At 57.6% G+C, this 57671-nt stretch carries 52 protein-coding genes, 3 tRNA genes and 1 other RNA gene (1 of these 56 running past the window's edge); 40 read left to right on the top strand and 16 right to left on the bottom strand.

Going from position 1 to position 57671, the window contains the following annotated elements; translation table 11 throughout:
- From EYC95_RS13605 to EYC95_RS13585, 5 genes are all read left to right on the top strand, one after another.
- Positions 1-1099: the 3' portion of a PelD GGDEF domain-containing protein gene (locus EYC95_RS13605; RefSeq protein WP_131060811.1), read on the top strand. Its footprint begins 269 nt before the window's first position; 1099 of the gene's 1368 nt are visible here — the last part of the coding sequence; its start codon lies beyond the left edge, outside the window; it ends in the stop codon at positions 1097-1099.
- Complete coding sequence (locus EYC95_RS13600; protein WP_131060810.1) at positions 1077-2066, top strand: HEAT repeat domain-containing protein; 990 nt, start codon at positions 1077-1079, stop codon at positions 2064-2066. The genes EYC95_RS13605 and EYC95_RS13600 overlap by 23 nt, the downstream gene beginning before the upstream one ends.
- A complete protein-coding gene (gene pelF, locus EYC95_RS13595; RefSeq protein ID WP_131060809.1) occupies positions 2063-3577 on the top strand; it encodes a GT4 family glycosyltransferase PelF in 1515 nt (504 codons plus the stop codon). Before EYC95_RS13600 ends, pelF begins: the two co-directional genes overlap by 4 nt.
- Entirely contained in the window at positions 3578-4948 is a 1371-nt protein-coding gene (gene pelG, locus EYC95_RS13590; protein ID WP_131060808.1) for an exopolysaccharide Pel transporter PelG, read from the top strand. It abuts the gene before it with no gap.
- A 149-nt stretch (positions 4949-5097) separates the two neighbouring features.
- Entirely contained in the window at positions 5098-5520 is a 423-nt protein-coding gene (locus EYC95_RS13585; RefSeq protein ID WP_131060807.1) for an organic hydroperoxide resistance protein, read from the top strand.
- Positions 5521-5786: 266 nt separating this feature from the next.
- Here the strand turns inward: EYC95_RS13585 and EYC95_RS13580 are convergent, their stop codons facing one another.
- From EYC95_RS13580 to EYC95_RS13540, 9 genes are all read right to left on the bottom strand, one after another.
- Positions 5787-6164, bottom strand: a complete 378-nt coding sequence (locus EYC95_RS13580) for a DUF6124 family protein (protein ID WP_131060806.1) — start codon at positions 6162-6164, stop codon at positions 5787-5789.
- A gap of 384 nt (positions 6165-6548) precedes the next feature.
- A complete protein-coding gene (locus tag EYC95_RS13575; protein ID WP_131060805.1) occupies positions 6549-6752 on the bottom strand; it encodes a hypothetical protein in 204 nt (67 codons plus the stop codon).
- Between the two features lie 115 nt (positions 6753-6867).
- Positions 6868-7265: a transfer-messenger RNA gene (ssrA, locus tag EYC95_RS13570) on the bottom strand.
- A gap of 95 nt (positions 7266-7360) precedes the next feature.
- Positions 7361-7636, bottom strand: a complete 276-nt coding sequence (locus EYC95_RS13565; RefSeq protein ID WP_131060804.1) for a hypothetical protein — start codon at positions 7634-7636, stop codon at positions 7361-7363.
- 212 nt (positions 7637-7848) lie between these two features.
- Complete coding sequence (locus tag EYC95_RS13560; RefSeq protein ID WP_131060803.1) at positions 7849-10659, bottom strand: FAD-binding and (Fe-S)-binding domain-containing protein; 2811 nt, start codon at positions 10657-10659, stop codon at positions 7849-7851.
- Positions 10656-11327, bottom strand: a complete 672-nt coding sequence (locus EYC95_RS13555; RefSeq protein ID WP_131060802.1) for an LUD domain-containing protein — start codon at positions 11325-11327, stop codon at positions 10656-10658. The genes EYC95_RS13560 and EYC95_RS13555 overlap by 4 nt, the downstream gene beginning before the upstream one ends.
- Positions 11327-12781, bottom strand: a complete 1455-nt coding sequence (locus EYC95_RS13550) for a LutB/LldF family L-lactate oxidation iron-sulfur protein (protein WP_131060801.1) — start codon at positions 12779-12781, stop codon at positions 11327-11329. Before EYC95_RS13550 ends, EYC95_RS13555 begins: the two co-directional genes overlap by 1 nt.
- On the bottom strand, positions 12778-13602 hold the full coding sequence (locus tag EYC95_RS13545; RefSeq protein ID WP_131060800.1) for a (Fe-S)-binding protein: 825 nt from the start codon (positions 13600-13602) through the stop codon (positions 12778-12780). The genes EYC95_RS13550 and EYC95_RS13545 overlap by 4 nt, the downstream gene beginning before the upstream one ends.
- 146 nt (positions 13603-13748) lie before the next feature.
- Positions 13749-15443 (bottom strand): lactate permease LctP family transporter, encoded by a 1695-nt coding sequence (locus tag EYC95_RS13540; protein WP_131060799.1) that lies wholly within the window; start codon positions 15441-15443, stop codon positions 13749-13751.
- A 261-nt stretch (positions 15444-15704) separates the two neighbouring features.
- Between EYC95_RS13540 and EYC95_RS13535 the strand changes: the two genes are divergently transcribed.
- A complete protein-coding gene (locus EYC95_RS13535; protein ID WP_131060798.1) occupies positions 15705-16472 on the top strand; it encodes a GntR family transcriptional regulator in 768 nt (255 codons plus the stop codon).
- A gap of 131 nt (positions 16473-16603) precedes the next feature.
- Here EYC95_RS13535 and smpB read toward each other — a convergent pair whose 3' ends face one another.
- Positions 16604-17086: an SsrA-binding protein SmpB gene (gene smpB / locus EYC95_RS13530; protein ID WP_131060797.1), complete on the bottom strand. Its 483-nt coding sequence runs from the start codon at positions 17084-17086 to the stop codon at positions 16604-16606.
- 118 nt (positions 17087-17204) lie between these two features.
- Here smpB and EYC95_RS13525 point away from each other — a divergent pair, with 118 nt between their 5' ends.
- Genes EYC95_RS13525 through EYC95_RS13515 form a run of 3 tightly spaced genes read left to right on the top strand, consistent with a single transcriptional unit; the run spans position 17205 to position 19357 of the window.
- A complete protein-coding gene (locus EYC95_RS13525) occupies positions 17205-18608 on the top strand; it encodes a sodium-dependent transporter (protein ID WP_131060796.1) in 1404 nt (467 codons plus the stop codon).
- Between the two features lie 7 nt (positions 18609-18615).
- On the top strand, positions 18616-19050 hold the full coding sequence (locus EYC95_RS13520; RefSeq protein WP_131060795.1) for a type II toxin-antitoxin system RatA family toxin: 435 nt from the start codon (positions 18616-18618) through the stop codon (positions 19048-19050).
- The gene (locus tag EYC95_RS13515) at positions 19043-19357 is read left to right on the top strand and encodes an RnfH family protein (protein WP_131060794.1); all 315 of its coding nucleotides are present in this window, start codon (positions 19043-19045) and stop codon (positions 19355-19357) included. Before EYC95_RS13520 ends, EYC95_RS13515 begins: the two co-directional genes overlap by 8 nt.
- Before the next feature lie 61 nt (positions 19358-19418).
- On the opposite strand, the gene EYC95_RS13510 is transcribed toward EYC95_RS13515, so the two are convergent.
- Complete coding sequence (locus tag EYC95_RS13510) at positions 19419-19946, bottom strand: outer membrane protein assembly factor BamE (RefSeq protein ID WP_010463534.1); 528 nt, start codon at positions 19944-19946, stop codon at positions 19419-19421.
- 97 nt (positions 19947-20043) lie between these two features.
- On the opposite strand from EYC95_RS13510, the gene fur reads away from it, so the two are divergent.
- Positions 20044-20448 (top strand): ferric iron uptake transcriptional regulator, encoded by a 405-nt coding sequence (fur, locus tag EYC95_RS13505; protein ID WP_003197684.1) that lies wholly within the window; start codon positions 20044-20046, stop codon positions 20446-20448.
- A gap of 75 nt (positions 20449-20523) precedes the next feature.
- Here fur and recN read toward each other — a convergent pair whose 3' ends face one another.
- Positions 20524-22197, bottom strand: coding sequence for a DNA repair protein RecN (gene recN / locus EYC95_RS13500; RefSeq protein WP_131060793.1), 1674 nt, complete (start codon positions 22195-22197; stop codon positions 20524-20526).
- A 239-nt stretch (positions 22198-22436) separates the two neighbouring features.
- On the opposite strand from recN, the gene grpE reads away from it, so the two are divergent.
- The 8 genes from grpE (at position 22437) to EYC95_RS13460 (ending at position 32902) form a co-directional block, all read left to right on the top strand.
- Positions 22437-23003, top strand: coding sequence for a nucleotide exchange factor GrpE (grpE, locus tag EYC95_RS13495; RefSeq protein WP_131060792.1), 567 nt, complete (start codon positions 22437-22439; stop codon positions 23001-23003).
- A gap of 102 nt (positions 23004-23105) precedes the next feature.
- Complete coding sequence (gene dnaK, locus EYC95_RS13490) at positions 23106-25022, top strand: molecular chaperone DnaK (RefSeq protein ID WP_131060791.1); 1917 nt, start codon at positions 23106-23108, stop codon at positions 25020-25022.
- Between the two features lie 297 nt (positions 25023-25319).
- Positions 25320-26444 (top strand): molecular chaperone DnaJ, encoded by a 1125-nt coding sequence (gene dnaJ / locus EYC95_RS13485; protein ID WP_109627906.1) that lies wholly within the window; start codon positions 25320-25322, stop codon positions 26442-26444.
- Between the two features lie 10 nt (positions 26445-26454).
- Positions 26455-27258 carry a 4-hydroxy-tetrahydrodipicolinate reductase gene (dapB, locus tag EYC95_RS13480; protein WP_131060790.1) on the top strand — a complete coding sequence of 268 codons (804 nt, stop codon included), beginning with the start codon at positions 26455-26457 and terminating at the stop codon, positions 27256-27258.
- A 258-nt stretch (positions 27259-27516) separates the two neighbouring features.
- Positions 27517-28653, top strand: a complete 1137-nt coding sequence (gene carA / locus EYC95_RS13475) for a glutamine-hydrolyzing carbamoyl-phosphate synthase small subunit (RefSeq protein ID WP_131060789.1) — start codon at positions 27517-27519, stop codon at positions 28651-28653.
- Positions 28654-28774: 121 nt separating this feature from the next.
- Complete coding sequence (gene carB, locus EYC95_RS13470; RefSeq protein WP_131060788.1) at positions 28775-31996, top strand: carbamoyl-phosphate synthase large subunit; 3222 nt, start codon at positions 28775-28777, stop codon at positions 31994-31996.
- Positions 31993-32469: a transcription elongation factor GreA gene (greA, locus tag EYC95_RS13465; protein WP_131060787.1), complete on the top strand. Its 477-nt coding sequence runs from the start codon at positions 31993-31995 to the stop codon at positions 32467-32469. The genes carB and greA overlap by 4 nt, the downstream gene beginning before the upstream one ends.
- Before the next feature lie 28 nt (positions 32470-32497).
- A complete protein-coding gene (locus tag EYC95_RS13460; RefSeq protein WP_131060786.1) occupies positions 32498-32902 on the top strand; it encodes an MFS transporter in 405 nt (134 codons plus the stop codon).
- 9 nt (positions 32903-32911) lie between these two features.
- Here EYC95_RS13460 and EYC95_RS13455 read toward each other — a convergent pair whose 3' ends face one another.
- Entirely contained in the window at positions 32912-33220 is a 309-nt protein-coding gene (locus tag EYC95_RS13455) for a YhbY family RNA-binding protein (RefSeq protein ID WP_008057408.1), read from the bottom strand.
- A 105-nt stretch (positions 33221-33325) separates the two neighbouring features.
- Between EYC95_RS13455 and rlmE the strand changes: the two genes are divergently transcribed.
- The 20 genes from rlmE to EYC95_RS13355 all read left to right on the top strand — a co-directional run bounded on the left by rlmE (position 33326) and on the right by EYC95_RS13355 (position 52278).
- Complete coding sequence (rlmE, locus tag EYC95_RS13450; RefSeq protein ID WP_008005470.1) at positions 33326-33955, top strand: 23S rRNA (uridine(2552)-2'-O)-methyltransferase RlmE; 630 nt, start codon at positions 33326-33328, stop codon at positions 33953-33955.
- A gap of 202 nt (positions 33956-34157) precedes the next feature.
- The gene (ftsH, locus tag EYC95_RS13445) at positions 34158-36071 is read left to right on the top strand and encodes an ATP-dependent zinc metalloprotease FtsH (RefSeq protein WP_109627910.1); all 1914 of its coding nucleotides are present in this window, start codon (positions 34158-34160) and stop codon (positions 36069-36071) included.
- Positions 36072-36079: 8 nt separating this feature from the next.
- Positions 36080-36931, top strand: coding sequence for a dihydropteroate synthase (folP, locus tag EYC95_RS13440; RefSeq protein ID WP_131060785.1), 852 nt, complete (start codon positions 36080-36082; stop codon positions 36929-36931).
- A 16-nt stretch (positions 36932-36947) separates the two neighbouring features.
- Positions 36948-38285: a phosphoglucosamine mutase gene (gene glmM / locus EYC95_RS13435; protein WP_131060784.1), complete on the top strand. Its 1338-nt coding sequence runs from the start codon at positions 36948-36950 to the stop codon at positions 38283-38285.
- 66 nt (positions 38286-38351) lie between these two features.
- Complete coding sequence (tpiA, locus tag EYC95_RS13430; RefSeq protein WP_131060783.1) at positions 38352-39107, top strand: triose-phosphate isomerase; 756 nt, start codon at positions 38352-38354, stop codon at positions 39105-39107.
- 4 nt (positions 39108-39111) lie between these two features.
- Positions 39112-39495 (top strand): preprotein translocase subunit SecG, encoded by a 384-nt coding sequence (gene secG / locus EYC95_RS13425; protein ID WP_017336473.1) that lies wholly within the window; start codon positions 39112-39114, stop codon positions 39493-39495.
- 22 nt (positions 39496-39517) lie between these two features.
- Positions 39518-39603, top strand: a tRNA-Leu gene (locus tag EYC95_RS13420).
- A 96-nt stretch (positions 39604-39699) separates the two neighbouring features.
- Positions 39700-39776 (top strand) — tRNA-Met (locus EYC95_RS13415).
- Between the two features lie 138 nt (positions 39777-39914).
- Entirely contained in the window at positions 39915-40373 is a 459-nt protein-coding gene (rimP, locus tag EYC95_RS13410) for a ribosome maturation factor RimP (RefSeq protein WP_010463487.1), read from the top strand.
- 47 nt (positions 40374-40420) lie between these two features.
- A complete protein-coding gene (gene nusA, locus EYC95_RS13405) occupies positions 40421-41902 on the top strand; it encodes a transcription termination factor NusA (RefSeq protein ID WP_131060782.1) in 1482 nt (493 codons plus the stop codon).
- Between the two features lie 27 nt (positions 41903-41929).
- Positions 41930-44461, top strand: a complete 2532-nt coding sequence (gene infB / locus EYC95_RS13400) for a translation initiation factor IF-2 (RefSeq protein ID WP_131060781.1) — start codon at positions 41930-41932, stop codon at positions 44459-44461.
- A gap of 159 nt (positions 44462-44620) precedes the next feature.
- A complete protein-coding gene (gene rbfA, locus EYC95_RS13395; RefSeq protein ID WP_007942872.1) occupies positions 44621-45022 on the top strand; it encodes a 30S ribosome-binding factor RbfA in 402 nt (133 codons plus the stop codon).
- A 3-nt stretch (positions 45023-45025) separates the two neighbouring features.
- Positions 45026-45943 (top strand): tRNA pseudouridine(55) synthase TruB, encoded by a 918-nt coding sequence (gene truB / locus EYC95_RS13390; protein WP_131060780.1) that lies wholly within the window; start codon positions 45026-45028, stop codon positions 45941-45943.
- Positions 45944-46060: 117 nt separating this feature from the next.
- Positions 46061-46330, top strand: coding sequence for a 30S ribosomal protein S15 (gene rpsO, locus EYC95_RS13385; protein WP_003176135.1), 270 nt, complete (start codon positions 46061-46063; stop codon positions 46328-46330).
- Positions 46331-46525: 195 nt separating this feature from the next.
- Entirely contained in the window at positions 46526-48631 is a 2106-nt protein-coding gene (gene pnp / locus EYC95_RS13380; RefSeq protein WP_131060779.1) for a polyribonucleotide nucleotidyltransferase, read from the top strand.
- 130 nt (positions 48632-48761) lie between these two features.
- Positions 48762-48834: transfer RNA gene (locus tag EYC95_RS13375), tRNA-Thr, on the top strand.
- A 169-nt stretch (positions 48835-49003) separates the two neighbouring features.
- Positions 49004-50221 carry an integrase arm-type DNA-binding domain-containing protein gene (locus EYC95_RS13370; protein ID WP_131060778.1) on the top strand — a complete coding sequence of 406 codons (1218 nt, stop codon included), beginning with the start codon at positions 49004-49006 and terminating at the stop codon, positions 50219-50221.
- On the top strand, positions 50218-50961 hold the full coding sequence (locus EYC95_RS13365; RefSeq protein ID WP_131060777.1) for a hypothetical protein: 744 nt from the start codon (positions 50218-50220) through the stop codon (positions 50959-50961). The genes EYC95_RS13370 and EYC95_RS13365 overlap by 4 nt, the downstream gene beginning before the upstream one ends.
- Positions 50962-51082: 121 nt before the next feature.
- Positions 51083-51286 carry an AlpA family transcriptional regulator gene (locus EYC95_RS13360; protein WP_131060776.1) on the top strand — a complete coding sequence of 68 codons (204 nt, stop codon included), beginning with the start codon at positions 51083-51085 and terminating at the stop codon, positions 51284-51286.
- Between the two features lie 2 nt (positions 51287-51288).
- Positions 51289-52278 carry a replication initiator protein A gene (locus EYC95_RS13355; RefSeq protein WP_131060775.1) on the top strand — a complete coding sequence of 330 codons (990 nt, stop codon included), beginning with the start codon at positions 51289-51291 and terminating at the stop codon, positions 52276-52278.
- A 568-nt stretch (positions 52279-52846) separates the two neighbouring features.
- On the opposite strand, the gene EYC95_RS13350 is transcribed toward EYC95_RS13355, so the two are convergent.
- From EYC95_RS13350 to EYC95_RS13340, 3 genes are read right to left on the bottom strand one after another with little or no spacing between them, the layout of a single operon-like run.
- Entirely contained in the window at positions 52847-53305 is a 459-nt protein-coding gene (locus EYC95_RS13350) for a hypothetical protein (RefSeq protein ID WP_131060774.1), read from the bottom strand.
- A 32-nt stretch (positions 53306-53337) separates the two neighbouring features.
- Positions 53338-54267, bottom strand: coding sequence for a site-specific integrase (locus tag EYC95_RS13345; protein WP_131060773.1), 930 nt, complete (start codon positions 54265-54267; stop codon positions 53338-53340).
- Between the two features lie 2 nt (positions 54268-54269).
- On the bottom strand, positions 54270-54512 hold the full coding sequence (locus tag EYC95_RS13340) for a hypothetical protein (RefSeq protein WP_131060772.1): 243 nt from the start codon (positions 54510-54512) through the stop codon (positions 54270-54272).
- Positions 54513-55146: 634 nt separating this feature from the next.
- Between EYC95_RS13340 and EYC95_RS13335 the strand changes: the two genes are divergently transcribed.
- On the top strand, positions 55147-55476 hold the full coding sequence (locus EYC95_RS13335; RefSeq protein ID WP_131060771.1) for a hypothetical protein: 330 nt from the start codon (positions 55147-55149) through the stop codon (positions 55474-55476).
- Entirely contained in the window at positions 55473-57419 is a 1947-nt protein-coding gene (locus EYC95_RS13330; protein WP_178083836.1) for a hypothetical protein, read from the top strand. The genes EYC95_RS13335 and EYC95_RS13330 overlap by 4 nt, the downstream gene beginning before the upstream one ends.
- Positions 57420-57671: the final 252 nt, after the last annotated feature.

Below are 57671 nucleotides of genomic sequence, written 5' to 3'. Positions count from 1 at the left end.
CACCCAGCTCGATCCGTCCTTCATTGTCGGTGTGCTGGTCAGCGGCATGCTGGTGGGCGAGGTTCGCGATCTTTGGGAGCGGCGCTTGCAGCGTCTGCAGATGGCCAACGATTACCGCCAGTATCGACTCGACGAATTCACTCGCGCGCACCAGATCCTGCGGGTCTCCCACGACCTGCTGGAACAGCGCGTGGCGGGCAGCGATCAGAGTCTGCGCAGTTCGTTGCTGGGCTTGCGCGAAAAACTGCGAGTGATGCCGGACGAAGGCGATGCATTGGCCGCGCTGGCCGATCCGATCGTGACCATGTTGGGACAGTACGGCACGTTGCGCGTGGCCGGGTTGTACCGCGTCGATGAGCGTGAAGAGAACGTGTTGCCCGAAGCCTTGGCGACCATCGGTGTCATGGGGCCTTTGGGCACCGAAGACGGTCTGGTCAAGTTGTGCCTGGAGCGTGGCGAACTGGTCAGCGTGCGTCAGGAACTGATTGATGCCGGCAGCTCGGCGCAGTTCTCGTCGTTGCAGGCCTGCATTCCGTTGATTGATGCCGAGGGGCGTTTGCTGGCGATTCTGGCGGTGCGGCAGATGCCGTTCTTCGCTTTCCAGGATCGCACGCTGAGCCTGTTGTCGTTGCTCGCCGGGCACATCGCCGACCTGCTGCGCCGCGACCCGCAAGTGCTGCAATTGGCCGACGCCGATGCGCAGCAGTTCACGCTGCAACTCAAGCGTTCGCTGGTGGACGTCGAGCAGCACAAACTGGCGGCCGGTCTTTTCGCCTTTGAAATCACCCGTCCCAACGATGAGCTGTCGCGTCTGTTCGAACGCAGCCAGCGTGGCCTCGATCTGCAGTTGCCGCTGCGTAACAACCGCGATCATCAGCTGTTGTTGGTGCTGTTGCCGTTGACCAGTCCGCAAGGCACCGAAGGTTATCTGGCGCGGATGAACCTGATGCTGCACGAACACTTTGGCATTGAAAGCAGCCTCGACAGCCTCGGCGTGCGCGTGTTGCCGTTCAACCTGGAGCCTGGCTGTGAACGCAACGGGCTGCGTAATTTCCTGTTCAACGAGTGTGGCCTGAATGATCAGCAAGTGGCTGTTTAGCGGAGCCTTGTTGTTAGAGGCGGGCAGTTGGGCCAGTTTGTGGCTCGCGGCGCCCGAGTTACAACAATTGCTGGTGTTCACCCTCAGCCATGGCCTGGCGTGCGTGATGTTGTGCGCGGCCGTGTGGCTGTTGCTGCCGGCGCGCTACCGTTCGCCGCTGCCGTGGAGCCCGCTGTTTATCTTCAGCCTGGCGTTCTTCGTGCCGGTGCTCGGCGCGGTCGGCGTGGTGGCGGCGATCTTCCCGGCGCTGTACCTGCCGCGCAAACGCGACAAGCAAGCGTGGCAAGCGGTGGGCATCCCGAAACTGCCGTTTCGGGCGCAGGTGCAACTGCACTCGCCGATCTATGCCGATGGCGGTTTGCAGGACGTGTTGCGTCACGCGCCGGATCCGGATCAGCGTCTGGCAGCCCTGTTGGCCACTCGGCGCATGCCCGGCAAAGAAGCGGTGCCGATCCTCAAACTGGCCCTCGGTGACCCGAGTGACGACGTGCGGCTGCTGGCGTATTCGATGCTCGACAAGCAGGAAAGCGACATCAACCTGCACATCCAGATCGCGCTCGGCGAACTGGTCGACGCCAATGCCAAAGCGGCGGGTGCGCTGCACGGCAGGCTGGCGCGTTGGTATTGGGAGCTGGCGTATCTGGGCCTGGCCCAAGGCAGCGTGCTCGACCACGTGCTCAATCAAGCCAGCGAACATGCCGAGCTTGGCCTGGCCGCGGGTGAGGGCGGTGAGCTGGTGCTGCTGGCCGGGCGCATCGCGCTGGAGCGAGGTGACGTCGAGCGTGCCGAGGTGCTGCTGAGTCAGGCTCAGGAAAACGGCATGGGCGCGGCACAAGTGCTGCCGTTTCGCGCCGAGTTGGCGTTCGAGGCCGGCCGTTACCACGAAATCCCCGCATTGCTCGCACGCCTTCCCGAGGAAACCCGTCAGCGGCCGCCGTTCGCCGCATTGGTCAGGAGCTGGACATGAGTCAAAAGGAACAGGCACCGGTTGCCGACATCTGTCTGCTGCTCGAAGGCACCTGGCCTTACGTGCGTGGCGGCGTTTCCAGCTGGATTCACCAGATGATCCTCGGCCTGCCGGAACTGACCTTTTCGGTGATGTTCATCGGCGGCCAGCGTCAGGCCTATCCGGCCCGGCGCTACGAAGTGCCGGCGAACGTGCTGCACATCGAAGAAGTGTTCCTCGAAGATGCAACCCATCCGACCGACAGGTTGGTGGTGCCCCGCGAGGCCGACGAACAGCAGTTGCAGGACTTGTATCGCTTCCTGCATCACCCGGATGCGCCGGACCCTGCACTGGGCGAACGCTTGCTCGACTGCATCGCCCAGGGCCGCATGACCCTCGACGATGTGCTGCGCAGCCGCGCCAGTTGGGAGTCGTTGAGCGAAGGCTATCGTCAGCATTGCGCCGACCCGTCTTTCGTCAATTATTTCTGGACCCTGCGCGCGATGCAGTCGCCGTTGCTGATGCTCGCCGAAGCCGCGCAACGGATGCCGAAAGCGCGGGTGCTGCATTCGATTTCCACCGGGTATGCGGGCTTCCTCGGCTGCATCCTCAAGCAGCGCTGGAACTGCACCTATCTGCTCAGCGAACACGGGATCTACACCAAGGAACGCAAGATTGACCTGGCCCAGGCCAGCTGGATCGCCGAGAGTTCCGGTCAGGCGCTGAACCGCAGCCTTGATGCCGGCTCGGGTTATATCCGCACGTTGTGGGTGCGTTTCTTTGAGCGCATCGGCCAGCTGACGTACAACAGTGCCGACAACATCATCGCGCTCTACGACGGCAACCGTCAGCGGCAGATCAAGGACGGCGCCCTCGCGGCCCGCACCCAAGTCATTCCCAACGGCATCGACCTGCCGGTGTGGACCGCGGCGCTGGAATCCCGTGCTCACGGCATTGCGCCCGTGGTCGGCTTGATCGGGCGTGTGGTGCCGATCAAGGACGTGAAAACCTTTCTGCGGGCGATGCGCGGCGTGATCAGCGCCATGCCGCAAGCCGAAGGCTGGATCGTCGGCCCCGAAGAGGAAGACCCGGAATACGTCAGCGAATGCCGCAGCCTGATGGCCAGCCTGGGCCTGGAAGGCAAGGTGCATTTCCTCGGCTTCCAGCGCATTCAGGACATCTTGCCGAAACTCGGCCTGATGGTGCTGACCTCGATCAGTGAAGCGCAGCCGTTGGTGATCCTCGAAGCCTGGGCCGCCGGTACGCCGGTGGTCAGCAGCGACGTGGGTTCATGCCGCGAATTGATCGAAGGTGGTAGCGCCGAAGACCGAGACCTGGGGCACGCCGGCAAAGTGGTGGCGATTGCCGATCCACAAGCCACGAGCGCCGCGATCCTTGAACTGTTGCGCAGCCCGCGACGCTGGCAGGCCGCCCAGGCCAGCGGTTTGTTGCGGGTCACTCGTTATTACACCGAAGCCTTGATGCTGCAGCGTTACCGCGACCTGTATCAAGCCGCCATGGAGAACAGCTAAATGGCCGGTATTGGCTTTGAACTGCGAAAAATCCTTTCGCGCGATTCCTACACCGCGACCTTGCACGCCTACGTCTACGCGGGACTGATCAGCTCCGGCCCGTGGGTGTTGTCAATCATCAGCGTGATGCTGGTGGGCATCATCAGCATCGGCCTGCTGCTGCCGAACATGCTGGTGGGGCAGTTCCTCGTGACCGTGACGTACCTGATGGCCACCTCGTTGGTCCTGACCGGCGGCTTGCAGTTGTTTTTCACGCGCTTTGTGTCCGACCGCTTGTTCGAGCACAAGTACGATCAGATCCTGCCCAACCTGTTGGGCGTGTTGTTGCTGGTCACGCTCGGTGCCGGGTTGTTGGGAATCGTCGTGCTGGGCTTGTTGTTCGATGAGCCGTTGATTTACCGCGTGCTGGTACTGGCGAACTTCGTGGTGCTGTGCAACTTGTGGCTGGTGATCATCTTCCTCTCGGGGATGAAGGCCTATAACCGCATTCTGCTGGTGATGCTGGTGGGTTATACGCTGATGGTCGCGAGTGCCTACGTGCTGAGCTTTTTGCAGATGCCGGGCTTGCTGCTGGCGCTGTTGATCGGGCACAGCACGCTGTTGTTTCTGTTCCTCTACGACATCCTGCGCGAGTACCGCGCCGAGAAACTGATCGCCTTCGACTTCCTCGACCGGCGCAACGTTTTCCTCAGCCTGCTGGCCACCGGTTTCTTCTACAACATGGGCATCTGGATCGACAAATTCCTGTTCTGGTTCAACCCCGGCACCTCCAACGAAATCGTCGGCCCGCTGCGCGCCTCGATCCTTTACGACCTGCCGATCTTCCTCGCGTACCTGGCGATCATCCCCGGCATGGCGGTGTTTCTGGTGCGCATCGAGACCGACTTTGCCGAGTGGTACGACCGCCTGTTCCGGGCGATCCGCGAAGGCGAAACCCTGCAACACATCGGCCAGCTGAAAACTGAAATGACCTTGTCGATCCGCCAGGGTCTGCTGGAAATCTGCAAGGTGCAGGGGCTGACGGCGGTGCTGTTGTTCCTGTTCGCACCGCGCCTGCTGGACTGGCTGGGCATCTCCAGTTATTACCTGCCGCTGTTCTACATCGACCTGATCGGTGTGAGCATTCAAGTGGTGTTTATGGCGTTGCTCAACGTGTTCTTCTACCTCGACAAGCGCACGGTGGTGCTGGAACTGTGCGTGCTATTTGCAGTGTTGAACGCGATGTTGACGCTGTTCAGCATGTACCTGGGGCCAAGCTTCTTCGGGTATGGGTTTACGCTGTCGTTGCTGATTTGTGTATTGCTGGGTTTACACAGGCTTACAACGGCGCTGGAGGATTTGGAGTACGACACGTTTATGTTGTCGCGCTGATCGTTTTTTCAGGCGTGAAAAAAGGCACTGGCGGTTTTCGCTCAGTGCCTTTTTTTCGTCCGACTGACGTCACTTGTCAGTCTTGATTGCGCTGCTAGGCTTGAACTCCCGGCCCCATCATCTGTTGCTTCCCATCAGGAGTCACGATCATGAGCACTGCACTGGAAACCGTTCTATACACCGCAAAAACCCACACCGTCGGCGGCCGCACAGGCACTGGCAAATCCAGCGATGGGGAGCTTGATGTCAAATTCAGCTCGCCGGGATCGGGCAAGCCGGGCACCAATCCGGAGCAACTGTTTGCACTCGGGTATTCGGCCTGCTTCATCGGCGCGATACAGGTGGTGGCGGGCAAGATGAAAATCAAACTGCCGGAAGACACGTCGGTCGATGCCGAGGTGGACTTGGGCAAGGTCGGTAGCGGGGACTTCCAGTTGGCGGTCAGGTTGAACGTCAACATTCCCGGGCTGGAGGAGGGGGTGAAACGGGAACTGGCTGAGGCTGCGCACCAGATCTGCCCGTATTCTCGGATGACACGCGGGCATGTGTCGGTGGATTTGAAAGTGCTTTGAGTGCACTGAGAAAATCCCTGCCATACCCCTAACCAATGTGGGAGCGGGCTTGCTCGCGAATACGGTTTGTCATTCAACATTGATGTCGACTGATCCGCCGCCTTCGTGAGCAAGCCCACTCCCACAGGTGATCTCCAGCGAACACAAAATCTGTGTGCGACAAAAATCCAGTGTGGGAGTGAGCCTGCTCGCGATAGCGATTGTTCATTCAACATTGGTGTCGACTGACACACCGCAATCACGAGCAAGCTCGCTCCCACAGGGGATCAACTGCGTGGCGCAGATTTCGGCACATCAACATTATCCAGCATCCGATTCACCGCCAGTTCCGCCAGCATCACCACCTGCTGAATCGCCATCGCTCTATGTCGATGTGGGCCTTCCAGATACCCGGCAAAATCACTCGCCATTACACTGGCCTGGGCCAACGATTCACAGGTGTGGGCGAGCAGGTCTTCGTCCTTTAAATCCGGCGCAACGAGAAACATCGTGCTTGGTTTGCGGGCAACGGGTGATTTGAGGGCGGAGGGGTTGAGGTAGTGATCGAGCGCGCGGTCAGCGGCGTCGTGGAGTTTTTTTGAATCGATGGATTCATAGGGGGAAACGTCGTCCGCGGCAGGCGGGTTTGGGGTTTCTTTGATCATGGTAAAAGCTCCTAAATAATTGGAGCTGCCACTTTCATTTCCAGGCGAGTGGGTGGCAGCTGTGCGAGGGCTGGAAACCGAGGTAGGAGCTAACCCTTGGCAGACCCGAAGGTCTCCCGCACACAGCCGCCATAACATTGAACTGCAGGCTGAAAAAAACGCCGCAGTATGTCATGTGGACTACTGATTAGCTCTATTCCCTCGGGTTTCCAGGCCCGGTCGCTGATGTGCAGCGACCGACAAAGCCTATCCACTCGCCTTCCTACCTGACAACCGCCGGAACCTGTCGGAAACATCCCGAAGAATCACGGCGTCTGTAGGATCAGAACGAGATTTCTGTTTAAAAGAGGCTTCCAAAATCAGCGGTTTCTGCGAGTTCCGAACCTAGTTCGAAGCCCCAACCCCAAACTTCAACCCACCCCAATTCCAGTCCTTCGACTGCTTCGTATAGCAGCCAGCCTGATTCTTGGGCTCGGCATCACAGGCAATCCGCCCGGTTTTATTGGTGTCGGTGGTGCGGTCGTTGTAGTGTGCACAACCGGACGTCAGGGAAAGGGTTAGCGCGGCAATCAGTACTTTGAATTTCATGGCTGCTTCCTTGCGGGGAGATCGCCAGCATAGGTCTGGTTGTGTTTAACCACAAATCACCAACCCCCAGATGCAACAAAACCCGCACTTGGCGGGTTTTGTCTTGCTTCGTATTTGGTGGAGCCGGGGGGATTTGAACCCCCGTCCGCCAGTACTCCGCTGTCGGTACTACATGCGTAGCCGTTTCTATTAAGTTAACCCTCAGCGACCCGAAGGGCAGGGTGCTTTGGGCGAGTTGTGTAAGTTTTAGCCGCTTCGTCCACAACGTACTGCACGGCGATTCTGTTCTATATGACAATCACTTTGGGTTTACAGACATCCCCTGGTGATTGCTGGACCCGAAGGTACCAGAAGCTCAGGATCTAAAGCTGCTTACGCAGCGAGAGAGAATTCCTGGCCGTAGGTTTCGTCATTGGCAACTATAAGTAGTTGCAACAGTGGATTTACGAGTTCTGTTACCAACTCGGCATGCACCTAAAGTTTCGCGACCGGCGTCGAATCCTAAACGGCCCCGTGCCTGTTGTTCGGTGAGTCAAAGTGAGCAACAAGCCTGCGCAGTGTACGCCAAACGGTCACGGAAGGCCAACCCGAAGGTTGGCCTTCCCGGTTTACTTGGCTGGCTCGCTGGCCAGTTTGTCCACGCGGGACAACGCTTGAGTGGCTGAAGTGACGCATTTGTCGTCATCACCGGCCTTTTGCGCTGCTTCGGCATCCGCCTGCATGCGCTTGATATCCATCGTGGCGTTTTCGGACGTGGCCGGGATCGTAGTGACTTTGTTTTTCAGCTCCTGAAGCTTCACTGTGCACAGGTCAGTGGCAGCGAAAACGGGAGAGGCCAGCATTGCAACAGAAATAAACAAACCAGCAAGAGCGGTACGTTTCATGGGTATCTCCTTGAACTGATGGTCTCGGTGTTGCCGTATCAGCTGGCGGCTCGGCCGAGTCTTATTAAGCCACGTTCGTTGAGGCCTAAATTAATGACTACGGCGTCGTTCAGGAATTCGGTTTTTTCTTAACGGGCTATGAAAAATTTCTCGAAGGGTAAGAAATGCACTAAAAAGGGGCGTTATTGCCCCTTTTTGCTGGTGAAAATGTATTAGTCCGCTCTGGCTTGAGTGACCCTATCCACCAGATAGACCAGCCCGTGGTAGTCAATTCCACCGTGTTGCGTCAGACCGATCTCACACGTGCGGCTGGTGGAAATCCCCTCGCTGCACTGCTGCACCGCATCCTTCAACGTCCTTAAAGAATGAGCGTTCAGCTCCGGCGAGGTGAAGCCCTTGTCCCCGGCAAATCCGCAGCAGTGAATGCCCTCGGGAATGACCACGTTGTTGCTGCATTTGCGCGCCAGATCGATCAGCGCCTGGCTCTCGCCAAGGTGTTGAGTGCTGCAGGTGACATGCACCGCGATCGGCGCTTCCTGCGGTGTGAAATCGAGGCGATCCATCAAATGCGTACGGATGAATCGCACCGGGTCGTACAGGTCCAGTCGAACTTCGCCCAGATCCTGAACCAGCCGCAGCGTGCATGGACTGGTGTCGCAATAGATCGGATCGAGCCCGCCGCGACTGGCGTGCAACAGCGCGCCAATCAGTTCCTGGCGCTTGTGTTCGGCTTGCTCGGCATAACCCTTGGAGGCAAACGGTTGACCACAGCAGAGGCTGTCCTGGTTGTCCGGAAAGACTACCTGGTAACCGGCCTTTTCCAGCAGCCCACGGGTTTTGTCGTACAGCGACATCTGCTCTTTATCACCTGCCGCCGGGCCCATGACCCGTGAAACGCACGCCGCGAGATAGACCACCCGAGGGCGCTCATCCGATACGACCGGGCTGAAGCGAATGGCTTTTTCCGGCTGCGGCATGGCATTGGTCCATTGCGGGACCTGACCTTTGGACAACTTTGTCAACGTCGCCGACAGCTTTGCCAGACGCGGCGCGCCCAGCAGCATCCGCGCGCCGTTGGCCACATGCAGGGTGAAGCGCGCACCTTGCAGCGCGGTGGCGAAATTTCCTTCCAGCCAATTGGCGGTTTTCGTATGCGTCGCTTTGCGCCCGCGAAGCTTTTTCACCAGCTCGCCGGTATTGATGCCTACAGGGCAACGTTGCGCACACAACCCTGTAGCGGCGCAGGTGTCGATGCCCTGGTATTCGTAGGCGGCTTCAAGTTCGGAGGTGTCGACACCTGCGCGTTTCTTCGCCTGGATATCCCGCCAGATCACGATGCGCTGGCGCGGGCTCAGGGTCAGGCCTTTCGACGGGCACACCGGTTCGCAGAAACCGCACTCGATGCACTTATCCACAATCTCGTCGGCGGCTGGCAGCGGTTTCAGGTGCTTGAGGTGGATCTGCGGATCCTCGCTGAGTACCACGTCCGGGTTGAGAATGCCGTTGGGATCGAGCAGGCGTTTGAGCTGCCACATCAGCTGATAGGCATCGCTGCCCCATTCCAGCTCGACGAAGGGCGCCATGTTGCGGCCGGTGCCGTGTTCGGCCTTCAGTGAACCGCCGAACTCCACGGCCACCAACTGCGCCACGTCGTCCATGAATGCTTGGTAGCGTGCGACTTCTTCCGGGTTGTTGAAGCCTTGGGTGAAGACGAAGTGCAGATTGCCCTCCAGCGCGTGTCCGAAAAGGATCGCTTCGTCGTAGTGATGTTTGTCGAACAGCTCGATCAGACGGTTCACACCGATGGCCAGTTGTTCCACCGGGAAGGTCACGTCTTCGATAATCACCGTGGTGCCGGTTTTGCGCACCGCGCCGACGGCGGGGAAGGTGTCCTTGCGGATCGCCCAGAGCCGGGCGTTTTCTAGCGGGTCTTCGGTGAAGTCGACTTGTTTCTCCACCGGAAACGAGGTCAACGACGTCATGATCTGCGCAAGCTGTTCTTGTAGCAAAGTGGTCGATGCAGCGCGGGATTCAATGAGAAGCGCGCAGGCATTGTTCGACAGCTGTTGTACGAAAGCCGGCATGCCGGGTTTGTCCTGCACCGAACGCAGGCTGCGACGGTCCAGCAGTTCCACGGCCGACACCGGTTGGCTTTTGAGCACGGTGACCGCGTTGCAGCAGGTTTCCACATCCGGGAACACGATCAGCGCCGAGGCCTTGTTAGGGTGATCGATCACCGTGTCGTAAGTCACCGCGCTGATGAACCCGAGGGTGCCTTCGGAGCCCACCAGCAAGTGGCTCAAGATATCCACAGGCTCGTCGAAATCCACCAAGGCGTTGAGTGACAGTCCGGTGGTGTTTTTCAGGCGGTATTTGTGGCGAATTTTTGCTGCCAGGTCGGCATTGGCGCGGGTCTCACGGCCCAGGCTCGCCAGACGTTCGAGCAGCGAAGCGTGGCTCTCACGAAACGCGGCAATACTCGCCGCATCTTCGGTATCGAGACGGCTACCGTCGGCCAGCACCAGACGAATGCCGGCCAGCGTGTGGTAGGTGTTCTGCGCCGTGCCGCAGCACATGCCGCTGGCGTTGTTGGCGACGATGCCGCCGATTTTGCAGGCGTTGATCGAGGCCGGGTCAGGGCCGATCTTGCGCCCGAACGGCGCCAGCCAGGTGTTGGCCTGCGCGCCGATCACGCCCGGTTGCAGGCGGATTTGCGTGCCTTGGCCGCGGATCTCGCGACCGTTCCAGTTATCCCCAAGCACGATCAACACCGAATCACTGATGGCCTGGCCAGACAGGCTGGTGCCGGCAGCGCGGAAGGTCACCGGGACTTGATCCCGTTGCGCCAGTTTGAGCAGCGCGACCACTTCATCTTCGGACTCGACACGGATCACCAGTTTCGGAATCAGCCGATAGAAACTGGCGTCGGTGCCGAAGGCCAAAGTCGACAGCGGGTCGTCGAAACGTCGCTCTTGGGGAATCAGTTGCTGCGCATCTCGCAGGAAAGCCGCCGGTAGACTCATTGGTCCTCCAGGATCAAAACCACCAGGTCTTTCGGACCGTGCGCGCCGTAAGCCAGGACTTGCTCGATGTCAGCGGTTTTCGACGGGCCGGACACCAGCAAGGCGTTGGTCGGCAGGCCTTGGGCCCACTCGAATTCCTGCTGCACCTGATAGAAGTTGTCGCGGATTTCACTGGCCTTGAGCAGGGCGAAATGCACCGGCGGTACCAGGCTCATCAGGCGCGGCTCTTCCCGCGTCGGCCAGAGAATCAGGCTCCCCGTGGCAGCGATTGCCCCGAGGGTAGTGGTCAGGCTGGCCGGGGTGTCGTTGAACAGCTCGGCTTTCCATTCTTCAACCGGGCGGTCGTAGGATTTGAGTGTTGGCAGACCAGGATTTTTCGCCCAGTGCTGAGTGATTCGTTGACCGTGAGGTGTAGTCGGCGCGATCAACAGGCTCGGCAATTGACGATCCAGCAGTAATTGCGCGAGCAGCGCCGGCCAACATTCGCCGGACGTCAGATGGATTTCGGTGTGCACCGCTTCCATCAGCTTTCGCAGTTGCGGGATGCGTTGATCGGCGGTGTAGGTGTAAGGCGCCGTCACCAGTTCGACGTTGAACTCGTCAGGCACCGGTGTGGTGCCGGTCAGACTTTTCCGTAACTTGGCGAGGATGTTTTGCTTGGCGCTCATCAACGATCTCCCTGTTTGGCCAGATGCTCGCGGGCCATGTCGTGCAGTGAGCGGGCAGCGGGTTTCGGTGCGCTGTGGTTTTGCGACCAGGGGCCAACATTATTTGGTGCCAGGGCGCGCAGCCGTGTGGCGAAAAAGCCGAACAGTCGATACAACGTCGGCGAACTGTTGAGCCTAGCCCAGGCGTTCCAGATAAAACGTTCTTTGCGCGAGTATTTGCTGCCCTGGCCGCGCATGACTTGATGCGGGCTGTCCGGCGCTTTGACGTTTTCTTCCCGTAGGCGACGCAGCAGTGCGGGGATAGGAATTTTTACCGGGCAGACTTCACCGCAAGCGCCACACAGCGACGACGCGCTCGGATGGTCCGGGACGTTCGCCAGGCTGACCATGTGCGGGGTGATGATTTTTCCGATAGGCCCGGGGTAAACCTCCCCATAGGCGTGGCCGCCGATTCTGGTGTAGACCGGGCAATGATTCATACAAGCCCCGCAGCGAATGCAGTTCAGGGTCTGGCGCAATTCGCTGTCGGCGAAGGCCTGGCTACGACCGTTATCGAGCAGGACCAGATGCACTTCCTGGGGGCCGTCGAGTTCATGTTCCTTGCGCGGGCCGGAGATCATGTTGACGTAGGTGGTGATCGGCTGGCCGAGGGCCGAGCGAGTCAGCAGTGACAACAGAGGCACCACGTCGCGCAGGTTTTCCACGACTTTTTCGATGCCGGTGACTGCGATGTGCACTGGCGGCACCGTGGTGGTCATGCGCCCGTTGCCTTCGTTTTCCACCAGCAGCAGGGTGCCGGTTTCGGCCACGGCGAAGTTGACGCCGGAGACGCCGATGTCCGCTTCGAAGAATTTCTGTCGCAAGACTTTGCGACCGATCTGAATGAGTTGGTCAACGTCCTTGGTGTACTCCACGCCAAGTTTGTCGTGGAACAAGGACGCGACCTGACCGGCATTCTTGTGGATCGCCGGCATAATAATGTGTGAAGGCTTCTCGTGGTCGAGCTGGACGATGTACTCGCCCATGTCCGATTCCAGGCATTCAATGCCCTGTTCAGCGAGGAAGTGATTCATCTCCATCTCTTCGCTGACCATCGATTTGCCCTTGATCACTTGCCGCCCCTCGTGAGCGCGGATGATCGAGAGGACGATGCCATTGGCCTCGTCCACCGTTTCCGCCCAGTGCACTGTCACACCGTTGCGGGTCAGGTTCTGTTCAAGCTGCTCGAGCAGATCGGGCAACTTGGATAACGCACGGGCGCGGACAGCGTTGCCCAGCGCTCGCAAATGTTCTCTTTCGTGGGCATCGCTGAAGGACGCTGCCCGTTTTGTCATCAGTGAATCCATCGCAGTGCGAAAGTTATTTCGCAGTTGCTTGTCACCCAACGCCTTATGAGCCCGGGTGCGAAAATCTTCTTCCACGGCAACCGTAGGAATAATCGCGGAAGCGTTCATAGAACACCTCCGGTTCGCTGCCAAAGGAAACTGGCCAGGTGTTGGCCGCGCAACGCTTCCCTCTGTTTCTCCAGCGAGCCGTTGATGTTCATCAGGCAACCGCAGTCGGCACTCAGTACCTTGTGCGCGCCGGATTCCTTCAACGATCGGGTCTTGTCCGCCACCATCGCGCCGGAAATGTCTGGCATACGGACGCTGAAAGTCCCACCGAAGCCACAGCATTCACTTTCGTGGCTGTGGTCGACTCGCTCCACGTTGCTCAGTTGCGACAACAGCTCGCGACCGTGCAGGTGGGTATTCATTTCACGGCGTGCCGAGCACGAGGTGTGAAGCGCCACTTTCACTGGCTCGCCGCTGTCCTTGAGCTGCACCTTGCAGACAAACAACAGGAATTCGGCCAATTCATAAGTCCGGGCGGCCAGCGCCTGAACCTGTTTCAGCGTGTGCGGCTCGTCCTTGAACAAGTCGGCGTAGTGTTCACGCAACATCCCGGCACACGATCCCGACGGCACCACTACCGGATAGTCCCCGGCGAACAGCGCCAACTGCGAGCGCGCCACGGTCCGGGCCTGCTCGGTGTAACCCGAGGTGTAGGCCGGTTGCCCGCAGCAGCTTTGCCCTTGCGGGTACTCGACACGAATGCCTTCGCGCTCCAGCAGATGAATCGCATCCATCCCGGCTTCCGGGTAGAACAAATCCACCACGCAGGTCCCGAACAGGTAGACCCGTGACGGTTTCTCGCTGGGGTATTGCCGAGGCTCGGGCAGTGGCGGGGCGACACGGGTCGCGTTCGGCACGGCGTTGTAAAAAAGCTCGCTCATCAGGCGTGTCTCTCGGCCGGTTATCCGTCCGCTGAGGCTGCTGAATATAGAGAGGCAAGCTTTCAGCAGCCTTACAGACCGGGTGGTGAATAGCTGACGCCGGATTCGTGGTCCGGCGTCGGTTTTTTCCGTGCTGCTTGTAGTTCTTAGTGCACCAGCATGCCGGTGAACCAATAGGCCTGAGCCAGGGTGATCAGGCCGACGATCGTTGCAAAGAATAGGCTGTGCTTGAGGGTGAAACGGAACAGATCCGATTCCTTGCCCACCAGACCGGTCGCGGCGCAGGCCACGGCGATCGATTGCGGCGAAATCATCTTGCCGGTCACACCGCCGCTGGTGTTTGCCGCTACCAGCAAGGTGTCGCTGACACCGATCTGATGCGCAGTGGTCGCTTGCAACGAACCGAACAGCGCGTTGGACGATGTATCGGAACCGGTCAGGAATACGCCCAGCCAGCCGAGGAACGGCGAGAAGAACGGGAACGCTGCGCCGGTGCCTGCCAGCACCAGGGCCATGGTCGACGACATGCCCGAGAAGTTGGTGACGAAGGCAAACGCCAACACCATGCCGATGGACAGAATCGGCCAGCGCAGTTCGTAGAAGGTCTCTTTCAAAGTGGTCAGACCAATTCTGAGATTGATCTTCAGTACCAGCATCGAGATCAGCGCGGAGAAGAAGATCGCCGTGCCGGTCGCGGAAATCGGGTCGAGTTTGAACACCGCCGGAATAGCGGTCGGGGTGGCCACGATCGGTGCGACCTTGATCACCATTTGGTCCAGGTGCGGGATCGCGAAGTTGAACACCCAGCTGTACATCGACCCGCCAGCAGCAAACATTGCCTTGAAGGGTTTCAGGGTCCAGATAGTGACCAGTACGGTGAGGATCAGGAACGGTGACCAGGCTTTGAGGATTTCACCGAAGCTGTAGGGCGAAGCCACGGTGCTGCGCGGCTGACCGAAACCGCCGGCGCTGGCGCCGACCACGGAAGCCGAGACGGCGCCGACGATGTGTTGGCCCGCTGCGCGTTTCGGCTGCCATACCTTCAGGAACAGCGTCAGGGAAATCAGACTGGCCAAGGCCGAGGTGATGTCCGGCAGTTCCGGGCCGATGAAGTTCGAGGTGAAGTACTGGGTGACGGCAAAGCTCAAGCCGGCGACCAGTGCGGCCGGCCAGGTTTCCCGCACGCCGCGCAGGCCATCCATCATGAACACCAGCCAGAACGGCACGAACAACGACAGCAGCGGCAATTGACGGCCGGTCATGGCGCCGATCTTGAAGGCGTCGATTCCGGTCACTTGCCCGGCGACGATGATCGGAATCCCCAAGGCACCAAACGCCACTGGCGCGGTGTTGGCGATCAGGCACAGACCGGCGGCGTACAGCGGGTTAAAGCCCAGCCCTACAAGCAGGGCGGCGGTAATCGCCACCGGCGCACCGAAACCGGCGGCACCTTCCAGGAATGCACCGAAGCAGAAACCGATCAGCAGAACCTGCAAACGCTGGTCGTCGGTGATCGACAACACCGAGCTGCGGATCACTTCGAACTGACCACTCTTGACCGTCAGTTTGTAGAGGAACACGGCGGCGACGATGATCCAGGCAATTGGCCAAAGACCATAGGCAAAGCCATAGCCTGCGGCGGCGAAGGCCATGTCGACCGGCATCTGGAAGGCAAAGATTGCTACTGCAATCGACAGCGCCAGCGTGATGCTGCCGGCCACATGTCCTTTGAGCCGGAACACGGCCAATGCCAGGAAGAAAAACACGATGGGGATAACGGCGGCGAGCGCGGAGAAGCCAAGGCTGCCGAGCGGGGTATAGAGCTGTTGCCAGGTTTGCATATGGGGTGGCCCCTAATTGTTGTTGGTCAGGCACTGGTCAGCGTATTGGGTAATTGGTAATACCAATTTACAATCGCTGTTGGCTAGGGTAAAAGCCTTGTAGGCGGCGTGTCAATTTGTCGCCCTAAAACTTTTGTCGAATAAGCGCTGTGGCGCGTGTTTGATCCGCTTTAACAAATGTCGTCTGGTAGGTGCTGGCAAAGCGCCGATAGGCCAGAATAGAGAGCCCGGCGAGCCGTCGGGACCGTGGAGAATTGAGTTATGGGGTTTGATCAGATTCGTCAGCGCCGTTTGTCTGACGATATTGTCGAGCAGCTCGAGGGGATGATCCTCGAAGGCACGTTGAAGTCTGGCGAGCGCTTGCCGGCCGAACGCGCGTTGGCCGAGCAGTTCGGCGTGTCACGCCCTTCGTTGCGCGAGGCAATCCAGAAACTGGCGGCGAAGGGCTTGCTGGTCAGTCGCCAGGGTGGCGGTAATTATGTGGTGGAGTCCCTGGGTTCTACTTTCAGCGATCCGCTGTTGCACCTGCTGGAAAGTAACCCCGAAGCCCAGCGCGATCTGCTGGAGTTTCGTCATACGCTGGAAGCGTCCTGTGCCTATTACGCGGCACTGCGCGCCACCGATGTCGATCGCGAGCGGCTGACGGCGGCCTTCAATGAATTGCAGGACTGCTATACGCGTCATGACGAAGTGAGCCGGGCGGAAGAGGGCGCGGCGGATGCAAAATTTCACCTGGCGATTGCCGAAGCCAGTCATAACGCCGTGTTGCTGCACACCATTCGTGGGCTGTTCGATCTGCTCAAACGTAACGTGGTGACTAACATCGGCGGCATGTACAAACAGCGCACGGAAACCCGCGACATGCTGATCACGCAGCACCGGGAGTTGTACATGGCGATTATCGAGGGAAGGGCCGAGCAGGCGCGGGAAGTCTCCAGCCGACACATCTTGTATGTGCAGGAAGTGCTGGAAGAGGTGCGTCAGGAAGTGCAGCGCATGGCCCGGGCGGAGCGACGCAAGGGGATCTAGTCAGTCGGTTTTGTGGTGATTTGTGCTATCGCCATCGCGAGCAAGCTCGCTCCCACATTGGATTTGTGAACGACACAATACAAATGTGGGAGCGAGCTTGCTCGCGATGGGGGCCTCAGGCAAAAAGAGAATTACTCTTCCTTGCCCTTGTTGCGCACCGCACGCTGCAACTCACGACCGGCGTCGCGTTCGCGTTCGGTATCACGCTTGTCGTATTCCTTCTTGCCCTTGCCCAGAGCGATCTCGCACTTGACCATGTGCTTGCTCCAGTACCAGGACAGGCACACGCAGGCGTAACCTTTTTGCTGCACGGCGGCGGCGAGTTTTTCCAGCTCGCGGCGGTTGAGCAGCAATTTTCGGGTGCGGGTCGGGTCAGCGATGACGTGGGTGCTGGCAGTCATCAGCGGCGTAATGTGGCTGCCGAGCAGCCAGGCTTCGCCATCCTTGAGCAGCACGTAACTGTCAACCAGTTGCAGCTTGCTTGCCCGCAGACTTTTTACTTCCCAGCCGGCCAGGACCAGACCAGCCTCGAACCGATGTTCGATGAAGTAATCGTGTCGCGCCTTTTTATTCTGCGCGATGGTCCCTGTAGGGTGTTTCTTCTGTTTAGCCATAGGGGCGGCATTATAGGGAGTTGCACGCGAGTCGGCTACGGTATCGCTACGTGCTTGAGCAGGTTGATTGAATCCCGGACAATGCGCCCTCTTTTTTGAACGCTTGGGCGTGATAACGATGTCGACAGACAAGGTTTCTGTCCACGGCAGTTGGGCTAGCCGCTGGGTCTTCATACTCGCCGCGACCGGTTCGGCCGTGGGCCTGGGTAGTATCTGGAAATTCCCCTACATGGTCGGCGTCTACGGCGGCGGCGCCTTCGTGCTGATGTTCCTGGCCTGTATCGCGTTGATCGGTGTGCCGGTCATGCTGGCCGAAACCCTGATCGGCCGCCGCGCACGGCAGAGCCCGGCCAACGCCTTGAAGGTCCTGGCGGTGGAGGCGGGGCATTCGGGCAAGTGGTCCTGGGGTGCATTCGCCGGGATGATCACGGCGTTGCTGATACTGTCTTTCTATAGTGTGGTCGGCGGCTGGTCGCTGGATTACATCATCGACATGGGTCGTGGCGACTTCCAGGGTGCAACGCCTGATCAGGTTGGCGCGTACTTTGGCAATGTGATCGCCGATCCATGGCGCCTGACACTTTGGCACACGATTTTCATGCTGCTGTCTGCCGTCGTCATCGCTAAAGGCGTGGTTGCCGGGCTTGAACGCAGTCTGCGGATCATGATGCCACTGCTCTTCGTGATGATTCTGGTGCTGCTGGGTTACAGCATGACCACCGGGCATTTCATGGAAGGCGTGCATTTCATGTTCGACTTCCACCCGGAAAAAGTCCTCGACGGCTTGTTGCCAGCCATGGGACACGCCTTTTTCTCCCTGAGCGTGGGCGTTGGGTCGATCATGATTTACGGCGCTTACATGCCCAAGCATTCGTCGATCTCCGGCACCGTGGTCGGCGTGGCGCTGCTCGACACCTTCGTTTCGTTGGTGGCCGGTCTAGCATTGTTTCCGATTGTGTTCGCTGCGGGCCTGAACCCGAGCGAAGGCCCGGGCCTGATGTTCGTCAGCCTGCCATTTGCCTTCGGCAACGTAGCGTTCGGCCAGTTGATGGGCGTAGTGTTCTTCGTGCTGGTCGCGGTGGCTGCCTGGAGCTCGGCGATTTCCCTGCTTGAGCCGATGGTGGCTTACCTGGTTGAGCGCACAAAAGTCAGTCGCGCCTGGGTGACTTTCTGGCTGGCGTTTATCTGCTGGTTCGTGGGGCTGGGTACGGTGTTTTCCTTCAATATCTGGAAGGAAGCCAAATTTTTCGTGAGCGAAGACGGGCTGTTCCATCTCTATCAATGGGGTGCGGCCGGTGGCCTGGATTTCTTTGGCGTGATCGATTTCTTCACTTCGCGGATCATGTTGCCACTCGGTGGTTTGTGTTTCGTGGTGTTTGCGGGCTGGGTGATGGGGCGTGAAGCGGTACGCGACGAATTGTCGATCCGCAACCCTGCGTTGTTCGCCCTGTCCTTGTTCTTGATGCGCTATGTGGCGCCCCTCGGCATTCTCGTAGTGTTTGCCGCACAGCTGTGGAAGTGACGCTGACATGACGACACACATTCAACGTTCGGCTCTGCTGCCATACCCGGCGCGAGCGCTTTATGACCTGGTCAACGACGTGGCGCGATACCCGGAATTTCTGCCGTGGTGTTCGATCGCCGAAGTGCTGGAAAGCACGCCTGAGCATATGCGCGCTAGCGTAGGCGTGGCCAAAGGCGGTCTCAGCCAGCATTTCGTAACGCGAAACACGCTGGTGCCCGGGCAATCGATTGAGATGAACCTTGAAGAAGGCCCGTTCAATCAGTTGCATGGCGTCTGGACGTTCAAGTCGTTGGGCGAAAAGGCCTGCAAGATCAGTCTCGATCTGTCGTTCGATTACGCCGGGCCGATTGTCCGCGCGACCTTGGGGCCGTTGTTCAATCAGGCTGCGAATACGCTGGTGGACGCGTTTTGCCAGCGCGCCAAGCAAATGCATGGTTGAGTCGATGGTTGATGTCGAGGTGGTGTACGCCGCTGTCGATCGTCAGGTGCTTCTCTCGGTGACGGTGCCGGCAGGAACGACCGTGCGGGCGGCTTTGCTGAAGTCGGGCGTCGGCGAGGCCTTTGCGGAGCTGGATCTGGCCCATTGCCCGGTTGGGATCTTTGGTAAAGTGATCACTGACCCGGACATTCGTCCTGTTCAGGCGGGTGATCGCATCGAGATATACCGGCGATTGTTGGCGGATCCGAAAGAAGCTCGTCGGCTGCGTGCCGCCAAGGCTGCCGAGGCTAAAGCCCGGAATCAGTAAGTCGCCCAAACGCCAGACAATAAAAAACCCGGACATGCCGGGTTTTTTATTGCGTCGCAAATTATTGCGGCGAGGTTTCCAGAGGTTCTGGCGTCGGGACCGGAACGGTTTCTACACCGTCTACGTCCTTCTGGATCTGGTCCAGCAACGAACCTGGCTTGACCGGTTTTTCCGGTTTTGGCTTCTCGGCGTTTTCTGCTGGTGCAGTGACTGTTGTGCCACTGTCCTTGCCGAGAATGGCTTCGTCGCGGCTCACGCCTGGCATGAAATCACCAGAGAGGCTGACAAGTTGATCATTTGGGTTGAAGATAACGCTAATGCGTTCCTGTTGGCGTTCACCGCCACCCGGTTGCAGGCTGTACAGATAATCCCAGCGATCGGCATGGAACGTGTCGGTCAGCAGGGGGTTGCCCATGATAAACCGTACTTGCTTTCGGGTCATTCCCGGGCGTAACTGGTTTATCATGTCCTGCGTGACGACATTGCCCTGCTGGATGTCGATTTTGTAAACCCCGGGGAATGAACAACCGGCGAGTGCGAGCAGTCCCACAAAGGTGAAACTGGTTAGCAAGAGCTTGGTGTTTTGCATCGGTGGGCGACTTCCACTATCTTGGCTGGGACAACGTAAACGCCGATCATACCCGCATTAAGAGAAGCTGCGAAGCAGCATCGCGAGAAAGCTGACCATGGTTGAAAATAGCGAACTACGCAAAGCCGGCCTCAAAGTGACCCTTCCACGGGTCAAAATTCTGCAAATGCTCGATTCCGCCGAGCAACGCCACATGAGTGCCGAGGATGTTTACAAGGCGCTGATGGAGGCTGGTGAGGACGTCGGTCTGGCCACGGTTTACCGTGTACTGACTCAGTTCGAGGCAGCTGGCCTTGTGGTGCGGCACAACTTCGACGGAGGCCATGCGGTCTTCGAGCTGGATGACGGCAAGCATCACGACCATATGGTCAACGTCGAAACCAGCGAAGTGATCGAATTCTTCGACGAAGAAATCGAGCGTCTGCAGAAAGCCATCGTCGACAAGTACGGCTTCGAGATGGTTGATCACAATCTGGTGCTGTACGTGCGCAAGAAAAAGTAAGCATGTCGCGCGAATTTCACATTCGCGAAACGAGCGAAGGCGACCCCAGGGTCGCCTTCGTGCTGTCTGCCGTTCTTAAATTTTTGCGGTAACGACCATTTTTTTCGCGTGAGCCAGTGATTCCTTGGTCAGGTCGATGCCACCCAGCATCCGCGCCACTTCTTCGACTCGATCATTCTTGCTCAACTTGGAAACAGCGGTGTGGGTCGCCTCTTCACCGCGGACCTTGTGGACAAATAGATGTTGATGACCCTGCGCAGCGACTTGCGGCAAGTGAGTCACCGTCAGAACCTGCCCGCGCTCCCCGAGCCGACGTAACAATTGGCCCACGATCTCGGCGGTTGGGCCGCCGATGCCCACGTCCACTTCATCGAATACCAGCGTCGGTACGCGCGAGGTCTGCGCGGTAATCACCTGTATAGCCAGGCTGATTCGTGACAGCTCACCCCCCGAGGCCACTTTGGCCAAGGCTTTTAATGGTTGCCCAGGGTTGGCGCTTACGAGCAGCTCGACCTGCTCAAGCCCATTGGGCAGCAGTTCATCGCTGCTGTTGGGGCGTAATTCGATAGTGAAGCGTCCGCCGGGCATGCCCAGCCGCTGGATTTCCTGCTCCACGGCGCTAGCCAGGCTGCTCGACGCCTGATGGCGTAAATCGCTCAGTTCACGAGCCTTTTCCTGATAATGACGGGCATAGGAGGCCAATTCATCGCTCAGGCGCTCGATGGATTCGTCGTTGGCATTCAGGGTCTCGATTTCATCGAGCAACTTCTGCTGCATCTCCGCCACTTCGGTCGGCTGGATGCGGTGTTTGCGCGCCATGGTGTAGATCGCATCAAGGCGTTCCTCCAGGTACTGAAGACGCGCCGGATCGGCATCGAAGTTATCAAGGAAGCGGTTCAGTTCCCCCACGGCTTCTTCGACCTGGATCTGGGCGCTGGTCAGCAGGCTGCTGGCTTCACCCAGCGCGCCTATCGAGTTATTGACACTCGAAAGACGGTTAAGGCTGGCGGTCAGGGCGTTCAGGACATTCCCTGAATCACTTTCGCTGCATTGCTCGACCACCTGCCGGCAAATGCCCAGCAGGGTTTCGGCGTTGGTGAGGTTCTTGTGTTCCTGTTCCAGCTGTTCCAGCTCGTTTTCGCCGAGGCCGAGATTTTCCAGCTCTTCGAGTTGATAGCTGAGCAATTGATGACGAGCGCGCTGCTCGTCGCCGGAATTGGAGAGTCGCTCCAGTTCCTGGCGAGTCTGGCGCCAGCGCTGGGCGGCCAGTTGCACCTGGCGGGCAAGGTCGGTGGCGCCGGCGTATTCGTCGAGCAGGCGGCGGTGAGTGTCGGTCTTCAGCAGGGATTGGTGTTCGTGCTGGCTGTGGATATCGATCAGCAATTCACCGAGGGCTTTGAGATCGCCGAGAGGGCAGGGCGTGCCGTTGATATATCCGCGCGAGCGTCCTTCCGCGGTGATCACCCGGCGCAGGATGCACGGGCCATCGCTCTCCAGGTCGCGCTCCGCCAGCCAGGCGCTGGCTTCAGGGATGTCGATCAGGTCGAAGGTCGCCAGGATATCGGCCTTGTCGGCGCCGGGGCGAACCACACCGCTGTCGGCGCGATCGCCCAGGGTAAGGCCGAGGGCGTCGAGCATGATCGACTTGCCGGCGCCGGTTTCCCCGGTTATCACGCTCATCCCGCGATCGAGCTCGAGATCGAGATGTTCAACGATGGCGTAGTTATGTACGGACAGGTGCACCAGCATAAAGGCCGCTCCCAGGCTTTAGGTCTGGTTATTTATACAGTGTTTTATTTGCGGCTGACAATGCCCCTGCTTAGCTCGATTTACTCGGTCTGACGAAATGCTTGGTCCATCGAGTATCGCAATGCAGTGTTTTTTGTAGGGTTAATCGCAACCCGCCCCTTGAAGCTGATTTTTGCGGCCCCATATACCGGGACAGAAGCGCGAGTTGAGCTCGCGGACGTTATTGAAAGGAGAATTCTATGGCTGACGAACAGACAGTGGATACGCAAAATCTAGACGCCGATCAGGCTGCCCAGGATTCGGGTAATGAACTGGCGGCTCGTGTTCAAGTGCTCGAAGAGCAATTGGCTGGCGCTCATGATCAGGCTTTGCGTGTAGCAGCTGATCTGCAGAACGTCCGCCGTCGCGCCGAGCAGGATGTAGAAAAAGCTCACAAATTCGCCCTGGAAAAATTTGCTGGCGATTTGTTGCCGATCATCGACAGCCTGGAGCGTGGACTGGAGTTGTCCAACCCGGATGATGAAAGCATCCGCCCAATGCGCGAAGGCATCGAGCTGACCCTGAAAATGTTCCAGGACACCCTGAAGCGTTATCAGCTGGAAGCGATCGATCCGCATGGCGAACCGTTCAACGCCGTTCAGCATCAGGCAATGGCCATGCAGGAAAGCGCCGACGTCGAGCCAAACAGCGTGCTCAAGGTGTTCCAGAAGGGCTATCAGCTCAACGGTCGTCTGCTGCGCCCGGCCATGGTCGTGGTCAGTAAGGCCCCTGCGCCGGTTTCGCCTTCGATTGACGAGCAGGCTTGAAATTGGCCGCAAGGCCCCCATTTATAAGTCAAGCGTTTAAGTGCTACCGCAGTTAGCCACCACTGCTGCGGCAACCAAATCCAAAGTTTCGGGAGAGTGAATATGGGCAAGATTATCGGTATCGACCTGGGGACTACCAACTCCTGTGTCTCCGTGATGGAAAACGGCGTAGCCAAAGTTATTGAAAACGCCGAAGGCACGCGTACCACGCCGTCGATCATCGCTTACGCCAACGATGGTGAGATCCTCGTTGGTCAATCGGCCAAGCGTCAGGCAGTGACCAATCCGCACAACACCCTGTATGCGGTGAAGCGTTTGATCGGTCGTAAGTTCGACGAAGAAGTCGTACAGAAAGACATCAAGATGGTCCCGTACAAAATCGCCAAGGCTGATAACGGTGACGCTTGGGTTGAAGTGAACGGCCAGAAAATGTCGCCGCCACAAATCTCGGCTGAAATTCTGAAGAAAATGAAGAAGACCGCCGAAGACTACCTCGGCGAGCCAGTGACCGAAGCTGTGATCACCGTTCCGGCCTACTTCAACGACAGTCAGCGTCAAGCGACCAAAGACGCCGGTCGTATTGCTGGTCTGGACGTAAAACGTATCATCAACGAACCAACCGCAGCTGCTCTGGCTTACGGTATGGACAAGGCGAAAGGCGATCACACCGTGATCGTTTATGACTTGGGCGGCGGTACTTTCGACGTTTCCGTGATCGAAATCGCTGAAGTCGATGGTGAGCACCAGTTCGAAGTGTTGGCCACTAACGGCGACACGTTCCTGGGCGGTGAAGACTTTGACATTCGTCTGATCGACTACCTCGTCGACGAATTCAAGAAAGAAAGCGGCATGAACCTTAAGGGTGATCCGCTGGCCATGCAGCGCCTGAAAGAAGCCGCTGAAAAAGCCAAGATCGAACTGTCTTCGAGCAATTCGACCGACGTGAACCTGCCGTACATCACTGCAGACGCCACCGGTCCTAAGCACTTGAACGTGAAAATCTCCCGCGCCAAGCTCGAAGCGCTGGTAGAGGACCTGGTTCAACGCACCATCGAACCTTGCCGCATCGCTCTGAAAGACTCCGGCATCGACATTGGCGCAATCAATGACGTGATCCTGGTCGGCGGTCAGACCCGTATGCCACTGGTTCAGAAGCTGGTGACCGAATTCTTCGGTAAAGAAGCACGTAAAGACGTGAACCCGGACGAAGCCGTTGCCATGGGTGCTGCTATCCAGGGCGCCGTATTGGCTGGTGACGTGAAAGACGTTCTGCTGCTCGACGTCAGCCCGCTGACTTTGGGTATCGAAACCATGGGTGGCGTGATGACCGCGCTGATCGAGAAAAACACCACGATTCCTACCAAGAAATCGCAAGTGTTCTCGACTGCCGACGACAACCAGGGCGCTGTGACCATTCACGTGCTGCAAGGTGAACGTAAGCAGGCCGCTCAGAACAAGTCCTTGGGCAAGTTCGACCTGGCCGAGATTCCACCAGCACCACGTGGCGTGCCACAAATTGAAGTGACCTTCGACATCGACGCCAACGGCATTCTGCACGTAGGCGCCAAAGACAAGGCTACCGGCAAGACTCAGTCGATCGTGATCAAGGCCAACTCCGGTCTGTCCGAGGAAGAGATTCAGCAGATGATTCGCGATGCTGAAGCCAACGTCGACGCAGATCGCCAGTTCGAAGAGCTGGCCGCTGCCCGTAACCAGGGCGATGCGCTGGTTCACTCGACGCGCAAAATGGTCGCTGACGCTGGCGACAAAGTGACCGCTGAAGAGAAGACTGCAATCGAAGCCGCAGTAGTTGCCCTGGAAGCCGCCGTCAAAGGCGACGACAAGGCTGCAATCGACGCCAAGGTTGAAGAGCTGTCGAAAGTCTCCGCTCCAGTGGCGCAGAAGATGTATGCCGAACAGGCTCAGCCAGCTGAAGGCGCTGCACCGCATGACGAAAAAGCTGAAAAGGCTGACGACGTTGTCGACGCTGAGTTTGAAGAAGTCAAAGACCACAAGTAAGTTGTTGGTCGCCCGGTTGACTGCCTTCAGGCGGTGACTGGTAGGATGTCGCCGCGCGGGAGCTTGCTCCCGCGTTGGCGTGTCTGGAGTTAGCGAATTTTTACAGCATGCGACAACGCTCTGGTGCTGATGGTATGGCCGGGAATGCTCCTGCTTTTCGAGCCGAAAGTACCGCATTGAATCAAAGACCAGGATCGTTGAATTGACGTGAGTTGGGTCCGGGCCTGTATTGGGGCTCAACGAGTTTGGCGAGGCTCAGGAGAGGTTTGCCGAACGTCCTTAAGAGTGCAAAGACTTATGGCAAAGCGTGACTATTACGAAGTATTGGGTGTTGAGCGCGGCTCAAGCGAAGCGGACCTGAAAAAGGCCTACCGTCGCCTGGCGATGAAGCACCACCCGGACCGTAATCCCGATGACAAAGCGTCGGAAGAGATGTTCAAAGAGGCCAACGAGGCCTACGAAGTGCTGTCCGACTCCAGCAAGCGCGCGGCGTACGACCAGTACGGTCATGCCGGCGTCGACCCTAGCATGGGTGGCGGCGGTGCCGGATTTGGCGGTCAGAACTTCTCCGACATCTTTGGTGATGTCTTCAGTGACTTCTTCGGTGGCGGTCGCGGCGGTTCCCGTGGCGGCGCTCAGCGTGGCAGCGACTTGCGTTACACCCTTGAGCTGAACCTGGAAGAAGCGGTGCGCGGCACGACCGTGAATATCCGCGTTCCGACACTGGTCAACTGCAAACCGTGCGACGGCTCGGGTGCCAAGAAAGGCTCCTCGCCAGTGACCTGCCCGACGTGCGGCGGTATTGGCCAGGTGCGCATGCAGCAGGGCTTCTTCTCGGTGCAGCAGACCTGCCCGCGCTGCCATGGCCAAGGCAAGATCATTTCCGACCCGTGCAACTCCTGCAATGGCGAAGGCCGTGTCGAAGAGTACAAGACCCTCTCGGTGAAAGTGCCGGCCGGTGTTGATACCGGTGATCGCATTCGTCTGTCCGGCGAAGGCGAGGCGGGTGCGCAGGGCGGTCCGACGGGCGACCTGTACGTGGTCATCAATGTGCGTGAACACGCGATCTTCCAGCGCGACGGCAAGCACCTGTTCTGCGAAGTGCCAATCAGCTTTGTTGATGCGGCGCTGGGCGGCGAACTGGAGATTCCGACCCTGGATGGTCGAGTCAAACTGAAAATCCCTGAAGGGACTCAGACCGGCAAGCAGTTCCGTGTTCGCGGCAAGGGCGTTGCGCCCGTGCGTGGCGGTGGTGCCGGTGACTTGATGTGCCGTGTGGCGGTCGAAACCCCGGTTAATCTGGGTCGTCGTCAGCGCGAATTGCTGGAAGAGTTCCGCAGTTCGCTGGCGGACGACAACAGCCATTCGCCGAAAACCACCGGTTGGTTCGAAGGCGTGAAGCGCTTCTTCGGCGATTTGTAAGGAGACAGGCATGCGACGTATTGCAGTGATGGGCGCCGCCGGGCGCATGGGCAAAACCCTGATCGAAGCCGTGCAGCAACAGCCGGGCGCGGGTCTGACGGCTGCCATTGATCGTCCGGACAGCTCGCTGGTCGGTGCGGATGCCGGTGAGTTGGCTGCGCTGGGTCGTATCGGAGTGCCGTTGTCGGGTGGTCTGGATCGCGTGGTCGACGAGTTCGACGTGCTGATCGACTTCACGCACCCGACGGTGACCCTGAAAAACCTCGCGTTCTGCCGCAAGCATCACAAGGCGATGATCATCGGCACCACCGGTTTCAGCGTTGAAGAGAAGCAGTTGCTGGCGGAAGCGGGCAAGGACATTCCGATTGTATTCGCGGCTAACTTCAGTGTTGGCGTCAATCTTTGCCTGAAGCTGCTCGACACCGCTGCTCGCGTGTTGGGTGATGATGTCGATATCGAAATCACCGAAGCCCACCATCGGCATAAAGTCGATGCGCCGTCCGGTACTGCCGTTCGCATGGGTGAAGTGATTGCCGATGCGCTGGGGCGTGATCTGAAGAAAGTGGCGGTTTACGGCCGTGAAGGTCAAACCGGTGCTCGTGCTCGGGAAACAATCGGCTTTGCCACTGTGCGTGCCGGTGACATCGTGGGTGATCACACCGTGCTGTTCGCCGCCGATGGTGAGCGAGTTGAGATCACGCACAAAGCGTCCAGTCGCATGACCTTCGCCAAGGGTGCCGTTCGTGCAGCTTTGTGGCTGGACGGTCGTGAGCCTGGTCTTTACGACATGCAAGACGTGCTCGACCTGCGTTAAGACGTCCCCGAAATTGGGTTCAAACCCAGCGTTTGAGCCCGGTTTTACTCTGCCAAGCGACGTCCTGTCGCATTCTCCGGCCTTTAAGGCTCATTGGCGGTAGACCAAAAATGCCTTTTTCTGTAAGCTACAGCTTTAGTGTGTTCACTAAAAGCGCGCAGAATAATTCAGTGAATGAGCGGGGTGACGTGTCCATACGTCACTCCGCTTTTTTACACCTGCGATCGCCCTTTCAGGCTTTATTTACGGGAGGTCTTCTTGACTAAGCCAGCCATACTCGCCCTTGCTGACGGCAGCATTTTTCGCGGCGAAGCAATTGGAACCGACGGTCAGACCGTTGGTGAGGTGGTGTTCAACACCGCCATGACCGGCTATCAGGAAATCCTTACCGATCCTTCCTACGCCCAACAGATCGTTACCCTGACTTACCCGCACATCGGCAACACCGGCACCACGCCGGAAGACGCCGAGTCCGACCGCGTATGGTCCGCTGGCCTGGTCATCCGTGACCTGCCACTGGTTGCGAGCAACTGGCGTAACACGATGTCCCTGTCCGACTACCTGAAAGCCAACAACGTTGTGGCCATCGCCGGTATCGACACCCGCCGCCTGACGCGCATCCTGCGTGAGAAAGGCGCGCAGAACGGCTGCATCATGGCCGGTGACAACATCTCCGAAGAAGCCGCCATCGCTGCAGCCCAAGGCTTCCCTGGCCTCAAAGGCATGGACCTGGCGAAAGTCGTCAGCACCAAAGAGAAGTACGAGTGGCGCTCGACTGTCTGGGACCTGAAAACCGACAGCCACGCGACCCTCTCAGCCTCCGAGCTGCCATACCACGTGGTGGCCTACGACTACGGCGTCAAGCTAAACATCCTGCGCATGCTGGTCGAGCGCGGTTGCCGCGTGACCGTGGTGCCGGCTCAAACGCCAGCCGCCGATGTTCTGGCGATGAAGCCTGACGGTGTATTCCTGTCCAACGGCCCTGGTGATCCGGAGCCTTGCGACTACGCGATCCAGGCGATCAAGGACGTGCTGGAAACCGAGATTCCGGTATTCGGTATCTGTCTCGGTCACCAGCTGCTGGCCCTGGCCTCCGGCGCCAAGACCCTGAAAATGGGTCACGGCCACCACGGTGCCAACCACCCGGTCCAGGATCTGGACACCGGCGTTGTGATGATCACCAGCCAGAACCACGGTTTTGCGGTAGACGAAGCGACCCTGCCAGCCAACGTGCGCGCGATCCACAAATCGCTCTTCGACGGCACCCTGCAAGGCATCGAGCGTACCGACAAGAGCGCCTTCAGCTTCCAGGGTCACCCTGAAGCCAGCCCTGGCCCGAACGACGTAGCGCCATTGTTCGATCGCTTCATCAACGAAATGGCCAAGCGACGCTAATCGCTCGCCTTGATGTTGCAAAGCTTGAGGGGCGGTCCCGAAAACCGGCGGCCCCCCTCAAGGCTTCAAAGATTGAACGAGACGGCTTGCCGACTGACCTGCGGATTTGAGTGACAAACCCATGCCAAAACGTACAGACATTAAAAGCATCCTGATTCTCGGCGCTGGCCCGATCGTGATCGGCCAGGCCTGCGAATTCGACTACTCCGGCGCCCAGGCCTGCAAAGCCCTGCGCGAGGAGGGTTATCGCGTCATCCTGGTGAACTCCAATCCGGCGACCATCATGACCGACCCGGACATGGCCGACGCCACCTACATCGAGCCGATCAAGTGGCAGACCGTTGCCAAGATCATCGAGAAAGAGCGTCCGGACGCGCTGCTGCCGACCATGGGTGGCCAGACCGCTCTGAACTGCGCCCTGGACCTGGAGCGCGAAGGCGTTCTGGAGAAGTTCGGCGTAGAGATGATCGGCGCCAACGCTGACACCATCGACAAGGCTGAAGACCGTTCGCGCTTCGACAAGGCGATGAAATCCATCGGTCTGGACTGCCCGCGTTCGGGGATCGCCCACAGCATGGAAGAGGCCAACGTGGTCCTCGAGAAGCTTGGCTTCCCGTGCATCATTCGTCCGTCCTTCACCATGGGCGGTACCGGTGGCGGTATCGCTTACAACCGTGAAGAGTTTGAAGAAATCTGTGCTCGCGGTCTCGACCTGTCGCCGACCAAAGAGCTGCTGATCGACGAATCCCTGATCGGCTGGAAAGAATACGAGATGGAGGTTGTCCGCGATAAGAAGGACAACTGCATCATCGTTTGCTCGATCGAAAACTTTGACCCAATGGGCGTGCACACCGGTGACTCGATCACTGTTGCTCCGGCACAAACCCTGACGGACAAGGAATACCAGATCATGCGTAACGCCTCGTTGGCGGTACTGCGTGAGATCGGCGTGGAAACCGGCGGCTCCAACGTTCAGTTTGGCATCTGCCCGGACACTGGTCGTATGGTCGTGATCGAGATGAACCCGCGTGTATCCCGCTCTTCGGCGCTGGCCTCGAAAGCCACTGGTTTCCCGATTGCGCGTATCGCTGCCAAGCTGGCGATCGGCTACACCCTGGACGAACTGCAGAACGAAATCACCGGCGGCGCTACTCCGGCGTCCTTCGAGCCGTCGATCGACTACGTCGTGACCAAGCTGCCGCGTTTCGCTTTCGAGAAATTCCCGAAAGCCGACGCACGCCTGACCACTCAAATGAAGTCGGTGGGTGAAGTCATGGCCATCGGCCGGACCTTCCAGGAATCCCTGCAGAAAGCCCTGCGTGGTCTGGAAGTGGGCGTTTGTGGCCTGGACGAGAAACTGGACCTGAGCAATCCGGAAAGCATGAGCGTGCTCAAGCGCGAACTGACCGTGCCGGGCGCCGAGCGCATCTGGTACGTGGCTGACGCCTTCCGCGCCGGCCTGTCGGTCGAAGACATCTTCGGCATGAACATGATCGACCCATGGTTCCTGGTACAGATCGAAGATCTGATCAAGGAAGAAGAGAAGGTCAAGACCCTGGGTCTGGCCAGTATCGACCGCGACTTGATGTTCAAGCTCAAGCGCAAAGGCTTCTCCGACATGCGTCTGGCCAAGCTGCTGGGCGTGACCGAAAAAGCGTTGCGTCGCCACCGTCACAAGCTGGAGATCTTCCCGGTCTACAAGCGCGTTGACACCTGCGCGGCCGAGTTCGCCACCGACACCGCCTACATGTACTCAACTTACGAGGAAGAGTGCGAAGCCGCGCCTTCGGGTCGCGACAAGATCATGATCCTCGGCGGCGGTCCAAACCGTATCGGCCAGGGTATCGAGTTCGACTACTGCTGCGTACACGCGGCACTGGCGCTGCGCGAAGACGGTTACGAGACCATCATGGTCAACTGCAACCCGGAAACCGTTTCCACCGACTACGACACCTCCGATCGCCTGTACTTCGAACCAGTGACCCTGGAAGACGTACTGGAAATCGTCCGCGTCGAGAAGCCGAAAGGCGTGATCGTCCAGTACGGCGGCCAGACCCCGCTGAAACTGGCTCGTGCCCTGGAAGAAGCTGGCGTACCGATCATCGGCACCAGCCCTGACGCCATCGACCGTGCCGAAGACCGTGAGCGCTTCCAGCAAATGGTTGAGCGCCTGAACCTGCGTCAGCCGCCAAACGCCACCGTGCGCAGCGAAGACGAAGCGATTCGTGCCGCTGCCAAGATCGGTTATCCGCTGGTGGTTCGTCCGTCCTACGTACTGGGCGGCCGCGCGATGGAAATCGTCTACGAAGAAGAAGAACTCAAGCGCTACCTGCGTGACGCGGTGAAAGTGTCCAACGACAGCCCGGTGCTGCTCGACCACTTCCTCAACTGCGCCATCGAAATGGACGTGGATGCGGTCTGCGACGGCACCGACGTGGTGATCGGCGCGATCATGCAGCACATCGAGCAGGCTGGCGTTCACTCCGGTGACTCCGCGTGCTCCCTGCCGCCATACTCGCTGCCGGCTCACATCCAGGACGAGATGCGCGAACAGGTCAAGAAAATGGCCCTGGAACTGGGCGTTGTCGGCCTGATGAACGTTCAGTTGGCGCTGCAAGGCGAAGACATCTACGTCATCGAAGTCAACCCGCGCGCTTCCCGTACCGTACCGTTCGTGTCCAAGTGTATCGGTGTTTCCCTGGCAATGATCGCGGCTCGCGTCATGGCGGGTAAAACCCTGAAAGAAATCGGCTTTACCAAAGAAATCATTCCGAACTTCTACAGCGTGAAAGAGGCGGTGTTCCCATTCGCCAAATTCCCTGGCGTGGACCCGATCCTGGGCCCGGAGATGAAGTCCACCGGTGAAGTGATGGGCGTGGGCGACACCTTCGGCGAAGCGTTCGCCAAAGCCCAGATGGGCGCCAGCGAAGTGCTGCCGACCGGTGGTACTGCGTTCATCAGCGTGCGTGACGACGACAAGCCACTGGTTGCAGGCGTGGCCCGTGATCTGATCAACTTGGGTTTCGATGTGGTTGCCACTGCCGGTACTGCCAAGCTGATCGAAGCCGCAGGCCTGAAAGTGCGTCGTGTGAACAAGGTGACTGAGGGTCGTCCGCACGTGGTCGACATGATCAAGAATGACGAAGTCACCCTGATCATCAACACCACCGAAGGTCGTCAGTCGATCGCTGACTCGTACTCCATTCGTCGTAATGCCTTGCAGCACAAGATCTACTGCACCACCACCATTGCTGCTGGCGAAGCCATCTGCGAAGCGCTGAAGTTCGGTCCCGAGAAGACCGTGCGCCGCTTGCAGGATCTACACGCAGGATTGAAGGCATGATCAAGTACCCAATGACCGTCCAGGGCGCGAAAGCCCTGGAAGAAGAACACGCTCACCTGACCAAGGTCGTCCGTCCGAAGCTCAGCCAGGACATCGGGACGGCCCGCGAGTTGGGTGACTTGAAGGAAAACGCCGAATACCACGCTGCCCGCGAGCAGCAGGGGATGGTCGAGGCGCGGATTCGTGACATCGAAGGCCGGATTCAGAATCAGGTCATCATCGACGTTACGTCCATTCCTCACACCGGCAAAGTGATCTTCGGCACCACCGTTGAAATCGCCAACGTCGAGACTGATGAAAGCGTCACTTACCACATCGTGGGTGAGGATGAAGCTGACTTCAAACTCGGCAAGATTTCGGTGGGTTCACCACTGGCCCGCGCCTTGATTGCCAAGGAAGAGGGAGACGTGGTTGCCGTGAAAACGCCGAGTGGCGTTATCGAGTACGAGATTGTCGAAGTCCGCCACATCTGAAAGAAGGCGCCCGCTCCGTGCGGGCGCCATGCTTTGGCAGCTGACTCAGATGTTGTGGGTTGGCGGTCTGTGGCTGTTACACATCGGTCTGCTGCCGGTGCTGGGCCAGATAGGTCTGGCGCCGCTGCTGATCGACGAAATTGCAGGCGTGCTGAATGCGCTGATGGCGGGTTTCGCCGCAGCGTGTGTGATTTTTCAGGCTTTGGTGCTGATTCAGGCCGAGGGTCTTGCCAGTCTATGGCGCGATATTCGTGGGCAACTGCTGCTGATGGCGCTGTATGCGTGTGCGATGTTTTTCGCGGTACGCGTCGGTTGGCCGGATGCAGTGCGTTGGCAGGTGTTCAGTTATCTTGTTCTGGGCTTTTCCGGGCTGGTGCTGGTGTTGCAACCGGTGCCGGGATGGAGTGGCAGGGTGCGCGAAGCACACCCTTGACCCTTGCCATCACTTGAAGCGATGGACGTTCGACAGCTGCTTGTTGACGCTGAAGTTCTTGCGGTAAATCAGTGCCATCTTGCCGATGACCTGAACCAGGTCCGCTTTACCGACCTTGCACAGTTCTGCAATGTTCGCCAGGCGCGACTCGCGATCGAGGATGTTGAGCTTGATTTTAATCAGCTCGTGATCCGCCAAAGCGCGTTCAAGTTCGGCTAACACACCTTCAGTCAAACCGTTGTCAGCCACAATCAAAACTGGTTTCAGATGGTGGCCAATGGATTTGTACTGTTTCTTCTGCTCTTGAGTGAGCGGCATAATCTGACCCCTGCGTCTGATCTTGTAAAAAGCGGCGGCCAGTTTACCCGAGCGAGTCCGGGACCGCCCAGTTAATCACGACCCGTTTTATTTTCGAGGTGGCCCGTGGCCCGTTCCAAGACAAGCCTTAAGTGGCTGCAAAGACATGTCAATGATCCCTATGTGAAGCAGGCGCAGAAGGATGGTTACCGCTCGCGTGCGAGTTATAAACTTCTGGAGGTTCAGGAGAAATACAAGCTGATCCGTCCGGGTATGAGCGTTGTCGACCTGGGGGCGGCGCCCGGCGGTTGGTCGCAGGTCACTAGTCGGCTGATCGGTGGTCAGGGGCGTCTGATCGCCTCGGACATCCTGGAAATGGACAGCATTCCGGACGTGACTTTCATCCAGGGTGACTTTACCCAGGACGAAGTGCTCGCTCAGATCCTTGAAGCCGTGGGTAATTCGCAGGTGGACCTTGTGATTTCCGATATGGCCCCCAATATGAGTGGTACGCCTGAGGTGGACATGCCAAAAGCCATGTTTCTATGTGAGCTGGCTCTTGATCTGGCGGCTCGGATACTCAAACCGGGTGGTAATTTCGTGATCAAGGTGTTTCAGGGCGAAGGGTTTGATGCTTACGTGAAGGACGCTCGTCAGAAATTCGACAAGGTCCAGATGATCAAGCCGGACTCTTCCCGTGGCAGTTCCCGCGAGCAATACATGCTGGCTTGGGGCTACCGCGGCCGTAGTGAGTAAATCGAGGTTTTTTTGCGGGTCGATAGGATTTTCGTATTTCGCCCTGTGGGAAATAGCGAATATTGTGTAGAAAGTGTTTCACAAAGGGTTACAGACGGCGCCTGCCAGAGCCGTAGGTAATGTAGTAAGTTAGGCCGGTGAATATCATGCGAAGCGCGCGCCATTAGCGGAGCTTGCTTCAGAGGGTAGTTAATTGAACGATATGGCAAAGAATCTGATCCTGTGGTTGATCATCGCGGCTGTCCTGGTGACGGTGATGAACAACTTCTCCAGCCCTAACGAGCCGCAGACCCTCAACTATTCCGACTTCATCCAGCAGGTCAAGGATGGCAAGGTCGAGCGCGTAGCAGTTGACGGCTATGTGATTACCGGCAAACGCAACGATGGCGACAGCTTCAAGACCATTCGTCCTGCAATCCAGGACAACGGTCTGATCGGCGACCTCGTGGATAACCACGTTGTGGTCGAAGGCAAGCAGCCTGAGCAGCAAAGCATCTGGACTCAACTCCTGGTTGCAAGCTTCCCGATCCTGGTGATCATCGCCGTGTTCATGTTTTTCATGCGGCAGATGCAGGGCGGTGCGGGCGGCAAGGGCGGGCCGATGAGCTTCGGCAAGAGCAAGGCACGCCTGCTCTCCGAAGATCAGGTGAAAACCACCTTGGGTGATGTTGCCGGTTGCGACGAAGCCAAGGAGGAAGTCGGTGAGTTGGTCGAGTTCCTGCGTGATCCGGGCAAGTTCCAGCGTCTGGGCGGCCGCATTCCACGCGGCGTGCTGATGGTGGGTCCTCCGGGTACCGGTAAAACCTTGCTGGCCAAGGCGATTGCCGGCGAAGCCAAAGTGCCGTTTTTCACCATTTCCGGTTCCGATTTCGTCGAGATGTTCGTCGGTGTCGGTGCCAGTCGTGTTCGTGACATGTTCGAGCAGGCCAAGAAGCACGCGCCATGCATCATCTTCATCGATGAAATCGACGCCGTCGGTCGCCACCGTGGCGCCGGCATGGGTGGCGGTCACGACGAGCGCGAGCAGACGCTCAACCAATTGCTGGTTGAGATGGACGGCTTTGAAATGAATGACGGCATCATCGTCATCGCCGCAACCAACCGTCCAGACGTATTGGACCCTGCGTTGCTGCGTCCGGGCCGTTTCGACCGTCAGGTCGTGGTGGGTCTGCCGGATATTCGTGGTCGTGAGCAGATTCTCAAGGTTCACATGCGCAAAGTACCAATGGGTGACGATGTCGCTCCGGCGGTGATCGCACGTGGTACTCCTGGTTTCTCCGGTGCCGATTTGGCTAACCTGGTGAACGAGGCTTCGTTGTTCGCTGCCCGTACCGGCAAGCGCATCGTCGAAATGAAAGAATTCGAGCTGGCCAAAGACAAGATCATGATGGGCGCCGAGCGCAAATCCATGGTCATGTCCGAGAAAGAGAAGCAGAACACCGCTTATCACGAAGCAGGTCACGCCATCGTTGGTCGTGTCGTGCCAGAGCATGATCCGGTCTACAAGGTGTCGATCATCCCGCGCGGTCGTGCGCTGGGTGTGACCATGTTCCTGCCGGAAGAAGATCGCTACAGCCTGTCCAAGCGCGCACTGATCAGCCAGATCTGCTCGCTGTACGGTGGCCGTATCGCTGAAGAAATGACCTTGGGCTTCGATGGTGTTACCACCGGCGCCTCCAACGACATCATGCGTGCCAGCCAGATTGCGCGGAATATGGTGACCAAGTGGGGCTTGTCGGAAAAACTAGGTCCGTTGATGTATGCCGAGGAAGAGGGCGAAGTGTTCCTCGGTCGCGGCGGCGGTGGTCAGGGTGCAAGCTTCTCCGGTGAGACAGCCAAGCTGATCGACTCCGAGGTGCGCAGCATCATTGACCAGTGCTACGGCACGGCCAAGCAGATCCTCACGGATAACCGCGACAAGCTCGACGCCATGGCCGATGCCTTGATGAAGTATGAAACGATCGATGCCGATCAGATCGATGACATCATGGCCGGTCGTACGCCTCGCGAACCACGCGACTGGTCAGGCGGCGGTACCGGTACTTCCGGGACACCTCCGGTGGTACAGGATGAGCGTCCGGAAACACCGATCGGCGGCCCGGCTGCTGACGTATAAGGCTTGAAATGACTTCTGTTCAGTCCTCGACCCGGTTGCCTTGCGGCAACCGGGTTCTTGATTTGGCCCAGACGCATGTCATGGGCATTCTCAATGTCACTCCTGATTCCTTTTCTGACGGCGGCCGATACAGCCAGCTCGACGCGGCCCTGCGCCATGCCGAGTCGATGGTTGCGGCGGGCGCAACGCTGATCGACGTTGGTGGCGAGTCGACCCGGCCCGGTGCACGGGCGGTTTCGCCACTAGAAGAACTGGAACGCGTCGCGCCTATCGTTGAGCGTATCAATCGTGAGTTGGATGTGATCATTTCGGTCGATACATCCACTCCAGCGGTCATGCGCGAAACCGCACGGCTTGGAGCGGGTTTGATCAATGATGTGCGCTCGCTACGTCGAGATGGTGCCCTGGATGCGGCAGCTGCCACCGGATTGCCGGTATGTCTGATGCATATGCTCGGTGAGCCGGGCGACATGCAGGACAATCCGCACTACCAGGACGTGACTAGAGAAGTCGGCGAGTTTCTCGCCGAGCGCATGGCCCAATGTGCGTTGGTGGGAATTCCGGCTGAGCGGATTATTCTTGATCCAGGCTTTGGATTCGCGAAAAGCTTGCAGCACAATCTAAGCTTGTTCAAACATATGGAGGAGCTGCATGCCTTGGGGCGGCCCCTGTTGGTCGGGGTTTCGCGAAAGAGCATGATAGGTCAGGCCTTGAATCGCCCGGTTGGAGAGCGCCTGTTTGGTGGTCTGGCGCTCGCGGCGCTGGCTTCGGCCAAGGGTGCGCGTATATTGCGCGTCCATGATGTAGCCGAAACAGTGGACGTGGTGCGGATGATCGCCGCAGTGGAATCAGCCGAATAAGAATGATGGAGCAGTTATGAGCAAAAAATACTTTGGCACCGACGGTATTCGTGGTCGGGTCGGCGAATACCCGATTACTCCTGATTTCATGCTCAAGCTTGGTTGGGCTGCGGGCATGGCGTTCCGCAAAATGGGCGCCTGCAAGGTGCTGGTTGGCAAAGACACCCGGATCTCCGGTTACATGTTCGAGTCCGCACTCGAGGCCGGGCTGACGTCGGCAGGTGCTGACGTGATGCTGTTGGGCCCGATGCCGACTCCGGCGATCGCTTACCTGACGCGTACCTTTCATGCTGAAGCCGGTATCGTGATCAGCGCCTCGCACAATCCTCACGATGACAACGGCATCAAATTCTTCTCCGGAAAGGGCACCAAGCTGCCGGATGAAGTCGAGTTGATGATCGAAGAGTTGCTCGACACCCCGATGACCGTGGTTGAGTCGAGCAAGATCGGTAAAGTGTCGCGAATCAACGACGCTTCTGGTCGCTATATCGAATTCTGCAAAAGCAGCGTGCCGACCGGTACCAACTTCTCTGGCCTGAAGATCGTGATCGACTGCGCTCATGGCGCCACCTACAAGGTTGCGCCCAGCGTGTTCCGTGAGCTGGGTGCCGAAGTCGTTGTGCTTTCCGCGCAGCCTAACGGCCTGAACATCAATGAAAATTGCGGTTCGACCCATATGGGCCAATTGCAGGCTGCCGTATTGGCCGAGCACGCCGATCTGGGTATTGCCTTCGACGGTGACGGTGATCGTGTCTTGATGGTCGACCACACTGGCACCATTGTTGATGGTGACGAGCTGCTGTACATCATCGCTCGCGATTTACACGAGCGCGATAAACTGCAAGGCGGCGTGGTCGGTACATTGATGAGTAACCTCGGGCTGGAATTGGCCCTGGCGGATTTGTCGATTCCTTTTGTGCGAGCCAATGTTGGCGACCGCTATGTGATCGCCGACTTGCTGGAGCGCAACTGGCTGGTAGGCGGTGAGAATTCGGGTCATATCGTCTGCTTCAATCACACCACCACAGGTGATGCGATCATCGCTGCGTTGCAGGTGCTGATGGCGCTGAAAACTCGCTCGGAAGGTCTGGCTCAAGCCCGTCAGGCGCTGCGCAAGTGCCCTCAGGTGCTGATCAATGTCCGGTTCGGCGGAGGGGCGAGTCCGCTCGATCATCCGTCGGTCAAGGAGGCCAGCGCCCGTGTTACCGAGGCTATGGCCGGTCGCGGGCGCGTGCTGTTGCGCAAGTCCGGGACGGAGCCGCTGGTGCGGGTCATGGTCGAAGGCGAGGACGAAACACAGGTTCGTGGTTACGCCGAAGAGCTGGCAAAACTGGTTAGTGAAGTTTCTGCCTGAATTCGGCTTGCCAGCCATGATTGTGTTGGGTAACATCTGCGCCCACTTTGACCGACGAGGTACAGCATGCGTCGCCCTATGGTAGCTGGTAACTGGAAGATGCACGGTACCCGCGCCAGCGTCGCTGAGCTAATCAATGGCCTTCGTCATCTGGCCTTGCCGAGCGGTGTTGATGTAGCGGTATTCCCGCCTTGCTTGCATATCAATCAAGTGATTGATGGCTTGGAAGGCAAGTCGATTTTGGTCGGCGCGCAGAATTCTGCGGTGGAATCCATGCAAGGTGCACTGACCGGTGAAATTGCGCCGAGTCAATTGGTGGATGCAGGGTGTTCCCTGGTGCTTGTCGGGCACTCCGAGCGCCGCCAGATTATGGGCGAGCAGGGCGGTATGCTGATTCGCAAGTTCGCAGCGGCACAGGCATGTGGCTTGATTCCGGTGTTGTGCGTAGGGGAAACCCTTGAGCAGCGTGAAGCCGGTAAAACTCTTGAGGTTGTCGGGCGTCAGATAGGCAGTATCATAGAGGAGCTAAGTGTCGGTGCCTTTGCAAATGCAGTAATTGCTTACGAGCCGGTCTGGGCCATAGGCACCGGACTGACTGCTTCGCCGCAACAAGCGCAGGATGTGCATGCAGCCATTCGCGCGCAGTTGGCGGTAGAGAATTCTGAGGTCGCACAAGGTGTGCGGCTTCTATACGGCGGCAGCGTGAAGGCGGCCAATGCGGTCGAACTGTTCGGCATGCCGGATATCGATGGGGGGCTCATTGGTGGAGCTTCCCTGAATGCAGATGAGTTCGGTGCGATTTGTCGCGCCGCGGGAAACTGAAAAAATGCTGGAAACAGTCGTAGTCGTTTTTCATCTGCTGGGTGCATTGGGCGTAGTTGCTCTGGTATTGCTGCAGCAGGGTAAAGGTGCGGATGCTGGCGCGTCTTTCGGAGCAGGTGCTTCAAATACTGTGTTCGGAAGCCAAGGTTCCTCTACCTTTCTTAGTAAGTTTACTGCTATACTTGCCGCCGGTTTCTTCATAACCAGCTTAGGGTTAGGTTACTTTGCTAAAGAGAAAGCTCACCAGCTGACTCAAGTAGGTCTGCCAAACCCGGCAGTGTTGGAAGTTCCAAAGCAACAACCGGCTTCTGATGATGTACCGGTGCTTCAAGAGCAAAAGTCGGCTACTCCAGCGACTGACGTGCCTCCAGCTCAAGAGCAAAAGTAAGAAGGGTTTCAAACGTAGTATTGCCGAGGTGGTGGAATTGGTAGACACGCAACCTTGAGGTGGTTGTGCCCATAGGGTGTAGGGGTTCGAGTCCCCTTCTCGGTACCAATTATCAGGATAGCCCGCTGTTGCGGGCTTTCTTGTAGGTGGAAGGTTACATTGACCCTGTCAGGGATCGGTCGTATACTTCCGCCCCAGCTTTGTCGCGGGGTGGAGCAGTCTGGTAGCTCGTCGGGCTCATAACCCGAAGGTCGTCGGTTCAAATCCGGCCCCCGCAACCAGTTTAAGGAGCCCCTTTTAAGGGGCTTTTTGTTAGCTGGACACTTTCTACGCCGCTGTTCGACGGCGTTTCAAGGATGGGCGTTTCGCCCATTTTTTTATTTTGCAAAGCATGCACATACATGCACGAGGGGGTTCAGGTGTCGAGCAAGCTAGAAGAGTTGCAGGCCTTGTTGGCCCCGGTGGTCGTGGCCCTGGGCTATGAATGCTGGGGTATTGAGTTTTCGGCTCAAGGTCGCCACTCAATGTTGCGCGTTTATATTGATAAAGAGGGCGGTGTGCTGGTGGACGATTGTGCCATCGTCAGCCGTCAGATCAGCGGTGTCCTGGATGTTGAAGATCCAATCGCCGTTGAATACACCCTTGAAGTTTCCTCGCCTGGCATGGAACGCCCACTGTTCACTATTGAGCAGTTTGCAAAATTTGCCGGTGAACAAGTGAAGATCAAGCTGCGCTCGCCTTTTGAAGGACGACGCAACTTTCAGGGCCTTCTGCGCGGCGTAGAAGAGCAGGACGTCGTGGTGCAGGTAGAAGACCATGAGTTCCTGTTGCCGATCGATATGATCGACAAGGCCAACATTATTCCCAGTTTTGACTGAGACGCGGATCCCGCGGATCCAATGGCTTGCGAAAGGCGAGGCGTACGATGAGCAAAGAAGTACTGCTGGTTGTTGAGTCGGTATCCAATGAAAAGGGCGTACCGGCAAACGTAATTTTTGAAGCGCTGGAGCTGGCTCTGGCCACTGCTACCAAAAAGCGGTTTGAGGACGAAGTCGATCTGCGTGTGGAAATCAATCGCCACACGGGTGCTTATGAGACATTCCGTCGCTGGACGGTCGTCGAAGAAGCAAACCTGGACGATCCGGCCATCGAAACCTGGCCGAGCAAGGTTGCCGAAACGCATCCGGGTGCTCAGGTCGGTGATGTAGTCGAAGATAAGATCGAATCCATTGAGTTTGGCCGGATCGCTGCACAGACTGCCAAGCAAGTCATCGTGCAGAAAGTTCGCGAAGCCGAGCGTGCTCAAGTCGTTGATGCCTATCGCGAGCGCCTGGGGGAAATCATCTCCGGCACCGTGAAGAAAGTCACCCGCGACAACGTGATCGTCGACCTGGGCAACAATGCTGAGGCGTTGCTGGCTCGTGAAGACATCATCTCTCGCGAAACTTTCCGGGTTGGCGTGCGTCTGCGTGCGCTGCTCAAGGAAATCCGTACCGAGAACCGCGGCCCGCAGCTGATCCTGTCGCGTACCGCGCCGGAAATGCTGATCGAGTTGTTCCGCATCGAAGTGCCGGAAATCGCTGAAGGCCTGATCGAAGTAATGGCAGCATCCCGTGACCCGGGTTCGCGCGCCAAGATCGCGGTCCGCTCCAAGGACAAACGCATCGACCCGCAAGGCGCTTGCATCGGTATGCGCGGTTCGCGCGTCCAGGCAGTGTCGGGTGAGTTGGGCGGTGAGCGTGTTGATATCGTCCTTTGGGACGACAACCCGGCTCAGTTCGTGATCAATGCGATGTCGCCGGCTGAAGTGGCGGCAATTATCGTTGACGAAGATGCCCATGCAATGGACATCGCCGTTGGCGCAGACAATCTGGCTCAGGCCATCGGTCGCGGTGGTCAGAACGTGCGTCTGGCTAGCCAGTTGACTGGCTGGACCCTGAACGTGATGACAGAATCGGACATCCAGGCTAAGCAGCAAGCAGAAACCGGCGACATCCTGCGCAACTTCATCGACGAGCTGGAAGTCGACGAAGACCTGGCACAGGTGCTGGTAGATGAAGGCTTCACCAGCCTGGAAGAGATTGCCTACGTACCGTTGGAAGAAATGCTCAACATCGACGGCTTTGACGAAGAAACCGTCAACGAGCTTCGCGCTCGCGCCAAGGATCGTTTGTTGACCAAAGCCATCGCTACTGAGGAAAAGCTGGCAGACGCCCATCCGGCCGAAGACCTGCTCTCGCTTGAGGGTATGGACAAGGATTTGGCGATGGAACTGGCGGTGCGCGGCGTAGTTACCCGCGAAGACCTGGCCGAGCAGTCTATTGACGATCTGCTCGACATCGACGGCATTGACGATGATCGTGCCGGCAAGTTGATCATGGCCGCCCGAGCCCACTGGTTCGAGTAATTAGGCGCGGCCTGAGGAGAGAAGTGCATGACGCAAGTCACGGTGAAACAACTGGCCGATGAGGTCAAAACACCGGTAGAGCGCCTGTTGCAGCAGATGCGTGAGGCAGGTCTGCCGCACACCGCCGCCGATGAAGGTGTGAGCGATAGTGAGAAGCAGTCTTTGCTGACTCACTTGAAGAGCAGCCACAAGGCGAAAGTGGAAGAACCGCGCAAGATTACATTGCAGCGCAAAACCACCAGCACGCTGCGTGTTGCTGGCAGCAAAAGCATCAGCGTTGAAGTACGCAAGAAGAAAGTCTTCGTACAGCGCAGCCCGGAAGAAATCGAAGCCGAGCGCAAACGCGAGCTGGAAGAACGTCGCGCAGTAGACAATGCTGCTCGTCAGAAGGCTGAAGAAGAAGCCAAGCGTCGCGCCGAAGAAGAAGCGCGTCGCCAGCCTGCTGCTGCGCAAACCGCTACTAACGACGCCGTTGCAGCGCCTGCTGCAGTTGCCGAGCCAGTACGCGAAAGCGCACCGGTTGTAGCCGCTGCTCCAGCACCGTCTGCTGACGTTCGCAACAAGCAGAACGAACAGCGCCGTCCGGATAAACCACGTGCCGACGATAACAATCGTCGCAGCGGTGGTGGCGACGGCGAGCGTAAAAACGCTCCGCATCGTGCCTCGGTCAAAGAGAAAGCGCCTGCTCCACGCGTTGCCCCACGTACTACCGACGAAGAAAGCGATGGCTTCCGTCGTGGTGGTCGCGGCAAGGCCAAGCTGAAGAAACGCAACGCTCACGGTTTCCAGAACCCAACCGGTCCTGTCGTGCGTGATGTGCAGATCGGCGAGACCATCTCTGTTGGCGATCTCGCCAATCAGATGTCGGTCAAGGCTGCTGAAATCATCAAGTTCATGTTCAAACTGGGTACTCCAGCGACCATCAACCAGGTGCTTGATCAGGAAACTGCTCAGCTGGTAGCCGAAGAACTGGGCCACAAAGTGACCCTGGTCAGCGACACCGCCCTGGAAGATTCCCTGGCAGAGTCCCTGAAGTTTGAAGGTGAGACGTTCTCCCGTGCGCCAGTTGTGACCGTAATGGGCCACGTTGACCACGGTAAGACTTCGCTGCTCGACTACATCCGTCGTGCCAAGGTAGCTGCTGGCGAAGCCGGTGGTATTACCCAGCACATCGGTGCGTACCACGTTGAAACTGATCGCGGCATGGTCACTTTCCTCGATACCCCGGGTCACGCTGCGTTTACCGCAATGCGTGCCCGTGGTGCCAAGGCGACTGACATCGTGATCCTGGTCGTTGCAGCGGACGACGGCGTAATGCCGCAGACCATTGAAGCGGTCCAGCACGCCAAGGCTGCCGGTGTTCCACTGGTAGTTGCTGTGAACAAAATCGACAAGCCGGGCGCCGATCTCGATCGCATCCGTAGCGAACTGTCGGTTCACGGCGTGACCTCGGAAGAGTGGGGTGGCGACACCCCGTTCGTATCGGTTTCGGCGAAAGTCGGTACCGGCGTGGACGAGTTGCTCGAAGCTGTTCTGCTGCAAGCTGAAGTTCTGGAACTGAAAGCGACGCCTTCGGCTCCAGGCCGTGGTGTTGTGGTTGAATCGCGTCTCGACAAAGGTCGTGGCCCGGTTGCTACCGTTCTGGTTCAAGACGGTACCCTGCGCCAAGGCGACATGGTGCTGGTCGGTTCGAACTATGGCCGTGTACGTGCCATGCTCGACGAGAACGGCAAGCCAATCAAGGAAGCCGGTCCATCCATCCCTGTCGAGATCCTCGGCCTGGACGGTACCCCGGACGCTGGCGACGAGATGAGCGTGCTGTCGGACGAGAAGAAAGCCCGTGAAGTGGCTCTGTTCCGTCAAGGCAAGTTCCGCGAAGTCAAACTGGCTCGCGCTCACGCTGGCAAGCTGGAAAACATCTTTGAAAACATGGGCCAGGCAGAGAAGAAGACGCTGAACATCGTCCTCAAATCTGACGTCCGTGGTTCCCTCGAAGCGTTGAACGGCGCCTTGAATGGCCTGGGTAACGACGAAGTGCAAGTGCGTGTTGTCGGTGGCGGCGTCGGTGGTATCACCGAGTCCGACGCTAACCTGGCACTGGCCTCCAACGCTGTACTGTTCGGCTTTAACGTGCGTGCCGATGCTGGCGCTCGCAAGATCGTCGAGCAGGAAGGTCTGGATATGCGTTACTACAACGTGATCTACGACATCATCGAAGACGTCAAGAAAGCCCTCACCGGTATGCTGGGCAGCGATGTTCGCGAGAACATCCTGGGTACCGCTGAAGTGCGTGACGTGTTCCGTTCGCCGAAGTTTGGCGCGATCGCCGGTTGCATGGTTATCGAAGGTGTTGTTCACCGTAACCGTCCAATCCGTGTACTGCGTGAAGACATCGTTATCTTCGAAGGCGAGCTGGAATCTCTGCGCCGCTTCAAGGATGACGCTTCCGAAGTACGTGCCGGCATGGAATGCGGTATTGGCGTCAAGAGCTACAACGACGTCAAAGCTGGCGACAAGATCGAAGTCTACGAGAAGGTTCAGGTTGCTCGCAGCCTCTAACTCGCGCACTTCAAGGGCCACGCCAAGCCGCTGCATGCAAATGCGCGGCACCGCGTCAGGACTCTAAACGCAACGCCCGGTCTGGCTTTTGTCAGGCCGGGCGTTTGCCGCTTTCAGACCCCTCGGGTTTCACCGTGGGGCAGTAACAGGTAACAAGACATGGCAAAAGAATACAGCCGTACCCAACGTATCGGCGATCAGATGCAGCGTGAGCTGGCACAGCTGATCCGTCGTGAAGTCAAAGACCCGCGCGTCGGCCTGGTCACCATTACCGCTGTTGAAGTCAGCCGTGACGTCGGTCACGCCAAGATCTTCATCACCGTGATGGGCCAGGACAACGCCGAAGACATCGCGCAAAGCATCAAGGTGCTCAACTCCGCCGCCGGTTTCCTGCGTATGCAGTTGGCTCGCGAAATGAAGTTGCGCAGCGTTCCTCAGCTGCACTTCCACTACGACGAAAGCGTCGTGCGTGGCGCGCACCTGTCGGCCCTGATCGAGCGTGCGGTGGCTGAAGACAATCAGCACCCGGTAGCGGCTGAACCCGAAGACGCCAAGGAGTAATCGGTGGCTCAGGTCAAACGTATCCGTCGTAACGTCAGCGGTATCATTCTGCTCGACAAGCCGTTGGGGTTTACCTCCAACGCCGCGTTGCAGAAGGTTCGCTGGTTGCTGAACGCCGAGAAGGCCGGTCATACCGGCAGTCTCGATCCGCTGGCCACCGGCGTGTTGCCGTTGTGCTTCGGTGAGGCCACCAAGTTCTCGCAATACCTGCTCGATTCCGATAAGGGTTACGAAACCCTGGCGCAACTGGGCAAGACCACCACCACGGCCGATGCCGAAGGTGACGTTTTGCAGGAACGCCCGGTGACCGTTGGTCGCGCCGATGTCGAAGCTGTATTGCCGGGTTTTCGTGGGCAAATCAGTCAGATACCGCCGATGTACTCGGCGCTCAAGCGTGATGGTCAACCGCTGTACAAGCTGGCCCGTGCAGGCGAAGTAGTGGAGCGCGAACCGCGTTCTGTTACTATTGCGCGCTTGGAATTGCTGGCCTTTGAGGGTGATACTGCGCGGCTTGCGGTGGATTGCAGCAAAGGCACCTATATTCGCACCCTGGTGGAGGATATCGGTGAGCAACTCGGTTGTGGCGCTTACGTGGCTGAATTGCGACGTACCCAGGCCGGGCCTTTCACGCTGGCGCAGACGGTCACGCTTGAAGAGTTGGAAGCGGTACATGCCGAAGGCGGCAACGAAGCGGTCGACCGCTTCCTGATGCCTTCGGACAGCGGCCTGCTGGATTGGCCGTTGTTGCATTTCTCGGAAGCGAGCGCGTTCTACTGGCTCAACGGCCAGCCGGTACGTGCCCCGGATGCCCCGAAATTTGGCATGGTGCGAGTACAGGATCACAACGGTCGCTTCATCGGTATCGGTGAAGTGAGCGAAGACGGGCGCATCGCGCCGCGTCGACTGATTCGGTCAGAATGACCGGACGAGGGTGGCTGTTAACAGGCACGGTCACTACTCATTTTTAGATACAGGGATTTGTCCCTGGCCTGTTGAAGCTGTTTCTTTGAAACAGTTTCCTGATAAAAGGATTGCCTCATGGCTCTCGACGTTCAAGAAAAAGCTCAAATCGTTGCTGACTACCAGCAAGCTGTTGGTGACACTGGTTCGCCAGAAGTGCAAGTTGCACTGCTGACCCACAACATCAACAAGCTGCAAGGTCACTTCAAGGCCAACGGTAAAGATCACCACTCCCGTCGTGGTCTGATCCGCATGGTAAACCAGCGCCGTAAGCTGCTGGACTACCTGAAAGGCAAGGATCTGGGCCGTTACCAGGCTCTGATCGGTCGCCTGGGTCTGCGTCGCTAATAAGCGATTGCGCTAGAGGTTGGTTGTTTGCCGTGTGTCAGTGGGATTTCCGCTGGCCCATGGCAGGCTCCCAGCCTCAAGTTTTATCTGGATAGTCGTTTTACCCTGGACAGGCGTTGGGCCGATTCCCGACATTGCCCAAGAATTTCGCAAGAAGACAAGTTCCCCAAGAGCCACAAAAGAAGGTAGGACACCGTGAACCCGGTAATCAAAAAATTCCAGTTCGGTCAGTCGACCGTTACCCTCGAGACCGGCCGTATCGCCCGTCAGGCCTCCGGCGCAGTATTGGTCACCGTTGACGACGACGTCAGCGTATTGGTGACCGTAGTCGGTGCCAAGCAAGCCGATCCAGGCAAGGGCTTCTTCCCTCTGTCCGTTCACTACCAGGAAAAGACTTACGCTGCCGGTAAGATCCCTGGCGGTTTCTTCAAGCGTGAAGGCCGTCCTTCCGAGAAAGAAACCCTGACTTCCCGACTGATCGACCGTCCGATCCGTCCGCTGTTCCCGGAAGGCTTCATGAACGAAGTGCAGGTTGTCTGCACCGTCGTTTCCACCAGCAAGAAGACCGATCCGGACATCGCTGCGATGATCGGTACCTCGGCTGCGCTGGCCATCTCCGGCATTCCTTTCGATGGCCCGATCGGCGCTGCCCGCGTTGCGTTCCACGAAAGCACCGGCTACCTGCTGAACCCGACTTACGAACAACAGAAAGCTTCGAGCCTGGACATGGTCGTTGCCGGTACTTCGGAAGCCGTTCTGATGGTTGAATCGGAAGCCAAAGAGCTGACCGAAGACCAGATGCTGGGCGCGGTACTGTTTGCTCACGACGAGTTCCAGGTTGTGATCAACGCCGTTAAAGAACTGGCTGCCGAAGCTGCCAAGCCAACCTGGACCTGGGCTCCTCAACCAGAAGCCACCGCTCTGCTGGGCGCTATCCGTGCCGAGTTCGGCGACGCGATCTCCCAGGCTTACACCATCACCATCAAGGCCGACCGTTACGCTCGTCTGGGTGAACTGAAAGACCAGGTTGTGGCTAAGCTGTCCGGTGAAGAAGGCCAGCCTTCCTCCAGCGAAGTCAAAGCGGCTTTCGGCGAAATCGAATACCGCACCGTTCGCGAAAACATCGTAAACGGCAAGCCACGTATCGACGGCCGCGACACCAAGACTGTACGTCCTTTGAACATCGAAGTCGGTGTTCTGCCAAAGACCCACGGTTCGGCGTTGTTCACCCGTGGCGAAACCCAGGCTCTGGTCGTTGCTACACTGGGCACCGCCCGTGATGCACAGCTGCTGGATACCCTGGAAGGCGAGAAAAAAGACCCGTTCATGCTGCACTACAACTTCCCTCCGTTCTCGGTAGGTGAGTGTGGTCGCATGGGTGGCGCTGGTCGTCGCGAAATCGGTCACGGCCGTCTGGCCCGTCGTTCGATTGCAGCCATGCTGCCTGCCGCTGACGTGTTCCCGTACACCATCCGTGTTGTATCGGAAATCACCGAGTCCAACGGTTCCAGCTCCATGGCTTCGGTCTGCGGCGCTTCCCTGGCTCTGATGGACGCCGGCGTTCCGATGAAGGCACCGGTTGCCGGTATCGCCATGGGTCTGGTTAAAGAAGGCGAGAAATTCGCCATCCTGACCGACATCCTGGGCGACGAAGACCACCTGGGCGACATGGACTTCAAAGTAGCCGGTACCGCCAAGGGTGTTACCGCGCTGCAGATGGACATCAAGATCAAAGGCATCACCGAAGAAATCATGGAGATCGCTCTGGGCCAAGCCCTGGACGCGCGCCTGAACATCCTCGGTCAGATGAACCAGATCATTGGCCAGTCGCGTACCGAACTGTCGGAAAACGCTCCGACCATGATCGCGATGAAAATCGACACCGACAAAATCCGTGATGTCATCGGTAAAGGCGGCGCGACCATTCGTGCGATCTGTGAAGAGACCAAGGCTTCGATCGATATCGAAGACGACGGCTCGATCAAGATCTTCGGCGAAACCAAGGAAGCGGCTGAAGCAGCACGTCAGCGCGTTCTGGGCATCACCGCAGAAGCTGAAATCGGCAAGATCTACGTTGGTAAGGTTGAGCGCATCGTCGACTTCGGCGCGTTCGTCAACATCCTGCCTGGCAAGGACGGTCTGGTTCACATCTCCATGTTGAGCGACGCTCGCGTAGAGAAAGTGACCGACATCCTGAAAGAAGGCCAGGAAGTGGAAGTACTGGTACTGGACGTGGACAACCGCGGCCGTATCAAGCTGTCCATCAAAGACGTAGCAGCGGCCAAGGCTTCGGGCGTTTAATTACCCCCTCGCCTGACCGTTTCAACGTTATAAAAAATGCCCTGCTGTGAAAACTGCGGGGCATTTTTTTGTCTGTGAAACAGGGCCTGAAGTTGCTGGTCCTCGAACCCGGTGCTAGGTTTAGCCCACCGCCCGTGTAGCTCAGCCGGTAGAGCAGCGCACTCGTAACGCGAAGGTCGCAGGTTCGATTCCTGTCTCGGGCACAATTGACTAGATTCATGCAGTGCCAAGCAGTGTCATGAATCCCCCATAAAGCCCGCCTAGTGCGGGTTTATTGTTTCATGCGGTGCCATCCGGTTCCACCCAAGCGCTTGTCTTATGAGTACCTCCCTGAGTACCATTAGGTTGTTCAATAATCTATGGGTACTCAGCATGACTTTGACGGCTCTGCAGGTGAAGAATGCTGCGCCACGCGAGAGGGACTATGGCCTTGCCGATGGCGGTGGCCTATTCCTTTGGATTCGCACGGCAGGCGGCAAGTCTTGGCGCTTCCGATTCCGTTTGGATGGCAAGCAGTCTCATATTTCCCTTGGCACCATCGACAAGGTAACCCTCGCACAGGCGCGGCAGCTTGCTTCTGAAGCTCGCCAGCTTGTGGCACAGGGGCGGCATCCTGGGCTTGAGCGGAAGGTTGTGCGAGCCCAGGCGGCAATCTCTCGCGCTAATACGTTCAAGAGCCTTGCGTTGGAGTGGCATCAACATAAGTCGTCACGATGGTCGGTAGGTTACGCCGGTGACGTTATGGAAGCTTTTAAGCTGGACATCTTTCCCCAGGTGGGAAGTTTGCCGTTGACCGACATTAAGCCCATGCAGTGGTTACAGGTTTTTCGCCGTATAGAGTCGCGAGGTGCTTTGGAGAAGCTGCGCAAGGTTCGGCAACGCTGCCAAGAGGTCTACCGTTTCGCGATTGCCACTGGTCGTGCTGAGTACAACCCAATCGCAGACATCGGAGGGGCACTTCAGGCACCGACCTCCCGGCACTATCCCTTCTTGCCCATTGCAGAAATCCCGGAGCTCATACGCAGTATTAAGGCGTGTCCGGGGCATGATGTAGTTAAGATCGCCACCCGCCTGCTGATTTTGACGGGGGTGCGTACGGCTGAGCTGAGGGGGGCTCCTTGGTCGGAGTTTGACCTCGATACGGCGCTCTGGCTGGTCCCTGCTGCGCGTATGAAAATGCGCCGCGCTCATCTAGTCCCACTCTCCAAGCCGGCGGTGGCTGCACTGCGTGAGCTGGAAAACATTACTGGTGGCTACACGCTCGCGTTCACTGGCCGTAACGATCCGGCAAAGCCCATGAGCGAAGCTGCAATTAACCAACTGCTGAAACGCTCCGGCTATGACGGGCGTGCCACTGGTCATGGATTTCGCCACACGATGTCCACCACTTTGCATGAGCAGGGATATCCCAGTGAGTGGGTCGAAACCCAGTTAGCGCATGTGGACAAAAACAGCATACGCGGCACCTACAACCATGCTCAGTATCTGGAGGCGCGGCGAGAGATGCTTCAGTGGTATGCCGACCATTTGGATGTTTTGTCATGCAGCAGTGCCGGAGCTTCCATCGCAGGGGTGGAGAACGCCGTATGAATGATGATCTGATACGTCTACCTGATCTGGTGTCTGAGTACGCTCGTTACTATGAGGTTGATACTCAAGAGGCTGCACACGCTCTACATGAGCTGATCAAAGAATTGTATTTGGAGTACAGCGTGCGCCAAGGAAAAGTGGCGCTGCCCGATCACATATTCTGGGTCGGAAGGGTAGGCTCCTCTCAACGCTCAAACAGGATTTACAAACTGTTTTTTGAAGGGCTGATTAAATACTTCGATGATTTGTGTGATCCTCTACCTGGGATTGATAAAGACCTCGTGCGTTCATACTGTGAGAGCGATTCTTCCACTAAAGACATTCCAGTCGGCCTCATATATTTGTCTAGAGTCGCCCTTGGTGAGTGGATTCTGGATGCGGGAATTGAACCCCCAGATTACATGTTGATCGGTAATGCAGATAAGGGAGCTAAAGGAAGTGAGGGAGGGGAGAAGTTTCAAGCAAAAGAGTTGGGCTCCATCAGCTTGATCGTCAACGGTTTGATTAATCTAATCAAGGAGGTTGATAAGGCTCATACCGAGCAGCCCCTTGATGATGCATCTGGGAAGCGGGCAGATACTATTAAGCGTCGTGCTTTAGGACTCCGTTCGGTACGCAAGAATTTTGATCCCTGTTTGGCAATTCTGTCGCTAGCAGAGGCTGCGGAAGTTGAAATGCCGAAAAGTCACAAGACCCTTAGGAAGTTCATGAAGGGACATTTTCAAGGTGATGAAGGTTAGTCTGCATAAGGTGTGAAAATTTCTGGCATTTCCCTGAAAAACTGGCAATTGCCACGACTGCTTGCTTGAGGTGCCATTAAATCCCTAGCCATCCAATCCGGTTCCAAGGAGACCCGTCCAGATGGCTAGTCAATCTGTCTCACCTCTACTGCTTCGCCTTCCTAGTGTCTGCACCCTGGTGGGGCTGAGCAAATCCCAGATCTATCGCCTGATTCGGGCGGGCGAGTTCCCTGCTGGGATTTCGCTTGGAGCGAATTCTGTGGCATGGCCTGCTGAACAAGTTCATGTCTGGATTGCAAAAAAAATTAGCGCATCCGTTCGTTAACGATGTCTGCAATTATGCCAATTGCTGGCCGGATCTTTACCAAGCTAGAAGAACACAGCAAGCGTTCCAGCGTGAAACCGCAAGACGTGGAGGTCGAGCAGGTTCGTAGCCTGCGTGGAACTAGCATAAACAAGGCTGTGACGGAGGAGGGTGAGTTAGCTGATTTTTTTGTTTCGGCAGATGGCATCTCGACAAAAGACAGTCGTCATTTTATGGATGTTGCGCTGTTTCGCATGTCCAAACGGGAAAGTCGTGCTGGTGAAGTCATGCGCTATGACTTGGCAGATGGATATATTGAAGTAAAAGCCGGGCCAGATGGCATGGCTTCGATCTGGGACTACGACATTGTACTGATGCTAATTTCGCATTTAACCGAGTCGATGAATCTCTATAAAAGAGGTCGAAGTGCAATGCCGAGCCGTCTTTTTACGCCGCACGTCTCAGACATTCTGAAATTTTGTCAGCGTGGCGATGGCGGCAATCAGTCGAAAAGAATCGAATCAGCATTAGATCGCTTGAAAGGAACAACGATCAAGAGCGTGCTCCATCGCCCCTCGCGCAATTCTAAATGCGTTACGCGCGAGGTCAAAAGTGAGAGTCTAATTAGTGGGTATCGCGTGCTTTCTGAAACCGTCAGCGGCAGAGTAGATCGAGTTGAGATTGAGGCACCGAGTTGGATCTATAGACAAGTGATCGATAGTCATGGATCTGCGGTTCTTACTGTTAATCAAGACTACTTCTTGATTGGTTCAGCCATCGCTCGCTTCATCTATCGTTTAGCTCGACGTGCAGCGGGAAATGACAGAGCTCAGTGGGGGTTTAAAACAATATATGAGCGAAGCGGAATGACCTGTTTCAAGGAATTTTGTCGCATCCTACGGCGTCTCATTAGGTCTGATAACCTACCCGAATATAATTTATACGAAGAGGCTGGCCTGTCCGGGCCGCAGTTGATCATGACACGCAGGAGCGCAGATCCGGGCTGTGGATAATCCGTACATTGCCCACCAACCTCCGTACATTACCCACCACCTCCCGTACATTGCCCACCAAATTCCGTCTATTGCCCACCTGAGAACTGCGTAAGTGCTTGAAAATATTCATTTTAATTTGTTGTTCTCAATCTAAATCTTTAAATCTTTTAAAACAAATTTAAAACGGGTACCTCGCCAGCCGCCCCGATCAGAGCGCAGGTCAGGTTCGGCGTGGCTTTCAAGCGATCTTAGCCATTGCACACGACGACAATCTGTAATCGAAGGCGCTCGTCCATATCGATCCACAAATGAACTGGAGCCCTGTCGCCCTGCAATGAGGTTAGGAGTTTTCTGTCTGTACGGGACCGACCATATTTTCAAGAGCTGCTTTCATTGCTCGTTGTTGTTCGACCGTGAGGCTTTGGAAGAACTCCTGTGTTTCCATATGAAGAGCGTACTTTTGTAGCTGGTCCATGACAGTCGGTTGATGCCTTAGTAGTGCTCTCAGCACAAGAGATTGGGCTTTCTGTACGCCATCGATGAATTCTGCTGGTTCCCCTAGAAGGTTTTTGGCTACGCAGGCATGTCATCCATTCGAGGGGAGCCCCCAACGAGTTTGCTCCTTGGCGGTGGCATGATCTGCTCTAAGAGCGTGCATTACAGCTGTCGCCGTCTCATCGTTGCCCACTGCCCATGACGACATTAACGTGGAGAAGTGATCAACTTTTTCTTGCAGCATGTCGACGTGACGTTGAGCCCTGGAGGTCGTGTTCAGCGCTTCATCCCGATCTTGATCAGAGATAGCAAGAATCCCCCGTAAGGCTTCCATTTCGTTGTGATGCGCTTTCGCAACCACTGCCAATTTCTCCTGATGCTTTTGCTCGATTATTCCGATCTCTGCACGTTGCTCCTGGAGCAACACTTTGTGTCGAGCCACGCTGGTCTCCAAGGTGGCGGCGATCTTTGCTTTCGCTCTTTTGGCCTCGATGAACAGCAGTGCCAGCGCAATTGCCACAATCAGGAGCACGCCGATCACAAACAGCAAGCTGCTGCTTATCCAGCTGGGGTCGTTTAGGTTCAACGTAGGTAGACCTCGGTAATTTCAGGGCGGAAATGCCCCATTTCCTGGGAAACCACCTCTAGGGCCTGTTTTCGGGGGAGGTGGCGTTGCAGCGTGGCCATGCGCTCCTGGGCATAGGTGTGGCGTAGCCCGTGCGCGCCGTTTGACCAGCCGAGAGCCGCTTTAGAGGCAGCGCTAACACTTTTGCTCCAGGGCTGACCGCCTCCAATTCCGTAAAACTGCTGATAGTCGATATTTCGATCTTTGACGTTACGCGGCTCTGCCAGACGTGTTGCCTCCAGGCGTCTGGCCAGTGGAATCGGAATGCGCACCTCGCGGGTGAGTCCGCCTTTGCCGTGGACGGTGTAGCTGATGGTTGTTTCGCGGATGCCGAAAAATTTCATCTCATGCACGGGGCGTTCATCGGGCGCCTGGTGGTGCGTTCTGCGCAGGCCTAACAACTCATGGGCGCGCAGGCCTGCGGCATGGGCAATTTCCGTGGCGAGCGCATTGTGGGGAGACTGGCGGGTGGCGATCAGGGTCATTTGCTCACGGGCGTATGCCCTCGACTGATCGGCCAGTCGGCGACCTAATGTCGGCTGGCCTGCCTTCCCTTTGCGGGCTGTCGGTGCGGTGCTCTTGATGACCTCCAGGGTTTGACCTGGTGGGAGCTGATGAGTGACTTGCTGCATCATGACCTGGAGGGCTTGGCGTTCCATGTCCAGCGTTTTCTGGCCAACGACTCCGGCACGCTGCCGGAGGTAGTCCAAGGCGCGAGTTGGAGTCATATCCCGCAGGCTGCCGAGCCGGTTTTCCTGGAGGTACTTCGTGACCTGTTTCAGTCGGTCCTCGTAGTTCCGTACAGTCCCTACCGATCTGATATGGCTGCCCTGCAGCTTCTTCATCACGGACGCTGCCTGCGTCGCCGGTTTGGCAAATTTGGCCATGGCTACTTGCTCTCGCGGTTCCGGTATAGCCAGCGGTAGATAGTCGAGGTGTTGACGGCAACACCTCGCTCGGAGAGCCAATCTTGCAGTTGAATGGCATTGCATCCAGCTACATCGAGCTTCAGCAGCTCGAAGGTATGCTCATCCAGTACCGACTGCCGCTGGGCATAGGTGCGGATTTTTCGTCGCATCCGAGACTTGGCCTTGAGGCGTTCAGCGACGGCCTCCGCATCGAAATCGCTCATGGGTTATTGCCTAGTAGTTCATCTGTAAGAACGTCTGACCGCCGTAGCGGTTCAGCGACACACCATCCGAGGATGGGTCATTGTGCCTGTTCGCCCCCCTTTGCACTGAAGTGCAGGCGGGGACTGATCACGCCTACTCGGATTCTCCGAGCTGGTTCCTGATTGGCCGCTCAGGTGCGGTTGCCATTGTTGGTCTGGCCGACCTGGTTAGGTTGTTGTTTCTCCTCTGTTGATCGTTGATGTTCCCGACGCGTAGTCGGGGCCATGGCTTCATGCTCGATGACGTAGCGCGAGGCCTATGAAGCTCTGCCAGCGATGACGCGGGCAGGGCCTCTCTGCCATTGCCCCTCCCATGAATCACACGGGGGGAGCAGCCGGGCAGGGCGGTTAAAGCCCGGCTAGTTTAGGTTTATGAGAAGGGGGTTAGCAAAAAAATCTGCCTGCGCATTAATTTGTGCGTCAAATTGAGGAAAGTTATAGAAGCCCGCTATGTAAAGCGCCGGTTAGGCGCGTTACGTAGCGGGCTTGTACCGATAAATTTGACTCAGCATAGAAACTGCAGTGACTTGAGTGGAGATGCTAGGGGCTCCCCCTTTAGGCTGGCTAAAGCCAACACAAATGAGGGAGATGGCGAATGTCGAAACGGCAAAAAATCGCAGCAGTTTTGGACGCGGCATACGAGCGTATGCCGGCGATCACCAAATGGGCCGGTTGGGCCGGCATCGTACTTGGGCCTGTTCTTGGGTTTTTCCACATAGTGGCGATGTTTTTAATGCCTGGCGTGTATGGAAAGCGCGTCCTGGAACAGTACGATCTGGTGCAGCTAACCGGCGACGTGCTGGTCGCTCCATTCGCCCAGTACCTGATACTCATCGGTTTCACGTTGTGCGTACTGTGGATCGGTTTATGGGGGGTGAGGCTGGTTCTGGCTGTGCGCTGGTGGCTAATGAGGCGTTCCGCATGAGCGCCTCTGCAACCCCGGAGGGGTACGCGGGGTTCAGCTGGATATTTGCGCTTTGGGAGGATGTTGGCATGACGATGCTCGCAGCCACCCAGCCGATTTTCACCGCCCTTAACAACAGCAGTTCAACACTGGTCTTCAGCGTGGGAATCATATGGCTGATCATGATTATGTTGAGGGTGGCCGACGGCGGGCTGGCTCGTGGCCTGGCGGGAGGCGTGGTCATTTTTTTTGTCATGCTTTTAGGGATGAAACCAGCGACCGTTCAGTTGCCCAGCGGGGTCTCGGTTACATTAATTGATGCGCAGGCAACGACCCTGAAAGTGGCTATGGCCGTGCATCGCATGTACAGGTCTGCTCTGGATGGCGTCCTCAGCGAACACACCATTGCGGGATCGATTGTGCCGGCACAGGCGGCAGTTGATGACATTGCAGCGAGGGGCGCGCAGATCTATCAAGGCACCGATTTGGCCCGATTGATACACGACTACAACACCAGCTGTGCACCGAGTCGGGCCGAATTGGGAGGGGCTGAGCATGCGACGAAAATTGAGGCGATGCATGCTGTCGGCCTGCTCGGCGGCGGCGGGTTGGGGATTCCTGATGAGCAAATTAGTCTGATTGCTCAAGCTAAGGCGGCGGGCGGCGGCATCACGACCTATATGACCGGATCGGCTGAGGAAAACGGCGGGTGGCTTAACTACCTTCTGGGTGGAGGTGCCGCCCGGAAAGGGATTGAGAAAGCGGTAGACCTTGGTTCGGTTCAATCGCGCCGTGAGGCAGGAATAGCAGCATTGGGCAGCGCCGGTCCTTTTATGGGAGGCCGTTATGCACTGCCGACCAAAGTCCATTGGCAAGCGCTATTCGCCGGGCAGCCGGACTCAACACCCTCGTATCTACCCATAACGTTGATTCCAGGTCAGACGTCTCAGGTTATCGGGGCTGATGATCATGCAATGATGTTCCAACCTACCAGTTGCCTGGAGGCCTACAAAATTGCTCAGTTGGGGGCTGAGCAGGCCTACCTGGCCTTAAAAGAAGCTGGGGGAACAATCGCAGGTGGCCAGCGGGTAAGTGCTGAGGTGGGCGCCGTGAGCACGGCCGTGGCCTGGCAGCGCTTCATGACGCGATCACTGGAGAAAACCACCGGCCTTTCGCCGGATGGCGCTGAAATCGGAGCTGGAATTCTTGCCAGTGTTCAAATGTTCAAGGATTGGTCTGGCTGGCTAGATCTTCAAACCCTGCTGCCGGGATACGTACTGTTGTCAGCGTGGCTGTTCTGGATCGTATTACTCGCTGCGCCGTTGGCGCTGTTGCTGGCTCCGTTGCGTGGCGTTGGAGTATTGGTCAGTTGGCTCTCCCTCCTATTTTTCCCCGTGATCGCGATGCTGTTCGCACACGCACTAATTGTGGCTGTATCCCTCGTTATGGCCGCTGTTGCCATCGGCCAGGCTGCCGCTGCTAGCGGGTGGTCAGGATCAGGTGCTGACTTTGATGCGGTACGCGGGTTTATGGGAGCGATTGCAGCCATCCTGCTGGCTATTACGACTTGGATTGCATCAAGTCTGACTGGCGTTTCGGTGGGCGGCCTGGCTGGCAGCCTGACAGGGGCTATGGCCACGGCCAGTGGTGTCGGTGGGTTTGTTACACGTGCGGTGGGAACTGTTATGGCGATTAGCCGGCTAGGTGCTTTAGGCGCTGCTGGTGGCAAGGGGAGAAGTCCTGGTGGTGGTTCTGGTGGTTCTGGTGGTACGACTCCCCCACGACCGATCCCGCCAAGCCCTACAGGATCTAGCTCGGCACCACACGCTCGTCCGGCGCGAGATCCCAATGCTTCCGGTAGCGTGGCAAAGGCGTATTGGCCCACGACGCCCACTACAGATAGATCGATTGGAACGCGTCGCTCGGCTCTGATTCCACCAAAGAAGGTTCCACCGAAGCAGTAATTTTTTAGGGCTGGAGGCTCACCGGTCGAGTGAGCTGGTGCGGCGGGGGATGCGCTTGGTTAGACACGCCGCAGCGCAGGCCCATCTATCGAGCTGAGTGCGTAGGTATCTGATTAAGGGGGATATGTAGTGGTCTAATGAAACCGGACACCCATTTAGGCGAGAATGCTCGCCAGATCGAGGTGTCAGATGACCAAACAACGCCGTTCCTTTTCTGCTGAATTCAAACGCGAGGCTGCCGAACTCGTGCTC

Source organism: Pseudomonas sp. BGI-2, assembly GCF_004310295.1.
Lineage (GTDB): Bacteria > Pseudomonadota > Gammaproteobacteria > Pseudomonadales > Pseudomonadaceae > Aquipseudomonas.
This window is presented reverse-complemented; position numbering and strand designations above follow the sequence as displayed.

Excerpts from the sequence above, each read along its gene's own strand:
- EYC95_RS13600 (WP_131060810.1), top strand. The coding sequence starts at position 1,077 with ATGATCAGCAAGTGGCTGTTTAGCGGAGCCTTGTTGTTAGAGGCGGGC.
- pelF (WP_131060809.1), top strand. The coding sequence starts at position 2,063 with ATGAGTCAAAAGGAACAGGCACCGGTTGCCGACATCTGTCTGCTGCTC.
- pelG (WP_131060808.1), top strand. The coding sequence starts at position 3,578 with ATGGCCGGTATTGGCTTTGAACTGCGAAAAATCCTTTCGCGCGATTCC.
- EYC95_RS13585 (WP_131060807.1), top strand. The coding sequence starts at position 5,098 with ATGAGCACTGCACTGGAAACCGTTCTATACACCGCAAAAACCCACACC.
- EYC95_RS13580 (WP_131060806.1), bottom strand. The coding sequence starts at position 6,164 with ATGATCAAAGAAACCCCAAACCCGCCTGCCGCGGACGACGTTTCCCCC.
- EYC95_RS13575 (WP_131060805.1), bottom strand. The coding sequence starts at position 6,752 with ATGAAATTCAAAGTACTGATTGCCGCGCTAACCCTTTCCCTGACGTCC.
- EYC95_RS13565 (WP_131060804.1), bottom strand. The coding sequence starts at position 7,636 with ATGAAACGTACCGCTCTTGCTGGTTTGTTTATTTCTGTTGCAATGCTG.
- EYC95_RS13560 (WP_131060803.1), bottom strand. The coding sequence starts at position 10,659 with ATGAGTCTACCGGCGGCTTTCCTGCGAGATGCGCAGCAACTGATTCCC.
- EYC95_RS13555 (WP_131060802.1), bottom strand. The coding sequence starts at position 11,327 with ATGAGCGCCAAGCAAAACATCCTCGCCAAGTTACGGAAAAGTCTGACC.
- EYC95_RS13550 (WP_131060801.1), bottom strand. The coding sequence starts at position 12,781 with ATGAACGCTTCCGCGATTATTCCTACGGTTGCCGTGGAAGAAGATTTT.
- EYC95_RS13545 (WP_131060800.1), bottom strand. The coding sequence starts at position 13,602 with ATGAGCGAGCTTTTTTACAACGCCGTGCCGAACGCGACCCGTGTCGCC.
- EYC95_RS13540 (WP_131060799.1), bottom strand. The coding sequence starts at position 15,443 with ATGCAAACCTGGCAACAGCTCTATACCCCGCTCGGCAGCCTTGGCTTC.
- EYC95_RS13535 (WP_131060798.1), top strand. The coding sequence starts at position 15,705 with ATGGGGTTTGATCAGATTCGTCAGCGCCGTTTGTCTGACGATATTGTC.
- smpB (WP_131060797.1), bottom strand. The coding sequence starts at position 17,086 with ATGGCTAAACAGAAGAAACACCCTACAGGGACCATCGCGCAGAATAAA.
- EYC95_RS13525 (WP_131060796.1), top strand. The coding sequence starts at position 17,205 with ATGTCGACAGACAAGGTTTCTGTCCACGGCAGTTGGGCTAGCCGCTGG.
- EYC95_RS13520 (WP_131060795.1), top strand. The coding sequence starts at position 18,616 with ATGACGACACACATTCAACGTTCGGCTCTGCTGCCATACCCGGCGCGA.
- EYC95_RS13515 (WP_131060794.1), top strand. The coding sequence starts at position 19,043 with ATGGTTGAGTCGATGGTTGATGTCGAGGTGGTGTACGCCGCTGTCGAT.
- EYC95_RS13510 (WP_010463534.1), bottom strand. The coding sequence starts at position 19,946 with ATGCAAAACACCAAGCTCTTGCTAACCAGTTTCACCTTTGTGGGACTG.
- fur (WP_003197684.1), top strand. The coding sequence starts at position 20,044 with ATGGTTGAAAATAGCGAACTACGCAAAGCCGGCCTCAAAGTGACCCTT.
- recN (WP_131060793.1), bottom strand. The coding sequence starts at position 22,197 with ATGCTGGTGCACCTGTCCGTACATAACTACGCCATCGTTGAACATCTC.
- grpE (WP_131060792.1), top strand. The coding sequence starts at position 22,437 with ATGGCTGACGAACAGACAGTGGATACGCAAAATCTAGACGCCGATCAG.
- dnaK (WP_131060791.1), top strand. The coding sequence starts at position 23,106 with ATGGGCAAGATTATCGGTATCGACCTGGGGACTACCAACTCCTGTGTC.
- dnaJ (WP_109627906.1), top strand. The coding sequence starts at position 25,320 with ATGGCAAAGCGTGACTATTACGAAGTATTGGGTGTTGAGCGCGGCTCA.
- dapB (WP_131060790.1), top strand. The coding sequence starts at position 26,455 with ATGCGACGTATTGCAGTGATGGGCGCCGCCGGGCGCATGGGCAAAACC.
- carB (WP_131060788.1), top strand. The coding sequence starts at position 28,775 with ATGCCAAAACGTACAGACATTAAAAGCATCCTGATTCTCGGCGCTGGC.
- greA (WP_131060787.1), top strand. The coding sequence starts at position 31,993 with ATGATCAAGTACCCAATGACCGTCCAGGGCGCGAAAGCCCTGGAAGAA.
- EYC95_RS13460 (WP_131060786.1), top strand. The coding sequence starts at position 32,498 with ATGCTTTGGCAGCTGACTCAGATGTTGTGGGTTGGCGGTCTGTGGCTG.
- EYC95_RS13455 (WP_008057408.1), bottom strand. The coding sequence starts at position 33,220 with ATGCCGCTCACTCAAGAGCAGAAGAAACAGTACAAATCCATTGGCCAC.
- ftsH (WP_109627910.1), top strand. The coding sequence starts at position 34,158 with ATGGCAAAGAATCTGATCCTGTGGTTGATCATCGCGGCTGTCCTGGTG.
- folP (WP_131060785.1), top strand. The coding sequence starts at position 36,080 with ATGACTTCTGTTCAGTCCTCGACCCGGTTGCCTTGCGGCAACCGGGTT.
- glmM (WP_131060784.1), top strand. The coding sequence starts at position 36,948 with ATGAGCAAAAAATACTTTGGCACCGACGGTATTCGTGGTCGGGTCGGC.
- tpiA (WP_131060783.1), top strand. The coding sequence starts at position 38,352 with ATGCGTCGCCCTATGGTAGCTGGTAACTGGAAGATGCACGGTACCCGC.
- secG (WP_017336473.1), top strand. The coding sequence starts at position 39,112 with ATGCTGGAAACAGTCGTAGTCGTTTTTCATCTGCTGGGTGCATTGGGC.
- nusA (WP_131060782.1), top strand. The coding sequence starts at position 40,421 with ATGAGCAAAGAAGTACTGCTGGTTGTTGAGTCGGTATCCAATGAAAAG.
- infB (WP_131060781.1), top strand. The coding sequence starts at position 41,930 with ATGACGCAAGTCACGGTGAAACAACTGGCCGATGAGGTCAAAACACCG.
- rbfA (WP_007942872.1), top strand. The coding sequence starts at position 44,621 with ATGGCAAAAGAATACAGCCGTACCCAACGTATCGGCGATCAGATGCAG.
- rpsO (WP_003176135.1), top strand. The coding sequence starts at position 46,061 with ATGGCTCTCGACGTTCAAGAAAAAGCTCAAATCGTTGCTGACTACCAG.
- EYC95_RS13370 (WP_131060778.1), top strand. The coding sequence starts at position 49,004 with ATGACTTTGACGGCTCTGCAGGTGAAGAATGCTGCGCCACGCGAGAGG.
- EYC95_RS13365 (WP_131060777.1), top strand. The coding sequence starts at position 50,218 with ATGAATGATGATCTGATACGTCTACCTGATCTGGTGTCTGAGTACGCT.
- EYC95_RS13360 (WP_131060776.1), top strand. The coding sequence starts at position 51,083 with ATGGCTAGTCAATCTGTCTCACCTCTACTGCTTCGCCTTCCTAGTGTC.
- EYC95_RS13355 (WP_131060775.1), top strand. The coding sequence starts at position 51,289 with ATGTCTGCAATTATGCCAATTGCTGGCCGGATCTTTACCAAGCTAGAA.
- EYC95_RS13345 (WP_131060773.1), bottom strand. The coding sequence starts at position 54,267 with ATGGCCAAATTTGCCAAACCGGCGACGCAGGCAGCGTCCGTGATGAAG.
- EYC95_RS13340 (WP_131060772.1), bottom strand. The coding sequence starts at position 54,512 with ATGAGCGATTTCGATGCGGAGGCCGTCGCTGAACGCCTCAAGGCCAAG.
- EYC95_RS13335 (WP_131060771.1), top strand. The coding sequence starts at position 55,147 with ATGTCGAAACGGCAAAAAATCGCAGCAGTTTTGGACGCGGCATACGAG.
- EYC95_RS13330 (WP_178083836.1), top strand. The coding sequence starts at position 55,473 with ATGAGCGCCTCTGCAACCCCGGAGGGGTACGCGGGGTTCAGCTGGATA.